Origin of the sequence: Paenibacillus sp. EKM301P (assembly GCF_011800295.1) — a bacterium.
GTDB lineage: Bacteria > Bacillota > Bacilli > Paenibacillales > Paenibacillaceae > Paenibacillus > Paenibacillus polymyxa.
Genome location: NZ_JAALFM010000006.1, coordinates 1 through 57671 on the forward strand (window position 1 = coordinate 1; position 57671 = coordinate 57671).

Sequence of the window (57671 nt, forward strand, 5' to 3'; positions counted from 1 at the left end):
GAGTATGTGGCACCGCGGACGCCACTGGAGGCCAAGCTAGCCCAAATCTGGCAGGATGTCTTGAAGCTGTCCAGCGTAGGAGTCACCGACTCATTCTTCGATATGGGTGGACACTCCCTGCGGGCCACGACGCTGGTGGCCAAAATCCATCAGGAACTGGGCAGCCGAATTACACTGCGTGAGGTGTTCCAGCACTTTACGATTGAGCAGCAAGCCCAACTGATCACCGCGCAGGGCACAGACACCTATACGGTGATCCCTGCAGCTGCCAAACAGTCTTACTATCCTGCTTCCTCGGCTCAAAAACGACTGTATATTTTGAGCCATCTGGACGGTGGGGATGTCAGCTACAATATGCCGGGTGTATTAGTCGTGGAGGGGCCGCTTCAGGCAGATCGACTGGAGGATGCGTTCCGTCAGTTAATAGCCCGCCATGAAACGCTGCGAACTTCCTTCGAAATGGTGGACGGCGAGGTTGTTCAGCGGGTTTACGATCAGGTGGCGTTTGCAGTAGAGCGCCTGCAGGCCCATGAGTCCGAAGCCGAAGCCTATATCGAGTCTTTTGTACGCAGCTTCGATCTTCAGCAGGCACCTCTGCTGCGTGTCCGTCTCATTCAAACCGGACCCGAACGTCATCTCCTGATGTACGACATGCACCATATTATTTCAGACGGTGTGTCGTCTAACAATATCGTGCAGGAGCTGGGACAACTGTACGAGGGACAGGCCTTGGCGCCGCTGCCCATTCAGTACAAGGACTATGCCGTGTGGCAGCAGCATGAAATGCAGCGTGAATCATACCAACGCCGGGAACAGTTCTGGCTGGAGCATTTAGCCGGAGAGTTGCCTGTACTGGAGCTGCCGATTGCTTACCCTAGACCTGCTGTTCGCAGCTTCGAGGGAGCAATGTATGAATTTACTGTTGACTCGAATGTATCCGAGCAACTGCGCCGAATCGCGGCACAGACCGGAAGTACGCTGTACATGGTGCTACTGAGTGCCTATACCGTCCTGCTGTCCAAATACAGTGGTCAGGACGATTTGATCATTGGTACGCCGGTAGCAGGCCGCTTGTTGACAGAACTGGAGCCACTGATCGGCATGTTCGTTAATACACTAGCCATCCGGCACCAGCCGCAGGGCAACCAAACGTTCCACAGCTACCTGCTGGAAGCCCGAGAACGTACGCTGCAAGCCTTCGAGCATCAGGATTATCCGCTTGAAGAACTGGTGGAAAAGCTGGATGTAGCGCGGGATGCAAGCCGTAATCCGTTGTTTGACACTGTGTTTGTACTGGAAAATACAGAGTCACAGGAAGCGCAACTTGAAACGCTGTCCTTTAGTCCTTATGTTCAGGAACACAGGACCTCCAAATTCGATTTGACCTTGTCCATGAGTGATGAAGACGGGCAGATCAAGGGTTCCTTTGAATATTGTACGAAGCTGTTTGGCGCAGATGCTATTGAACGATTAACCGGAGATTTGATAGCGATCCTGTCCCAGGTTGGAGCTAATCCAGATTTGCTATTAAGCGATATTCAGGTGAACTCGGACGAGCAGCCGGAAGGCTTCTCGCCGGATTCCATCGACTTTATTTTCTAAATCAGTTTTCATTTTCTAAAAAGAAATGATTTCAGTTTGCAGGCAAGGGTAGCGGCTCAAACCGACGGCCCTGGCCTGCAAAATATTTTTTTCTGATATAACAACGATCCATTCTCATTTCGTTGCTCTCTCAAGTTTCGAAACATGCTCAGTCTGCTTTTCACCATTTGAAAAAAAGGCTAATTCCAGCACTCATTCGGTCAACGGTTCATCTGGACTATGTGCCTCACGAAGCATGTAAAGCCTCATTAAAATATCGGGCTATCCAATCCCTTCGGCATTGGTGGCCACAATCGGTCATCGTTATTAAGCGTTATGAGCCATAAATGAATATAAATGATTAAACCTCAGGGACCTTATCCATCTAGAAGGAGCCCTGAGGTTTTTTGTCATTGAGCATGAAGGCCTTGCCTGTAGCAATACGAAGCGGTCTCAAAATCTTTTTGGTGATAATAAGCTTCAGCTATAAGGATATACAATCCACTCAATTTTTTATGAGCTTGCTTTTGTTGATATATGGTGCGAGCTAAAAAGAAGTGATTCAGAGCTTGTGCTCCAGCTTGCCAATCCGAAAATTGGTTATCTCACTGGACAAACCATTGTCATGGATGGCGAACGCTATATGCAATAATCATATTCGTTTATGCCTGACAAACAGCTATGAGTTAGACGATAACCAGGTTGAAGAGACAATGCTTCTGGATCTTCCTCATCGGAACGATACCGATGGTAGTTATCTTGCCTTAATCAAGGTTGTAAATCGGCGCTGTCCAACAGAGGAGAGCGCCCGATTTTAGAAATAACCTAACTCAACTTTCGATGGGCCAAGCCTAGATTTTGATGTATTTAGCGGGTGGTTTTTGCTCAATAGCCCTAACAGACAGTCTGCCCTTAATTTGCTCGCCTACAATCAAACTCAACCCATTCAGGGCAAATATTATACTTAAACGGTTACGGAAAAACGTCAGTATTTCACAGAGCAAATCGGTAGGTTACATCCCTTTTGGTGTGCTCTTTTAAATTAGAATGATATTGTTATATTTGATAGAGTATGGTATGATCATTCCAAATAAATCCATTATTATGAATCGAATTACATATTAGTACTTAATATTTTATATTCTATACTTTATTCAATTAATACTGAAGTTCACAGCATAAGGACAGAGATAAGTAAGTATTGACTTCTCTTGTAGGGCGTTTCCAAACAATAATTTGTAAGCGGTTTCAAATTATTTCTATCCCTTACCACTCTTTACGTCAGTTCTCCTTGCGGGTAGAGGTCTGAGCATATTCTTAAGCTTGATAAATTTACGGATAGCTCAGCTTTAGACCATATAAAAAACGGAGGTTATGTTATGATTAGAAAATGTCTAGTTTTATTTCTTTCCTTCGCTTTATTGCTCAGCGTCTTTCCCATGCTTAATGTAGATGCTGCCAATCGACCACTGGCAAAGCTACCTGGAAATTCCAATCCTCTAATGGATCATAAATTGGGAGCTGATCCCTATTCATTGGTGTATGATGGAAGAGTGTATATTTACATGTCAAGTGATACGTATGTGTATAACAAGGATGGATCGATTAAAGAGAACGACTTCAGTGCGCTGGATCGTATCCAGGTCATATCCTCTACAGACATGGTGAACTGGACGGATCACGGAACGATACCAGTCGCAGGTGCCAACAACAAAAACAGTGGAAGAGGCATTGCCAAATGGGCCTCTAACTCTTGGGCTCCAGCAGTTGCGCATAAAAAAATAAATGGCAGAGACAAGTTCTTTTTATATTTTGCCAATGGGGGAGCAGGTATTGGTGTCCTAACAGCAGACACGCCTATCGGACCTTGGACAGATCCCCTTGGCAAAGCGCTTGTGACACATAGTACACCTGGGATGGCTGGCGTGACTTGGCTTTTTGACCCGGCTGTACTGGTAGATGATGATGGCACGGGATACCTGTATAGCGGTGGCGGAATTCCTAATGAGTCGGATCCGGCTTCCATTGCAAGTCCTAAAACCGCCAGAGTCATCAAATTAGGCGCAGATATGACCAGCGTTATTGGAAGCGCCACCACTATAGACGCTCCTTACCTGTTTGAAGATTCCGGTATTCATAAATACAACGGCAAATACTACTATTCGTACTGTATCAACTTTGCCGGAACACACCCTCAACAGTACCCTGCAGGTGAAATCGGTTATATGGTTAGCGACAACCCGATGGGTCCCTTCACTTATAAAGGTCATTTCCTAAAAAATCCGTATACGTTCTTCGGCGTTGGAGGCAACAACCACCATGCTGTATTTAATTTTAAGAATGAATGGTATGTCGTATACCATGCCCAAACGGTCAGCAAGGCTCAAATTGGAGCTGGAAAAGGCTATCGCTCTCCGCATATTAATAAGCTGGTGCACAAGGAGGACGGAAGCATCTCTGAGGTGCAAGGGAATATGACAGGAATCGCTCAGCTATCCAATATGAACCCATATACCAGAGTTGAAGCGGAGACCATTGCCTGGCAAGCAGGCGTTACGACCGAACCCACACAAGCCAGTGGCGGCCCGATTAGCAATCTGAATGTGACCAACATCCATAATGGAGACTGGATCGCTGTCGGGAAGGCTGATTTTGGCTCTGCCGGAGCGAAGACATTCAAAGCTAATGTGGCCACTAATGTCGGTGGCAACATTGAAGTACGGCTTGACAGTGAAACAGGCCCTCTAGTCGGCTCCTTGAAAGTACCTTCAACTGGAGGTATGCAGACCTGGAGAGAAGTAGAGACCACGATCAATAATGCAACGGGGGTTCACAACATCTATCTGGTGTTTACTGGGTCAGGCAGCGGCAATCTGTTGAATTTGGATGCCTGGCAGTTCACTCCCAACACGGGAGGGAATACGATAACCAAGGTTGAAGCCGAGAATATGAAGATTGGCGGCACTTATGCAGGCAAGATCAGTGCACCGTTCGACGGGGTCGCTTTGTATGCCAATGCTGACTATGTATCATATTCACAGTATTTTGCCAACTCTACGCATAATATCTCAGTGCGGGGGGCTTCAAGCAATGCTGGTACGGCCAAGGTGGACTTGGTTATTGGCGGAGTAACTGTAGGTTCCTTCAATTTCACGGGCAAAACGCCGACTGTTCAAACCTTGTCCAATATTACTCACGCTACTGGAGATCAGGAGATCAAACTCGCCTTGACGAGTGATGACGGCACTTGGGATGCCTACGTGGATTTTATTGAATTTTCATTATGATCGCTCATATAAACAGTAGTTGTTTTGGAGCTTTTGCAAAATCGAGGGACCCGCCCTGTTATTCCAAGAGAACGCTATTAGCGGGTAAATGTCCAGGCAAGCTCTATTATTTGGTTTTCGGCAGATCATATTACGTTTGCTGGAAACCACGTTCCACAACTTTCATTCATATTTGAAATTGTCCTTGGAGGTGTATGATGAAGAAGAAGTCTTGGTTTACGCTGATGATCACAGGTGTGATTTCTCTGTTTTTTTCGGTAAGCGCATTTGCGGGGAATGTGTTCTGGGAACCATTAAGTTATTTTAATTCAAGTACTTGGCAAAAGGCAGATGGGTACTCCAATGGGCAGATGTTCAATTGCACTTGGCGTGCCAACAATGTTAACTTTACGAATGATGGAAAGCTCAAGCTGAGTTTAACGAGTCCGGCGAACAACAAATTTGATTGTGGGGAGTACCGATCAACGAACAATTACGGATATGGCCTGTACGAGGTCAGCATGAAGCCTGCTAAAAACACGGGAATTGTATCATCCTTTTTCACGTATACAGGACCTTCCCATGGCACACAATGGGATGAAATAGATATCGAATTTTTAGGAAAGGACACGACAAAAGTACAGTTTAACTATTATACCAATGGAGTCGGTGGGCACGAGAAAATTATCAATCTTGGCTTTGATGCTTCAACGAGCTTCCATACCTATGCTTTCGATTGGCAGCCAGGATATATTAAATGGTACGTTGACGGTGTTCTGAAACATACAGCAACCACGAATATTCCGAGTACGCCAGGCAAAATTATGATGAATTTATGGAATGGTACCGGAGTAGATAGCTGGTTAGGGTCATATAATGGAGCAAATCCGCTGTATGCCGAATATGACTGGGTAAAATATACGAGCAATTAGTATGATTACAGCAGAAGAGGCAGCCCTATAGGGCTGCTTTTGCCTGTCCAGGGAGAGATAGCTGAATAGACCCCGCTAGGGGATTTTTTTGTTAGCATAATGATGTTATGAAAAACTTCAAAAAAGCAAATGTTTTCACTTAAATTTTTGAATAGATTTAGAAATAGAATTGTCTCGAAATTCTTTTGGTGTTACACCAAAATATTCCTTGAACTTTTTGTAAAAGAAATTTAAATTGTTATAACCTATTTCGTTTGCGATTCCATAAATAGGAACGTCAGTATTTTCAAGTAAGATAGAGGCTCTAGTTAACTTTTGAAGTAATATAATTTCAGAAAAAGATCTATTAGTAGTTTTTTTAATTAAATTACTTAGATAGTTTGGATGAAAATTGAAATGCTTAGCTGTGGAAATCAAAGTACATGTCATATAATTTTTCTCTAAATAGTTAAGTATTTCTATAACGGGTGCATTATTTAATGATTTAGAGTTAGAGTGGCTAGAGTCGTACTGAAATACCCTCAATAATTCAGAAAATATAAGCACCATAAAGCAATCAATGATTTCATTTGAACATAAAGATTTATCAAAATATTCACAAAGAAGCTCTCTTATATATATAGGGATTTTTTTGTTATTTTCGGAATTAAATATTATATAATTATCATGATCCCTCTTATCAGAAATAGCATTAATTAAAAACTCTGAGATAATGCCTTTACTTGATAGCCTGCTAAGAAAGGCAGTTGAAAAGTATTCTTTACTCATTAATATATTTATAATAATGTCATTTTCAGTAGTTGGTAAAATAGAATGAGGAATTCCTGTATCTATAATAGATATCTGTCCTTCTTTCAGTTTTACAGTCTTATCTTTTATGACCTCTGTAAATTCTCCTGAATATACATAACTAAGTTCGATATAAGTATGAACATGCATGGGTACTTCAACAAATCGTGTATGTTTACGTGGGGTGATATTTTCGCCCATATTCATATCATTATCATCAAATAAATAAGCATCATGCCCTTCACAGTTAATTATCTCCATTTTTTTATATCTTTCCGATATAACAGGATTTGATTTATATTTTAGCTCTTTTTCTGTTAAAACTCTAAGCATTCTATCTAATTCATCGTGATTCATAATTGAAACCCCTTTCAAGGTTAGTCATTATATAGTAGGTTATGATATTAAAATCGGTCAGTCAATATGTGTTTATTTGATATTAAAGAGCAATTAAGAAAGTGCTATCCTTTCTTCAAGGGAATTATTTAATAGCTTCCTTGAGGTCACAAATATAGAGACGTCTATATAATTTCATCTAAAACTATAGTTTTTATCAGTTAGTATATCCAACGAAAACACTCATTTTACAGAAAACGTATTTATTGTCAGTTGACTTATTATTAAGTGTGAACAAGGAGCTATATGAGTGTTGAAAGGGGTAATTCCTGTAATTAAAAAAGAGACCAACATTAAGTTTCAATGTAGGATATATTTAAATTTTCCGTATTTAGATCTAATAATATAAGAGTAGGGATTTAACTATTATCTTTTATAAGGAGAAGTTTTAAATGTCTAATTCTATTCGACCAGGTCAGGTTTGGCTTGATACAAAAGGTAAGCGTATACAAGCTCATGGGAGTTCTGTAATGTATGTAGATGGTGTCTATTACTGGTATGGGGAAAATAAGGAAAATACAATTCCGGGTAGTGGCGTTTGGCATAATGGTGTTAATTGTTATTCATCTGAGGATTTAATAAATTGGAAATTTGAAAAAACTATTCTGAAGGCGCCTTCAGATGTTAATAACCCGTTACATCCTTCTAGAATTATGGATCGTCCCCATATCATTTATAACAAAAAAAATGAAGAATTTGTAATGTGGATGAAATTAGCAGGGACAGATGAGAATCCACGAGATTGGAATTATCAATATATGGGAATCGCAACATCGAAAAGTATTAATGAAGAGTTTAAGCTTATTGACACAATAGTTCCTTTAGATATGAGCAGTGGTGATTTTGATTTGTTTGTTGATGATAATGATCAGGCATACATTATTTTTGGAAAAGTTCATACAGAAATTGTAATTGCAGATTTAACTGATGATTATAAAAATTTAACAGGAAAATATTCAACGCATTTGCATTTTAGTTCACCTCCATTGGCACGTGAAGCGCCTGCTATCTTTAAAAGAGAAAATGAATACTTTATGTTTACGTCTGGGACAACTGGTTATTATCCTAATCAAACGCTCAGTGCCAAAGCAGAGAATATGCATGGACCTTGGTATATTATTGGAGATCCGTGTATAGAGGATACAGAAAAGAACACTTTCAATTCCCAAATAAGTAGTGTATTTAAAGTACCTAATCAAGATTTATTCATTGCGATTGGGGATCGGTGGGTTGTTGACTTAACAAGAAAAAAAGAGAAGAGTTCATGGAACATTAATACAAGTGAGTCTGATTATGTCTGGCTACCTGTAGAATTTAAAGGGAATATCCCAGTAATCCAATGGAAGTCGGAATGGAATCCAAACAATTTTTAATAAGGGGCAGTTTGTATGAATTTAAAAGATTCAGCAAAAGAAATCATTGAAAAAGTTGGAGGACAAGAGAATATTGTAAGTGTTACACACTGTGTAACTAGATTGAGATTTGTCCTAGCTGATGAATCAATTCCCAATGATAATGAAATCAAAGGTATTGATAAAGTACTGGGTGTTATGAAAGCTGGTGGGCAATATCAAGTAATTGTCGGTAATGTTGTTAAAGATGTTTATGCTGAAGTTGATTCTATATTAAAAGGCAATGCTAATGAAGATCATATCAAGGAAAAAATTGATAAAGTTAAAACAAAAAATAAAACAAGTTTGATTAATAGGCTATCTAGATCACTAATGAAAATGATCTTTCCATTAGTGCCAACAATGGCCGCGGTGGGCATTATTAAAGGTTGTTTGGCTATATTCCTTATGGCAGGCGTATTGCAGACAACAGATGGTACTTTTATTATTTTGCAAAATATAAATGATGCTTTCTTATACTTCTTACCCATAATTGTAGCATTTTCAGTTGCGAAAACATTTGACTCAAACCCTTATGTTGCTGCTGCAATAGGAGCATCACTGGTATTCCCAGGTATTGTAAAATTACATGATGAGGGTACAGCTTTAACGTTTTTTAAAATTCCAGTTATTTTAACATCATACGGTAATTCGATTTTTCCTGTTATGTTTAGTACTTTTATTGCTGCAAAGTTAGAGAAGTATCTAGAGAGGTTCATACCACCATTTTTAGAATTCCTTAAAATTATGATATTACTTTTGGTAATGGTACCTTTCACATTCATGGTGGTTGGTCCGATATTTGTAAAAATAAGTGAGTTATTAGCGAATGGTACTATGGGAGTTTATAATTTGTTCCCTTTAGCTACTGGTGTAATATTCGGTGCCTTTTGGCAGCTTTGTGTGCTTTTTGGATTACATTATGCGTTTATTCCTATTTTGACCGACATCACCCTAAGAAATGGTTCTAATGCGTTGAGCCCGATTTTAGGTATGGGAGTTTGGGCATTAGCTGGAGCTGCACTTGGTTTTGCACTTAAGACTAAACGAAAAGAAAATAAAGCTACTGGTTATTCAGCAATGACTTCTGCACTGTTTGGTATTACTGAACCAGCCATATTCGGGATTGCTTTGCCATATAGGAAACCGTTTATTTGCGCAATGATTGCTGGAGGAATTGCTGGACCATTGAATACAATTTTAGGAACAAATCAATTTTCGCCAGCTGCTGTTGGAGGGATTTTAACATTTGGCGCCCAAATGGACCCAAGTGGTAATCCAGGGCCACTTATAGGATTTTTCATCTGCTTTTTCGTGAGTTTTACTCTCAGTGCAGTTTTAACATACTTTACAACGAGAGCGAACGATTAGCTTAGAAGCACTGAAGTAAACAGGGAGGATTTATCAATGAATGAATTTAGATATAAAGATATAACATTGTCGTCAGAAGAGCGTGCTAAGGATTTAATTCATAGAATGAGCATAGAAGAAAAAGTTGCTCAGTTGCAATGCTATAACCCTAAGGATAAAAATGGTCCGAATTTAGAAAATTCTTTTCACTATGGGGTTGGTGCAATAGCTTTTTTGGCTGCTGCATGGGATGATTCGAAAGAAATGGTAGCCGATAAGCTTAGAGACTATCAAAAAAAAGTAATGGAACGTAGTCGATTTGATATACCTGCTCTTTTTCATATTGAAGGATTAACTGGAGCATTGATGCCAGAAGCAACAAGTTTTCCTACAGGCATTGGTAGAGGCTCTGCCTGGGATCCAGAACTTGAGTATGAGGCAGGGAAAATAATAGGAAAAGAAATGAGTACAGTTGGAATTAAACATGCTTTAGCTCCAGTTCTTGATGTCACTCGAGATGCACGTTTAGGTCGTCAAGGAGAAAGTTATGGAGAAGATCCTACTCTTGTTTCTGCACTAGGAACTTCCTATGTTGTAGGTATCCAAAATTCTGGAGAAAATGATGAATATAATATTATGGCTACTAGCAAGCATTTTATTGGTTATCATGCTGGACAAGGCGGAATACATGCTGCTGCGACTAATGTTCCTGAGAGGGAGTTGCAGGAGATTTTCGGAAAGCCATTTCAATCTGCAATTAGCAAAGGAAATCTTCGCTCAGTCATGAATCAATACGGAAGTGTAAATGGTGAGCCAGTAGCTGCATCTAAATATTTATTGCAAGACCTATTGAGAAAAGAAATGGGTTTTAATGGGCTACTTGTCGCAGATTATGCTTCTATTGAAGAGCTTTTTACACGAATGAAAGTCTGTGAAGGAAAGAATGAAGCTGCAGTAAAAGCATTGAATGCTGGATTTGATTTAGAATTACCAACACCAAGCGCTTATGGGGACAATTTAATTCAATTATTAGAGGAAGGTAAAATAAATATTCAGCTTCTAGATGAAACTGTATTAAGAGTTTTAACTGAGAAGTTTAGACTCGGAATTTTCGAAAATCCATTTCCTTCTTCATATGAAAAAATAAATGAAGTATTCAACAAGGAAGAATCAAAAAAGGTTAGTTTGAAATATGCCAGAGAATCATTAATTCTTCTTAAGAATAATGGGATTTTACCATTAGAGGCAGCCAATAAAAAAATAGCTATAATTGGACATAATGCAAGATCTACAAGAAGCTTATTCGGTGGGTATTCATATGGTAGTGTATTAGAACTTGCTATGGGTGCTAGAAATACGATGGCAGGTATTGAAGTACAAACAGATGACGTGCTTTGGAGAAATAAAAAGAAAGACACATATCCTGGAAGTATTATTGATGTAGAAATTCCAAAGCTTGAACAAGTTGCAAGTAAAGCTTATAAGCATTGTAAGAATATTTTAGAACAGTTTAAGCAATGTTGTCCAAACTCTGATATTCAATATCAGTATGGTTATCCGTATGTAGGGAATGATACTCGTCATCATGAAGATGCGTTAAAACTTGCGAAAGAATCTGATGTTACAATTGTTACGGTTGGCGGAAAATATGGATGGGGAACATCATGCTCAACAGGAGAAGGGATTGACTCAAGTAGTATTAATCTTCCTCAATGCCAAGAAGAGTTTTTAGTGAACTTAGGCGAGAGTGGAATTCCTTTTATAGTTGTTCATTTAGATGGAAGGCCTATATCTAGTGATGCTGCTGATAAATATGCTTCTGCAATTATTGAAGCTTGGAACCCTGGGGAGTTTGGTAGTCAAGCTATTGTAGAAACAATTCTTGGTACAAATAATCCAAGTGGTAAACTTCCAGTTTCTGTTGCATATAGTTCGGCTCAAGCGCCACTTTATTATAACCACAGTCAGGGATCAAGTTATCATGTTCAAACCGGTTCCCCATTTACTAGATATATCGATCTTCCCCATACTCCAAGATACTATTTTGGTTATGGTTTATCGTATACTACATTTGATTATCATCATCTACAAACAGAAAAATCAAAGATAAAACCATTTGAGAAGGTTCATATTAGTTTTGAAGTAGAAAACTCAGGGGATACAGCTGGAGTTGAAATTGCCCAAATCTATGTATGTGATAAAGTGGCATCTTTAGTTAGACCAGCACAGGAATTGGTTGGATTTTGTAGAATACCTTTAGAAGCTAAACAAAAGAAAAAAGTAGACTTCTATATTGATCCTAGTCAACTTGCATTCCTAGATGAAGATATGAAATGGAAGATAGAAGCAGGGGAATTTGATGTGATGATTGGCTCTTCTTCGGAGGATATCCGGTTAAAAACGAATGTCTATATTTTAGAAGATGGCTATACACAAAGTAAGAATAGGGAATATTACGCCTCTTATAAAATCAGTGAATAGGTTCCCAACAATTAATTAAATATACAATTAGTAAGATATAGCAGGTTAGTATATAATCTGCTATATCTTGTTTTCCAATTGTTTTATAAAAGCAAAGTAACAGTAAATAGTAGGAATATGGAGGGGTCCAAAATGATTAATGATACAGAAATCAGTCAGATAAAAAAAACTTTAAGAAATAGCATAGACAATGACTACATAGCCGGCGCAAATTTAATGATTATCAAAGATGGAAAAGAAATTTTCTACCATGAAGATGGTTGGGCAGATAAGGAAGCTGGAATTCCAATAAAAAGAGATTCCATTTTCAGACTGTATTCTATGACTAAACCTGTTACAGCTGCTGGTGTAATGATACTACTAGAGCGAGGCGATATAGATTTATATGATCCAGTAAGCAAGTATATTCCTAGTTTTAAAAATCAGATGGTTGATGAGGGAGGCAAGCTGGTTCCAGCGGTACGTGAAGTAAATTTAAAAGATTTGCTTTCAATGACCTCAGGCTTGGTCTACGGTGGGGATAACAGAGTTGGTCGGGATACTGAAGCATTATTCATAGAGATAAAGAATAGGCTATTAGGGGATTCTCCAATGAGCACTGTGGAAGCTATGAGCAGACTAGGAGAGTGCGCCCTTGCCTTTCAACCGGGAACTTCTTGGAATTACGGGACCTCTGCAGATGTACTCGGGGCTGTTATAGAAATAGTTAGTGGTAAAAGTTACGGAGAATTTTTAAAAAAGGAATTATTTGAACCGCTAGGAATGTGGGATACTGGTTTTTGGATACCATCAGAGAAAAGGCACCGTCTTGTAAGAGCATATGAGGACAATGGGCTAGGTAAATTACAGCCTTATACCGGAAATAATTTAGGAATTATTAATCAGATGGATATGGATCCGGCATTTGAATCTGGAGGAGCAGGACTTGCCTCTACAATAGATGATTACTCAAAATTTACTACAATGCTTATGAATGGAGGAAGTCTTGACGACGTTCAGATTTTGCGGCCTAAAACAGTGAAATATTTAACGTCAGGAACTTTGAATGAGATGCAGCAGAAAAGTTTTGACGAATGGCTAACGTTAAGTGGACACAGTTATGGCAACTTAATGCGTGTAATGACAGATTGCAGTAAAGCTGGAGATTTGGGGTGTATTGGGGAATATGGATGGGATGGTTGGCTTGGGGCATATTTTTGTAATTGTCCAGAGGACGATTTAACATTCCTATTTATGATGCAAAAAAAAGATGCGGGAACGACTACACTCACTAGAAAGCTTCGCAATATTGTTCTTAGTTCATGTTACAAATAAATCAAAAGTAGTTTTTTGTTTCTGGAAGTAATGTATATTGATAAGGAGATGTATATTATGAAGTATGAAACTAAAATTCTTTTGGATGAACTGGTGTGGGGCGAAGGCCCGCGCTGGCATGAGCAGAAACTCTGGTTTTTAGATATATTTGGTAAAAAGGTGATGAAAGTTGATATCAACGGCAAGGCTGAGATCGTTGTTGATGTGCCAACCTTGCCATCTGGATTAGGATGGCTTCCTGATGGTCGGTTGCTTATAGTTTCAGGAGATGGCCGAATATTGCGGCAGGACCCGAGTGGGCTGTCGGCAGTAGCAGACCTTAGCAAGTTAGCAGTGGGTATTAATGACATGGTAGTCGATCATAAGGGACGTGCTTACGTTGGAAGTTATGGTTATGACGTACGGTCTTATAAGCCTGGCCAAGAAGTAGAAGCATGGATAACACTGGTTACCCCAGAAGGGGATGTGCGTGTTGTAGCTGATGAAATGATTTGTCCCAATGGAATGGTCATTACTTCTGACGGAAATATGCTTATAGCGGCTGACACGTTTGCGAAACAACTCGTTGCATTTAACATTGAGGAGGATGGATCACTAACAGGACGCCGTGTCTGGGCATATATGGAAGCTGGTCCTGACGGGATTTGTCTTGACGCTGAAGGCGCTATCTGGGCTGCTACTCCGAATAGGGGTGAGGTGATTCGTTTACGTGAAGGTGGTGAAGTAACTCACCGCATAAAAGTATCAACTACACCTTTAGCATGCATGTTGGGAGGACGTGAGCTCAGGACATTATTCATTGTCACAGTAGATGCGCATAATGATTTAGATGTAGATACCTTAAGTAATCCTGAGGCTGCTCAGATTAAACGCGGCTCTCGAATTGAAATTGTTGACGTAGAGATTCCAGGTGCAGGTCTGCCATAACTTTCTAACGTTATTTGAATATTAAAAAGCTGACATGTCTTTAATTCAGAACCTATTTATAAAAGCCTTAAAAGATATACTGGACAAACTCAAAACCTAAGCTATTGATACTACGAATTATGGTATCAGTGCTTAGGTTTTATTGTGCTAGTTTACAGGGAATTTAAATTATCGATTTAAAGAAGGAACTCATGGCTAATCAAAAAGCAATATTATGCGCATAAAAAGCACACTACCCATAGATATATTTTATAGGGTTATTTTTGTTTCAAGTTTAGTGTGAGAAAAAATATTAAGATAGGTCAGTGAATACGTGTTGATTTGATATTTTAGAGTATTTGAGAAGATGATATCCTTTATTTATATAGATCATACGCATTTGCTGGTACAGAGGACAATATACATATTTGAATTAATTCAAATATATAAAAGCCCAATTTTCAATGTTAAAAACGAATAAGTTTATTATATGTTAGATTTGGTTAGTTATTTTCTTTCATTTTAATATTGAAATGACTAAAGTATTGATACTACATGAAATGTTTTATTTTTAATTGATATAAAATGAACTGCTATTCTACTTACATAAAAAGGTAATTAGTAGATGGTATCAAGAAGGGAAAGAGAATATATGAAGAAATTGGATGAAGTTTTAGAAAATAAGGAAAGTAATTATATAATGCCGTTCTTCTGGCAGCATGGTGAAGAAGAAGGTATATTGCGCGAATATATGAAAAAAATTAATGAATCCGGAATAAAAGCTGTATGTGTGGAATCACGTCCTCATCCTGATTTTTTGGGGCCTAAATGGTGGGAAGACATGGATGTAATTATGGATGAAGCAAGAAAACGTGATATGAAAGTGTGGATTGTAGATGATTCTCATTTTCCAACAGGTTATGCCAATGGAAGAATTAAAAAAGAGTACCCAAATCTACAAAAATTATTTTTAAAAATCCATCAGCAAGATTTTGCAGGTCCCTATAAAGATGCAGGAATTATTGTAAAGTGGGCAGCCAATGGTTCAAGAGATGCTGTCATGAGCGTGGGAGTAGAAAAGTCTAAAAAGGAAACAAGCAAATTTAACTTGGAAGATAAGATCATAGGAGTAATTGCAGCGAAGATAATTAACAGTGATGAAATAGATCCTGATACTTTATGCGATATATCAGACAACCTAATGAATGGCGTTGTTTACTTTGATATTCCAGAAGGGGACTGGAGAATTTTTACTATTGTACAAACCTTCAATGGTGGAGAAAAGTCTACAGAAGGTTATTTGAATCCAATTGATCCAAGAGGAACACAAGTATTAATTGATACGGTTTATGAAGCACACTTAAGTAGATATAAAGAAGATTTCGGAACAACTATTGCTGGATTTTTTTCAGATGAACCACGTTTTGGAAATGTGAAAGGCCCCAACGCTTCAATTGGAAGATTTGACATGGTATTGCCATGGAGAGAAGATCTGATAGACCTATTGCAAAAAAACACTTCAGAAGAGGTTGTTAAATATTTACCCTTGTTATGGGCGAATGGAAAGTCAAAAGAAAATAAAATTAGATATTTATATATGGATTTGATAACTAAGCTGTATTCTGAAAATTTCACGCAAAAGTTGGGGGAATGGTGCAGAGCCCATAATGTTGAATATATTGGGCATGTAATAGAGGATAATAATGCACATGCCAGATTAGGCTATGGAGCAGGTCATTTTTATAGAAGCTTGTGGGAACAAGATATGTCAGGGCTAGATGTAGTATTACATCAAATATTGCCCGGAATGGATAAAGGATATTTTAAATCATCTACATCATCAGGTTGGGATGGTGAGTTTTTTCACTATGCATTAGCTAAAATGGGAGCATCTTTGGGTCATATGGATGAAAAGAAAAACGGACGCACAATGTGTGAAGTTTTTGGAGCGTATGGATGGGGCGAAGGATTAAAGCTAATGAAATGGATAACGGATCATATGCTCGTTAGAGGAGTTAATTACTTTGTACCACATGCGTTTTCGCCAAAAGAATTTCCAGATTTAGATTGTCCACCTCACTTTTATGCTCATGGTAAAAATCCACAGTTTAGATACATGAAGATTTTAAATGAGTATACGAATAAGATTAGCCATTTGCTGACCGATGGGATACATGTAGCACCCGTAGCTGTTTTATATCATGGTGAAGCAGAGTGGTCCGGTGAATATATGCTATTACAAAAACCGGCTAAAGAGTTAATGCAAAATCAAATTGATTTTGATATATTGCCCACTGATATATTAATTACGTCTGAAATTAAAGATCAGAAGCTTATTGTAAATAACGAATCGTTTTCAGGGCTAGTCATCCCATATTCTGAATCTTTACCTAAAAAACTAATAGAAAAACTATTAGTTTATTTAGAGGCCGGGTTTAAAGTTTATTTTATAGATGATCTTCCAAAGGGTTCTAGTGAAGGTATTAATATTGATAAGGAACTTCGAAAATTACAAGAAGTTGAAAATTGTAAAGTAATAGGGCTTGATAATTTAGTAACTGATTTAAAAAATTCAGATATTTATGATATCCAAGTTTTTGATCAGCAACCATACTTAAGATATTATCACTATACCCATCAAGATGGAGATGTATTTATGTTCTTCAATGAACATCCGTATCATTCCATTAATACAGTGGTTGAGGTTCCTCTTCACTTAGATGCATATGTATATGATACCTTTGAAAATAAAGTTCTTAATATAAATTTAGAGAGAACTCAAAAAGGCAGCAAGTTTAAATTAAACCTTGAAAAATATGAATCTAAAATAATTATTTTTAGTAAAAACATAACTGCTAGTATCGAATCTATAATAACGGATAAGCAGCAGATCGATATTCAGGAGATCAGTGGTGAGTGGAAAATTTCGTTATCTACCTCTGAAAAATATCCTGAATTTGAAACCACTACAGTAATAGATCAACTGGTTAACTTAGCAGCACCGAATTTATACCCTGATTTTTCAGGTACCGTTAGATATGAAATTGACTTCAACGTAAGTAAAAACTTTGAAAATGCATTTATATTCATAAAAGATGCCTATGAAATTGTGAATATTTTCATGAATGGCTGCCATGTTGGAAGTAAAATATGCCCACCCTATAATTTTGAAGTGAGCAATTGCTTAAGAACGGGGAGTAATAATTTGGTAATTGAAGTGACGAATACTTTAGAAAAAGAGCAAAAGGACTTTTTTTCACAGTACCTTATACATGAACCAACAGGCATTACGGGTTCTGTTAATTTAGTGCTTTACTAAAAGCTAATATTATAGCTTCAGTCTAGAGCGTTTTTATATAAAATATTATGCTAAATCTCTTATTAAATTACAGAGGATGGGTCCTTATGAGTTTTTCAGATTTTATTAAGAACATGTTTAATACAAAAGATAAAAAAGAAATAGTTAAAAAAGATCCAGTACTTAATAATAAACAAAAATCAGAAATAATATACAGCCCATTAAGTGGTGAGGTTAAAAATATTAGTGAAGTAAATGACATCACATTCTCCCAAGAATTGATGGGGAAAGGAATAGCAATTGAGCCGTCTATAGGTAAAGTTGTTTCGCCGGTTAATGGGGAAATTGCAGCGTTCTTTGTTACTAAGCATGCTATTGCATTGAAGACCGACGATGGAGTTGAGATTTTAATTCATATAGGCATTAATACAGTTGCTTTAAAAGGCAAATATTTTGTACCTCATGTAAATGAGGGGGATCGAGTTAATATCGGAGACCTATTAGTAGAATTTGATGTGGAAGCTATTAAAAAGGAGGGATATGAAGTTATAACTTCTATCGTAATTACTAATACAGATAACTATAGGGATATCAAGAAAACGGATAGCAATAAGATATTAGCAAAAGATAGGCTGATGGAAGTTATATCATGCTAGTAGGTGAAAGGTGGAGGAGTAAAATAAAGCAGCCACCAATATAAGCATTTTCAGTGGGACCAAACAACGTAGGAATATTGAGGTGTTACTTAATCCAATAGGAAAATGCCTCAATTTTCCGACGTGATTTGTACAGCTGTGCAATTTGTTCAACAACGGAACTAACAAATGGATGTACAGAGTCCAAATGGAGTCTTATGTTCGTTACAGTGTTCCTTTTAATATAGATAAAAATGAAAACGATTACAATGATATGGAAACGCTTACGTTAAGGTTTTTTTTATATCTGATGTGTAGCGAAAGGAAGGGGAATAGTTAATGAGGAAAAGCAAAATCATCAGTGCAATTTTAGCGGCTCTATTATTTTTGGTAGCAAATACGACGCAAATCAGCGCAAATTCAAATTTTTCATTAGCTATACATGATCATGTGGCTAATACCTCAATTAGCGGATTATGAAAGAATGGAAAACGCGGATCTGAGCGGACTGGTGTTATCGAGCGGCACGCTGACTCCTGCTTTTGCAGCTGGAACAACCGAATATAGTGTGAATGTTCCTTACGATGTAACCAGTATTTCGGTAACAGCCAGCGTCTATGACAGCAACGCCACAATGAAAGTAAACGGGAAACCTGTTGCAAGCAGTCAGGCAAGCGACCCAATGAGCTTGAGCGTTGATAATAATAACATCATCACCATCGAAGTAACCGGACAAGAAGGAATGATGACGAAACTATATAAGGTGACCGTGACGCGAGTATCAGGTTCACCTTCATCATCGGAATGCACACCGCAAGAAACGGGAGGGCCTCTTTGGGTCACAGCAGCGTGTATCGACTCACAGTATAATAATCCAGTTATTGATAGGGAGGTTGACCTAACATCTCCAGTTCCGCATCATAAAGTGTCAGGCCACTTTGAGGGTACTGATGCGAAGTTCAACTTTTACTTGCCGCCGAAAGAACAGTGGAAGGGCCGCTTCTTCCAGAAAGTATATCCGCTTTATGATGAGAATGCCTTTGATAGTCATATTGCTTTCGGCGCAGCCAGCGGGGCTTATACGGTTCAGACGAATGCAAGTAGCGGATATCGAATTGATGCAGCCGCGGCAAAGTTCTCTAAGGTGTACGCGGCGGATTACTACGACACTGACGATTATATCTATGGATATATATACGGTGGAAGCGGAGGCTCTCTTCAGACGATTGGTGCAATTGAAAATACTAAGGGAGTGTGGGACGGAGCAGTGCCATTTGTCCCGGTTGTACCAACGTCCATTCCAAACAATGGATTCATATTGGCCTATGCGAACTTTGTGCTCAAAGACAAGGATTTACAGCTAAAGGACGCATTGAGCCCGGGAGGTAGCGGTGACCCTTATTCCAGTTTGAATGACATGGAGAAGGCAGTACTGCAAGAGGTGACGAAGTTGGGAGTTCCTTTAAGAGGGTTGGAGGGGGCACTCAGTCAGAACGATCTTCAGAGTCTCCTCTTTGGTTTCGGAGACACGATTAAATCGATGGATAGCACCTATGTTGAAGATTTCTGGAACAAGCCAGGCTACCTAGGTACGGAACAATCGGATCTCGGAGATTTGTTCCGCAGCGCCAAGATCGATCAATGGGCCACCATTACTCAGGTTAGCCGGGACAAGCAGAATGCACCGACAAGCGTTTCTCTTGATAATGCGCCATCAACACTGCCTCGAACCGGTGCAGATTACACACTTTATACAGCTGACGGGACGACGAAGATCGGGACACTAAAAGGTTCGTTTGATCCGACTAAGAAAGTCTTCACGATTGGGAGCGAAAACTCCAATAGAGTATTAAGCGCCCTAGAAAGCGGTGCCAAACTGCATATCGACAACCGATGGCATCTTGCGTTGCTATCGTACCATCGTCACCAGGTTCCGAGCGGACCCAACTTTTATTCATGGGATCAATTTAGAGCAGCTGACGGAACTCCCATTTATCCTCAGCGTCCCATGGAGATTGGCCCCATGATCATGAGTGGTGTTGCAGGAGGTGGCTCACACAACGGGCATATCCAAGGAAAAGTCATTCTTATCTCAAACTTGCTCGATATGGGATCTTTTCCTTGGCATTCGGACTGGTATAGTGCAAGGGTGAAGCAGTATCTCGGTGAAAGCTTCGATGATCATTTCCGTGTCTGGTTCAACGACAATGCGGATCATTACGATAATGGGGCAAGCACTTATACTGTTGTACAATACGATGGCATTCTCGAACAGGCACTTCGTGACCTAAGCGCTTGGGTAGAACAAGGGGTGGCTCCTGCAGAGTCAACCCAATACAAGGTAGTCGATGGTCAGATCAAGTTGCCGGAGAGTGCTGCGGAACGTAAGGGGATACAGCCGGTCGTCGATTTACTTGTTAACGGCACGACTAAAATTCATGTTAAGACCGGCCAACGTGTCACCTTCCAGGGCAAAGCTGTGGTCCCTCCTGGTAACAGCAAGGTTGTGAAAACCGAATGGGACTTCGAAGGTACGGGGAACTACAAGAAGGTATCTTTCGGTACCTCTGAGGCCTCGGTAACGGAGTCGGTATACTTTACCTATACCAAGCCCGGAACCTACTACCCAGCCCTAAGAGTGACCGCACAGCGTGATGGTGACGAAGAATCACCCTTTACACGAATTGAGAATTTGGAACGTGTTCGTGTAGTTGTAGAAGAAGAACAGAAAAATGCAGGGAACGGAAAATCAAGCGAAAAAGAAAATTTCTTAGAAAGTATACAAAACAAGGCTGGAGAAGAGAACTCTTTAGGAAGCATACAAGACAATGCTGAGGTGAATAACGGTAAAATAAGAGTAAAACCGACGATCAATGCTAATGGAAAAGCAACTGCTCAACTGGACACTGAAACTGTTAAGCGTGCACTCAAACAAACAGATGGAGACAAACTTGGAATTAAAGTAGATGCAATTGAAGATATGAATGAAATTGAAATTGAATTTCCTGTTGATGCATTGTTAAGCAATGGAAAATATTTAATTAATAATTTCGAAATCGAGACAGGATTAGCTAAATTAAATGTATCTTCTAAGTTGATTTCTAAAAGTTCAGCAGAGGCAAAGAATGTGAAGGTTTCTGTTACTAAAGTAAATTCATCCAGCCTATCACCGAAGATACAAATTCCATTGAGCGATAGACCAGTTTACAGTTTTAGTTTGGAAATTAACGGTAAAAAGGTGAGTGAGCTTGATGGAAGAAACGACGTTCAAGTGACAATACCATACAAATTGAAATCAGGTGAACAACCCAATAAGATGGTCATCTACCAAATTAGGGATACTGGAGATTGTGAAATTGTAGTTAATGGAAGACTAAACAAAAAGACAGATGGGATAGAATTTAAGCCTAAGCGATTGGGTAAATTTGCAGTAGCTTTTACGGAAGTAAACTTCCAGGATGTAACAAAAGAATGGGCAAAGGAGCCGATTGAGGCTTTAGCTGCAAGGGGCGTTATCATCGGAACAGGGGATGGAAAGTTCAATCCGGACGATAAAGTGACGAGAGCCGAATTTATTGCGATGCTGATGAATGTTTTTGAACTAACCGATAGCAATGCGACAACGACCTTTTCAGATATCAAAACAGGCGTATGGTACTATGATGAGGTTGCTACAGCACAACGGTTAGGTATTGTTAAAGGCAGACCGGATGGTGGTTTTAGTGCGCAAGATGAAATCACGAGACAGGATATGACTATAATGGCTTATCAAGCAATGACATATGCCGGGCTGACATCAGATAGTGAAATCCCATTAGGATTTGTAGATGCAAATACCATTTCTTCATATGCGTTAGAAGGCATTACTGCAATGCACAACGCTGGAATAATAAACGGAATGGATAATGGAGAATTTGCACCAAAGTCTAAATTAACCCGTGCGCAAGCTGCTGTTGTAATTAATAATATTCTCTTCTCATTATAAGATTTGTTTTATAGAGGCTTAACCACCATCGTATGATGATGGTTAAGCTTCATTGTATGAATGGCTAATCAATATTAAAATTTAAAAGCCCCTTGTGTATAGATGTTTCATTGCGTATAATGTGCTTATCAAAGTTGCAATTTAAATTGAGAAGGAGGGAGTATATTGAGTACAGCGTCTAGGGGTGTTTACATTGGTCCCCCTCGTCTAAAAATAGCGATTCAGGCCATTGTTTGGCTAGCCAAAAGTGGCAGCATGATAAGCAGTGCGTTGATAGCGAGACAAGTCGATTCGCATGCCACCTTTATCCGGAGAGTTATGCAGTCACTGAACAATGCCGGTATTGTTGAATCAAAAGGTGGACGAGAGGGTGGATATTTTTTAAGAAAATCTTCAGCAGAGATTACAATAGGCGATATATACGAAGCAATAAGTAGTATTTCGAATGATGCTGAAATTAAAATGGATTGCGGAGATGATGGAGAAAAGTTAGATGTTGAACAGTTAGATGTTGAACTTGAAAAGATTCTCCAGGAAGCCGAATTAAAGACAATTGAGTATTTGCGAAGTTACACGATTGCTCAATTAATGGATCGAGTCCGATTCTTTAAAGAACAATAAAGCTCAATAGCTAACAATAAGTTGCAGAATCATATGCAACTTTTTATTAGAATAAATTGTGCTTAAAATAAGCACATAAAAGAAAGAGGCCTCCATGAATATTACTTTAATTGGTGTAAGTGAAACTATTGGCAAGTTCATGCTTGAAGACGGCTAAGTGATTAATATGTCGGTCTTGCCCACCTTGCCGGTGAGAAGATAGGTGTCAATACACAATGCGTCAATTAAATTAATCGAGGAGGTGATAATATTAAAATGAAATAGTTATAGTTACAAATGCCAAGTGAATTGCTTGCACGTGGATTTACCAGTTTAGTTTTTACGGAATCGCCTGGCGAACAGAAAAATGCTCAGATCAGCGGAAAAAGGTATCAAAACTCCTGTGTATCTTGCCACTTCGCCTAAGCTTCAGGGTGTAAGCGGGTTTACACATCTAAAGAAGATGAAAATGAGGAGGATATATGTATGAGAAGAAAAATTGCAATCGTTACGGGAGCGAATCGGGGCATCGGGTTTGAAATTGCCAAACAGCTAGGCAAGCATGGTGTCACCGTCATCATGACAGCTCGCAAAGAAGACCAAGGGATGGCGGCCTGCGATAAATTGAAGCAGGAAGGGCTTGACGTTCATTTTCATCAGCTTGATATGACTAACGAGTCCAGTATTCGTAAGTTGGCTTACGACATGCGGGAGCAATTCGGAATCGTTGATATTCTGGTTAATAATGCAGGCATCTCTATCGATGGTAATAAGGATACAACAAATATCGATTTGGAAACGGTTCGAACTACAATGGAAACGAATGTCTACGGTCCACTTCTCTTATCGCAAGTGCTCATCCCTTTAATGCAAGAAAGTGCAGACGGCAGAATCGTCAATGTATCCAGCAGCATGGGAGCTTTAAATGATGGTATGGGCGGCGGGTATTTTGCATACAGTATGTCCAAAACTGCCCTGAACGCGCTTACATTAAAACTGTCAGCAGACTTAAGTAGCAGCAAAATCACGGTAAATTCAATGTGTCCGGGATGGGTTCGTACCGATATGGGTACTGCCAACGCTCCGAGATCGGTTGAGCAAGGGGCTGATACGGCTGTTTGGCTGGCGACGGGCGATGTAGGAACGACCGGCAAGTTTTTTAGAGATCGCTCCGTGATCAGTTGGTAACATAATAGTCCCTTTTATACAGGTGATATCATAGATGAAAGCTTTAGTTCTGGATCAATCGGAGCATCCTTATTGTCTGTAAATAATAAAGTTTTAGACTGTACGGAATCGCTAAACTAACTGGCGATAGTTCAATGAGTTTCACCTGAAAATGCCGAACTCCTTGTGATAGAGTTCGGCATTTTTTGGTTCTCCCAGTCTAACATAATTATTAGCCGTCTATTCTTGTAAGTGAGCCCTGTTGAAAAAGACACTGCATTAAATACTTGACTCTCCCCATTAGGGGAGACATTAAACTCAATTTGTAAGTTAATTGATTAAAAGGAGGAAGTCAAAATGAACTTAGATATTAGAGACATTAGAAAAGAGGATATAGAACCTATTAAATCTATTATCGCAGATACCTGGAACGCAAAGGATTTTATCGAGGATGACGGCATAATAAATGCAGCAGTTACAATGATGTTCATAAGTCCAATATTAAATAAAAGTACTTTTGGAAGAGTAGCTACATTAGATGGAGAAGTCATTGGTGTAATTTTTGGTTCAAGAGTTGGTGAAATAACATCTTATAGATTGTTACAAGAAGATTATACAAGTGAATTGCTACAACTCTTAAATCTAAATGACATCGAACGAAAAGTATTTGTTGAACTCACCTCTATGACTAATGAGGCATACAGCAAGTTAATTAGAGGAAAAGAAGATGAGTTTCAGGGGTGCTTAGAATTCTTTGCTGTTTCTGAAGAAGCTAGAGGAAAAAAGGTAGGGAAACAATTATTTAATGAGCTTATCTCTTACTTAAGAAATACAAAAACAAATAAAATTTATGTGTATACAGATACAATGAGTAACTATGGATTCTATGATCATAATGGATTTTTCCGTCTTGATGAAGAAGTAACTGTATTTAATCTACCTAACGGCAAACTCGAAAATACAAATTTTATTTATGAATACAAGCTATAAGCTAAAAGTCAGCCCACCTTATTTATAGGGTGGGCTTTAGACTAATTTGAAATTGAGAGAAATGATTATATTGATTAAAAACATCTGTCACTAGATAAAACATATAAACCTTATTACACGTCAAACTGTTTTTCTCCAAATATTCTTTTACTAATTGAAATGTTTCAATTTCAGTATCTCCTGTGCAATTAATAGTTAAATATTCTCCCTTTGATAATTTAGATACATTAAAGGTATCTTTAAGCAATCTATAATCATCTGATGTTATTAGACGAAATACATCACTGATTTTCCAATTATCATGGTGACATGAATAAATTAATCCATACTGAAACGTTTGGACTGCCAATTCGCCTAATTTTTCATCTAACTTATCGAATGACTTAATCTCATTAAGTTCTCCATCTTGAGTAGGTAAACTTAAAAAGTATCTGTCTTTAAATGTTTGAATATTAAATCCATTATTCATAAGTTCATCTTCAGATGAATGGATAGCTGTCTTTAATATTTCTATTTGTTTATTAAGTTGCTCTAATTTCTTGATTTCTTTATGAATTTCTTCATTTTTCTGTTCCAAGTAAAATTTAAGGTAATTAGTATCGGCTTTAGCAAATAAAGCTTTAATTTCTTTTACACTTACATTACTCTGCTTACAAATTTTTATAATATCCAAATAGATGAATTGATTAATTGTATAATAGCGATAACCGTTATCGGGATTAGTGTATGCAGGTATTAACAAACCAATATTATGATAATAACGTAGAGCTTTTATCGTAACATTTTTTAATCTAGAAACTTCTCCAATTGAAAAATACCTTTTATTATCCATAAATTCCTCCAATAAATCTTATGTATGAAAGTCGTTCTCCTGATACATCAATTCCTATCTTCCTAATAAATCACAAGTTGTGTTCTTATTCAACGGGTCAAAATAGTCAAAACAGCAGCAAACCTCATTCCAGCGACATCGTCCACAAACCGACCAACCTACGCAAGCCCTGATGGCAAAAAGGGAACGTCTAAACATAGAGAACGAATAGCACACAATAAATCGCATTTAAGGGATTTGAATTTGCGTTTTATCCAAAAGCTATGTATAGAATATTAAAATATTGTATACTGTTCAGACTATACTTCCTTGCAACATGTAATGGGAAAGGGGGGCATTTATGTATAGAGTGGCTATTTGCGATGATGAGTACAAGCAAAGAGAGCTTGTTAAAAATATGCTGATCGCTTTATCAATCAAAACAAATATAGAATTTAAAGTTGAATTATTCGACTCAGGAGAACAACTAGTAGCTCATTATCAAAACCATGAGTCTCCATTCCATATCTTAATATTGGATGTTGAAATGAATGGCATGAACGGAATTCAAACCGCCCGAAAAATAAGGAGTTTAAATCACCTAGATGAACAGATTGTTTTTTTAACGAGCTACCCTGAATATATGGTGGAAAGTTTTGACGTAGTTACATTTCAATATTTAATAAAACCGATTGCTCCCCATATCTTTGAGGAAAAAATAATAAAGCTGTGTCAATATTTTCAAGCTCTCGATAAAAAATTCGTTATCATCAAGTCAGCTTATGAGGAAGTGCTTTTAAAATATGAGGATATCATTAGTATTGAAGTGGCCAAAAGCTTGACCATAAAAAACAAGCTGCATTTTGTAACCTCTACACAAACCTATGATAGCAAAGGGATTCTTTCTGATTATGCATCAGCATTAAAGGAACATAATTTTTTGCAAATTCATCGTTCGATTATTATAAATTTAATTCATGTCAAAAAATTTGCTGGTGGTGATGTTCTGATGTCAAATGATGTGAAGTTGCCAATTGGACGTTCTAAATTAAAAGAAGTTAAAGATTTGTATACCAAATTTATGATTATGAAGATGCATTAATATGATGGCATATAACTACCTGTTTCTTAACCTATGTGTCGTACTGGTGATGTGCTTTCAGGTCAATTTTTATTTCAACTCGGTTTTTGATAAGTCCAGTCGAAAGCCGAATAGAATGATGTATTTCATTATTTTCGGGTTGTTGAACTTCTTATATTTAACTGTTTATCTGACTCCTACGTTTTCCTCCATTTTGGCGTTATTTGTCATATTTAGCTTGGCTCATTCTTATAACGTGGAAATAAAGACAAAGATCATTTTTTCCATTCTTTATGCTGTGTTGATCACCATCGTTAATCTTTTATCCCTGTATATTTTATATGCTGTAGACTCCGTTAAGATTAGCAACTTTAGTCATTTGAGCGGACAGGATCACTTGATATTTTCTAAGGTTATGCTACTCAGCTGTATTATCATGTTTGCTGTCATTCAGATTATACGGCTATTCGCCAAACGCAGAACCTTCCCTTTGCAGCATCGTTACTATTTTTTATTTTTAATCGTTCCCATCATAAGTATATACCAGGTCAATGTTTTATCTGTTTATAGTGAAAAGAATATGTATTATTTTGGCTCTATTATTGGCTTTATTTCTTTAAATGTTTTTATTATATACATCTTCGATAATGTTATTGAAAAATTCCAGTTAATGCATGAAAATGCTCAACTACAACATCAGATGGACTACCAAGATGCTAACTACGAAAAAACGGTTCACAGCTTCAAAAATATAAAGAGAATCATTCATGATACACATCAACAGTTTTTGTATATTGACGAATGTATCAAGAGAAATGAATTAGCTGAGGCGAGTGAACATATTAAGATCACATTAAATAAAATCGAAGGAGCATATCAAAGGGTTAACACTGGTAATCTGGTTATAGATGCTCTTGTTACAAATAGTCTTAATATTGCTCAGGCCAATGGCATCAAGGTGGATACTCAGCTCAACTTATACTCACAGAAAGTAAATATTGAACGTTATGATTTATGTGTCGCTCTAGGGAATATGCTGGATAATGCCATAGAAGCATCTAAAAAGGTCAAGATTGCTGATGACAGGTACATTCTGATTAAAATACATTCCAATGAGTCTGCGCTTTTCATTCACATTCTGAATCATGTGGAGAATGAAGTGGCTCATTTGCATAGTCAAAAATCAAACCTGGATGTTCATGGCATTGGCTTAACCAATATATCTAGAATATGTGATAAATACGGTGGGAATATGACCATTGAAACGAAAAATAAAGTATTCGATAATATGGTTTTATTACCATTTTATAAGGACATTCCTTAGACATCTTGTTGTTTAGGGATTGTTTTTTACGTTTAAGGGTGTTTTTTTATATAGAATCCTCGTTCGTTGTATGATCAGGTCAGTAATAAAGTCTGATGAAGCTATAAGAGGAGGAAATATGGAATGAAGAAAATAATAGCTGTGTTCGTTTCTGCTATGCTTTTTGTGCTGCCAATGACGAATACTTTTGCTCAAGGCACTCCTGAACCCATCAAGGAAAAGGCTCGCAGTCTGGCCTCTGAGCTGGTATCCAAATACGGTGCTAGCGGTGTGCAGTATGCCATTATGGACCATGGAAACATCGTATTATCGGATAGCGTGGGTGTAAAGAATAAAGCAACCAACGAGCCGATCACCAAAGATACGATGTTTGGTATAGGCTCTACAAGCAAAATGTATGTAGCTGCTGCAACGATGATGCTGGTGGATGCCCATAAGGTAGATATTGATCAGCCGCTCACAACATACATTAAGGACTTTACAATGGTCGATGAAAGGTACAAAAAAATTACACCGCGTATGCTGTTAAATCATTCGTCAGGCCTTTACGGTGCCCACTTAAAAAATAGTATGTTATTTAATGACAATGATACAAAAAATCATGATGAGCTATTGCTGAGATTACAATCAGAAACTTTGAAATCCAACCCCGGCGAATATTCTGTATATAGTAATGATAGTTTTCAATTGCTTGAAATATTGGTTGAACGGGTGAGTGGTCTAAGTTACACCGAATTTCTGGCAAAGCATATTAGTGCACCTTTGGGTTTGAAGTCTACGAAAACACCACTCGATCAGTTTGATAGACAAAAGCTGTCCAAAACTTATTTTCCTGCGATTGAGGGGGCCTTGCCGGTTGAAAATGCCAATGTCATCGGGACAGGGGGCTTATACTCCACCGCAGAAGAGGTGGCTATGTTTTCGGAGGTATTAACAGGGAACAGGCCTGATATTTTATCTGCACAATCGGCGAAGTCCATGCAAAGTCATGAATATCGAAAAGGAATATGGGTGCCTGAAGAGACAAACAGCTTTAATTATGGACTTGGTTGGGATGCGGTTCAGTTGGCACCGTTTAGTGATTACGGAATAACTGCGTTGTCCAAGGGTGGGGATACTGTTTTGTATCATTCTACTTTGATCACCATACCAGAGCATCATATTTCTATGGCTGTGCTTTCATCTGGAGGTTCTTCCATCCTGGATAGTATTTTTGCTTCTAATGTTTTATTGGAGCTTCTAAAAGACAAGGGCATCATTAAAGGCATTCTACCGGGTAAAACCTTTGAGCCTCCTGTAAAAGTGGAAATGCCATCTGATTTACTTACTTATTCTGGATTATATGGCACTGTGGGTACAACCATCAATGTAGAAATTAAAAACGGAGAGCTTGAATTACCAGCTTTTCTGGATGGAATAGTCCCGGCGCAAAAATATGTGTATACAGGCAATGGAGAATTCAAAAGCAGTGATGGCAGTGTAGCCATAGGCTTTGACAAACAAAAAAACGGGAAAACGTATATTAAGGCTAACTTCTACTTAAACTTTCCGGGATTAGGTCAAATGGTTATGGTGACTTATGAATATCAAAAGCTAGATGCCAATCCTGTAAACCTCACAGTTAAAAAGGCATGGGAAAACAGAAACGGGAAAAATTATTATGCTTTGGATGAAAAGATATCTTCCATATTTTATCTGGTCCCCTCATTTATAACGAAAAAAATATCCGTTGATCATGATGGATACGCAAGTGGTACTAAAATTGTGGATGAGAATAAAGCCGTTAATGCCGTTGAGATTCCTGTTATGAGTGGAAGAGATGCATTTGATCTGAATTTTACTACCAAGGATGGTTCAGAGTATTTAACCATAGATGGACAGTCCTACATCAGTGAGGATGCTATTAAACCTGTCCTGGGCGGGAAATCAGTGTACACCATACCATCGAATGGTCAAGCCACATGGTTTAAAATAGATAAAAACGTAGCCCATAAAACGATGACCGTTGATGTTCCAACAAGTGGAGGGTTCGCTGTCTATGATGAAAACGGAACGGTTGTAGATTTTTCAACTGCCAGCCATAACAATTCGGTTGTGCTGCCCAAAGGTGGCTTGATCGTTTTAGGTGGCAATGCAAAGGATAGATTTAAAATCAATTTGAATTAAGCGTGTAGCCGCTCCTGAAAAATTTAGGAGCGGCTATTATGATAGGATGAGTTCTTTATTTTGGATTGTGTGTTTTTTTGTCCCTTTTGCAGTAACACTTACCCCCACGAGGAAGTTACTATATTATGTGATATACTTCATTCCAGGATTTCTGAGGGGTGTTTTTTTTGTTTACTAATGTCCTGCGACAACGACTTTTACGAAATCATATGTGAGATTCTTTTCACTACGGTAAATTCACATATTAGTCCATATAAAATGAGAAAAATATCGGGGTGTATACACTTTAATAGATACATTTATCCATAACTCTCTAGATGATATTTCAACCAAGTTTATTCACCACCTCATACATACTACATAGTGTATACAATATTCTCGAGGAGAGACAGGAACATATATTATTGAAATATGATGAACAATAATGGTTAAAATGATGTCATTGCATATACAGCGCGGAATGATGAAGACATGTTTTTTCACGTTTAACAATGTTAAAATAATAGAATAATTGGAGACTTGGCATGAAGAGAAGGCAGGTTGAATCAATGAAACCAAAACTGAACGATGTTGCACAATTAGCTGGAGTTTCACCGACTACGGTTTCTCGCGTACTTAATAATCGTGGCTATATCAGTCAAGAAACGAAGGATCAAGTTCATAAAGCGATGCAGGAGCTAAATTATTTTCCTAATGATGTAGCTCGGTCATTATTTACTAAACGGACAAATCTGATTGGATTAATCATTCCAACTACGAGCAACCCATTTTTCGGAGAGCTGACTTTCCATATAGAGAATATTTGTGCGTCATTAGGCTATAAGCTGTTGCTATGTAACAGCTTAAATCAGCTGGATAAAGAAGAGTCTTATGTAGATATGCTTATGCGAAATCAAGTTGACGGTATTATCGTCGGTACACACAACCGAGGTATCGTAAATTATGAACAGAAGAATATTGCAGTTATTGCGATCGACCGTTTCCTATCCGATTCAATCCCAGTTGTAGGATCGGATAATTATATGGGTGGAAAACTGGCATCAGAGCTGCTTATTGAAAAGGGGTGCAAGCATATCTTACACATAAATGGCCCTGTTGAATTGGAAACACCAGCAAGTTTAAGAAGAAAAGCATATGAAGATGTGATGGAGCAGTATAGTCGAGAGGCAATTACCTATGAAGTACATGATCCCTTTCACCAACAGAATCACGATGAACCGATTAAACGCTTGCTCGATGAACATCCTGAAGTAGATGGATTGTTCGCGAGTAATGACATGGTGGCAGCGTCTTTTATTGCTGAAGCAAAAAGAAGAGGAAAACGGGTTCCTGAAGATATCCGCGTAATTGGGTATGACGGAACAGAAACAACCCGCAATCTTCTCCCTGAATTAACGACAATTCAGCAACCAATACAGGAGATCGCGAGATCTTCCATAGAGTTACTTATTAAAGAAATTGAAGGTGGATACAGTGATGTCCCGCGAGAAACCTATCTACCAGTGAAACTTATTAAAGCTAGTACAGCTTAATACAATTCCAACGTTTTTAGCATTGTGATATAAATTGGAGCTATCCTTATTAGAGTAATTGAAATCAAAGAGGAGAGCTCTTTTTTCTTCCGAAAATATGTCAAGCGGTTGACATATGAAAGCGGTTGACATATAATCGATCTGTAAATACGAAAGTGCTTTCATTTACATCCAAATGTTCAACTTAGAGGAGCGTTCGATATGAGAAAGTCAAAGAGCATGTACTGGAAACTAAGTGCCTATTTCTTCTTTTTCTTCTTTACTTGGTCAGCAAGTTATTCATTGTTCTCCATCTGGCTAGGGCAAGAAATCAGTCTGAATGGTGCTGAAACAGGTGTTATCTTTACTGTAAACGCTATCTTTGCGCTATGTATGCAACCGCTTTATGGCTATATATCTGATAAAATCGGATTGAAGAAGCATATTTTATTTCTCATCAGTTCTTTGCTCTTATTTGTTGGTCCTTTCTATATCTTTATCTATGGGCCGTTACTTCAATACAATGTATTTCTCGGCGCCATTGTAGGTGGCTTTTACTTGGGTATTGCTTTTTTGGCAGGGATCGGAGCTATTGAATCTTATGTCGAGAAAATCAGCCGAAAATATGAATTTGAATACGGGAAATCTCGTATGTGGGGCTCGCTAGGTTGGGCAGCAGCAACATTTTTCGCTGGTCAGCTCTTCAATATCAACCCTAACATTAACTTCTGGATTGCATCAGTATCTGCTGTCATTCTGTTTATCATTATGATGACAATTAAAGTTGAGATGACAGATTCCGAGGTGGAGCGAGCAGAATCTGTTAACTTTAGGCAAATCGGATATTTGTTTGCAAATAAGAATTTATGGTTCTTCATTTTATATGTTCTTGGTGTTACCTGTGTTTACAATGTGTATGACCAGCAGTTCCCGAATTACTTTTCATCGACGTTCTCAACGGTTGCATTAGGCAATCAAGTTTATGGTTACTTAAATTCCCTACAAGTGTTCTTGGAAGCAGGCATGATGTTTTTAGCGCCTTTCATTGTCAACAAAATTGGAGCAAAAAAGGGTCTGATATTGGCAGGGTTCTTGATGGCGTTCCGGATCATGGGTTCAGGCTTAGTTATTGGACCTTATGGTATCTCAGCTATGAAATTGATTCACGCATTGGAACTGCCAATCATGCTGATCGCCGTATTTAAGTACTTGGCTGCTAATTTCGATACGCGTCTGTCTTCGATCTTGTATCTGGTGGGATTCCAGTTTATGAGTCAGGTAGGAGCTTCGATCTTCTCGCCAATCGCCGGTATGTCTTATGACATTAGAGGTTTTGCAAATACGTACGTGATTATGGGTGTATTCGTATTTGTCTTTACAACAATCTCAATCTTTACCTTAAAGAAAGAACCGAAAAATCTGGATCCCAAGCCTAACAAGCATATTGAAACAGCATAGGAGGAAGACAAATGAACACATATAATAACAATACAAAGCAAGCTGAGGAAGCATTGAAACAGGCAGAAGCAAAAATGAACAAGCGGTACCGATTAGGCTATCATGTTATGGCACCAGCAAACTGGATGAACGACCCCAATGGATTAATCCAATTTAAAGGTGAATATCACGCCTTCTATCAGCATCATCCTTATGATGAGAACTGGGGTCCAATGCATTGGGGTCACGTCAAGAGTAAAGACCTTGTACACTGGGAGCATTGTCCGATTGCATTAGCGCCTGGAGATGCATGTGACCTTGATGGCTGCTTCTCAGGAAGCGCAGTAGATAATAACGGCGAATTGACATTAATCTATACTGGCCATCACTATATTGATCAACCAAACAATATCTTTTTCCAAAATCAAAATGTGGCAGTAAGTACAGATGGCATTCATTTTACAAAACTAGGGCAGAATCCCGTAATCGCTGAACCTCCAACAGATAGCTCACAGCATTTCCGTGATCCGAAGGTATGGAAGCATGAGGATACATGGTACATGATCCTAGGTAACAGCACGAAAGAAGAGTTGCCGCGTGTTATTCTATATACATCTCCTGATCTTAGAACTTGGACCTATCATGGTGTGCTTCTGCAGGGAGATAAGAATATGGGCTTCATGTGGGAGTGCCCTGATTTTTTTGAACTGAACGGTAAGCATATATTTATGTTCTCCCCGCAAGGTATTGATGCGCAAGGAGATAAGTACAATAATTTGTTCCAGACGGGATATTATGTTGGCGAATATAATTATGATAGTAATGAATATAAACATGGAGAGTTCGTCGAGTTGGATAATGGTCATGACTTCTATGCGGTTCAAACTTTTCTAGATGATCAAGGTCGCCGCATTGCGATTGGTTGGATGGATATGTGGGAATCGGATATGCCGACGAAAGCAGACGGCTGGTCCGGAGCATTGACGATCCCACGTGTAATTACGCTGGGTGCCAATAATAAATTGCTGATGAACCCAGTAGAGGAAATGAAGTTGCTTCGTCAAAGCGAACATGTTTTGTACCAATATTGCGCTATTTCTGGCAGTTACTTGACGGAAGTTGAAGCGGATCTGCTTGAAGTGAAGGTCGTGTTCGACCTGACGAAGTCAAGTGCAGATCTGGTAGGCTTGAAGCTTCGCGGAACAGGTGAGGAGGAAACGGTTATCACTTATTCTATCCCGGGTCAGAAACTTATGCTTGATTGTTCTAAATCAGGCAAAAAGACGGATGGAGTACGTCAAACAGCCTTAAGTGCAGAGGGGCAGCTGACGTTACATGTATATCTGGATCGCTCATCCATTGAAATATTTGCTAATGAAGGGCAAGCTACGATGACAAGTCGCATCTATTCGAGTGAAAAACTGCTAGGCATAGAACTCGTAACGGAGGGCGGAGAGGCTCTAGTAAATGAGTTGACATACTGGAAATTGAAAGATATTTGGCAAGCTTAATAACTCGAAGAAAAGGTTGCTTTCTGAGTCCTTGTATTGACTTAGAAAGCAACCTTTTCTTATTGATAGTTAATCTGACTGCTATCGAAAAGAAAATTGAATACGAGCGAGTCTGGCAATTTAAACCGAGCCTGGTTTCTGCGTATCCCCAATCATGCCCTTTTGCGAAAAAGTCTGCAAGAGAACGTTTCCATTATTCGGCGTTGGATTCGCTGAAAAGACCCCCCCTGCCGGTTAAGCATTTCCCGCAACCCGTAGGAGCATCAAAGGTTAGGATACTCCAAGTTTTGTACTGCTGTCCCGAATTTCTAACTGATGAGATATGGACCAGTGGACAGCCGCCAATTCTTCTCCTCTAATAAGCTTAACGAGATTGCGGGCGGCGACCATGCCAAGTTCGGATGCTGAATATCGGACAGTTGACAATTTAGGCCGGATTATTGTAGCCATGTCAATGTCGTCAAATCCGAAGAAAGAGACCTGTTCAGGTATTTTCACCCCATTTTCGGCCAGAAAGTTCATAGCGCCTATGGCAACTCGGTCCGTTGCGCAGAACACCGCACTAGGCAGTGGGCCTGAATGATAAAGTTTTCTCATAGAAGTTATGCCATCTTCAACTGAAAAGCCGCTTTCCAACACACGTTCGGGGCGTACTGGCAAGTGAGCAGCCTTCAATGCCTGTTCATAGCCCAAAAAACGCTGATTGCTCACTGAAATATCCCCCGCTGGCCCCTGCAGCATCGCGATATCCTGATGACCCTGCTGTATAAGATAAGTTACCGCTTCAAAAGCAGCCGTTATGTTGTCAACATGCACGGAAGGAATGGTTTGGTCTCGGAAATCCCGTCCGACAAGGATGCAGGGAATTCCCGCCGCTTCAATGAGCGCGAATAGCGCATCCCGGATTCCGCTTACCGATATAATAATTCCGCTCGCCTGCATTTCACGGAACATATTGTAATAGTGTAATTCAGAGTCCGCGTCTCCCCCTGACAAGGCGATTATGACATCGAAGCCGTATAGATGCGCTACTTGATTGATGCCTTCAACCATGTCATCAAAAACGTTGTTTTTAATCGCGGGCAGAAGTACCCCAATCAAAGATGTATTATTCTTTACCAATGTCCGTGCTATGGCATTTGGACGGAATTGAGTGGCTTCAAGAACATCCAGAACTCGTTTGCGTATTTCACTGTTGACCGTCTGGCTATTATTGATCACTCTGGAAACTGTAGAAATGGAGACGTTGGCCATTCGAGCCACATCTTTTATAGTCATTTTCATTGTACACACCGACTTTCAAGCAAGTATTTATTTAGAAAATAGGTTCTCAAAGTGGATTGAATTTATTATATCAGTTTATTGAATTGTTTATTGAGTTTAACAAAGATTCTAGAGCAAAGAAAGCGCTTGACCTTGGTTTATAAGGAGAGTATAATCAACTCCGGAAAACGTTTTCTAGTATTTTCTGGACGAAAATAGTTGTTTTTACCAATAATCGGCTGGATTCAGGGTATTTCAGCTTGTTTTTTTGATAATTAAGAAAACGTTTTCTTGGTAACCTTGAGTTGTAGAGAATAACAAGGGAAAAGGAGCATGAGCATGAGAAGTTCAAGCGATATTGTTGTAAGGGGAAATGAGGCTTCAGTGCAAACCGGTTCAATTATTACGCTGAAAGAAAAAATTGGTTATGGATTCGGTGATTTTGCCAGCCAGTTGCTGTTTGCCGCCGCAATGACTTTTCTGTCCTACTTTTACACAGATGTAATCGGGATCAGCGCTGGGGTCATTGGCACTTTAATGCTAGTTGCACGCGTACTGGATGCGTTTATTGATGTCGCGATAGGGGCTTTGATCGATAAAACAAAGAGCAGACACGGGAAGGCACGTCCTTGGTTACTGTGGATGTCCGGGCCATTTGCATTGTCTGGAATTCTCTTGTTCACGGTTCCAAGTGGAAATATGACGATCACTATTCTATACATTTACGTTACCTATCTGCTGATGAACTTTATTTATTCCAGCATTAATGTCCCTTATGGTGTGCTTAATTCCATGATAACGCAGGATTCTTACCAGCGTTCTCTGCTTAATATTTTTCGTATGAGTCTGGCGAATATTGGTGCCTTGCTAATTAATTATTTCACCCTCCCGTTAGTGAAGTCATTCGGCGGCGGTCAAAAAGGGTGGATTTTCACCTTTATTATATTTGGCTTGCTCGGAACCTTCTTATTTCTTGTTACCTTCTTCAGTACCAAAGAAAGGGTTACTCCATCTGTTGTACAAAAGCCAATTCCGTTTGGACGCGCTTTTGGAGCGCTGATGCGTAATAAGTATTGGAAATTGATCCTTGGGTTTGCTGTGGTCTATTTTATAAATAACGCACTGGGCACGGGTATGAATATTTACTACGCACGTTATGTGTTAAAAGACGCCAATCTGATTGGAGTGCTCGGCATATCCTTACTGCTTCCTTCCCTGCTTGGTTATATGCTATTGCCCCCCATCGTCAAGCGGATCGGTAAACGAAATTCCTCCATTATCGGAAGTATCCTCCTTATTGTCGGGTCGCTTGTCATTGCCGTCAGTCCCACAAGTCTGATGGCGGTCTGTCTGGGACTCGTTATTAAAGCGCTTGGACATGCCGCTATTCTCGGAACCTTCTTTGCCATGTTGGCAGATACCATTGAGTATGGCGAATGGAAGACAGGGATGCGCACCGAAGGACTGGTGTACAGTGCGGGTAGTTTCGGCACAAAAGCGGGAGGCGGTTTGGGAGCGGCACTTATCGGTTGGGGACTGGCGTTGGGAGGATATGCTGGTGGACAAGCTACAATCAGTGCTACTGCGCTAGCGTCTATTCATTTCATGTTTATCTACGTTCCAATTATCTTGGCTCTCCTGCAAATTTTATTGCTGGCATTTTACAATCTAGATAAATTATTTCCGGGTATTGTCAAAGAGCTTGAATTCTTAAAAAACGCTGAATAGCTACTAGGTAAATAAGGTAGCCCATGAATGAACTCACCCTATTGTTGAAGTGACTAGCAGTAGGGCAGTTCAAGAGGGGCTGCTTTTTTCATTGAAGTAATGAGCAGTATTATTCAGTGGGAGACAATTTAAAACGGCTATTCCCTAATCGAGCATATAATTTATATTTACTAACTATAAGTTCAAATCTCTTCTAATCCATATCATAAGGATTTTATCTTCATATAGGCAAGGTGGGCACCGGCGATCCTTAGGTCTTTGAGTCAATGTCCATTCTAAGCAAATTGACACGACCACACCACACAATGCGTTGTACTTTTAAGTATATGATTAATTAAGGAGATGTTTAATTGGTTGCCATACACTCAGCCTCGCCGAAACATCCTGTAAAGGCTGTCACAAGGGCCGCTATAGTCGGGGAGGTCGCCGAGCACCTCGAGATAAGACCACCTGCGATCTCCAAACCCCTCAAAGTCTGGAGCGAGGAACGTACAGTAAAAGCTCAATGTGGGACGCTACCCTTTGGAATATGTTGGATATATCGATGCATCGATAGATGCAATCAAGAAGATAGAATTGTTCGATTATTGAATATTTGGATAGCGGCTAACCAATATGGAATAGAGGTAACCAGTATAATTGAACGTTTTTAAAACAGACATTGCTCAATCAGGGTATTATAGAGATCATTTTAAACATTTGATGTATTTACTGGTAAGTTATCACACACTAAATAATCAGACTTTGCAGCTACATTAAGCCAGGGAAGAGTTATGTAGTCCAACTATTTGGAAGAGGATATAGAGATACACGGCGACCAAGTAAGGAGAGGACATCAAGGTTAAAGGAACTTAATCCTTTCGGAGCAGTAAGGACCTACTATATTGTAATCGATAATTTGTTCTCGATTTTAACTTTAGCTATGGTAGGTATTGTAGGTACAGGTGCAGCTTCAGAAAATAAAACTAATGGAAACAAGATAATTTCTCAAAAATCGGGGGAAGTGCAACAGTAAGAGAAGCATTTAGTGCCCCTAAAGGCTGGGGTCATGTTAAACTTTGTATGAAGAACCATTCTGATCATCCAGTAAAGGTAAGTTTAACTCATGGCGGTTAAAACAAACTATATATTAAAGATTAGTAATCGCTCCCCACGACATAGTGACTTGGAAATCTACTGACCAAGGTTTTAGCGACGATTTGCGATCTGGAGACTACATACCTCAATGGAGAGGCAGCAGTGATTATAAAGTTGACGGGGAAACATGGGGAGTAGCTGGCTCAAAGTCTGAAAATGAATAGATGCTAATAAGTGCTTCTGAATCAGTGTAAACCCCGATAAAACGGGGATATGCAAAAAAACAAAACAAGGGCCGAAAAGAATTAGATCGGAATCTCCCGTGAATTTATAGAGCTCTCAGTAACAAGATTCTATACCAAGCCTCGGTACTTAATAATCAAGCCGATTAAATTAAACCGAGACAGTTACTTTAATTCTCGGATGATGTCGATAGTTCAAAACTCAAAATCTTCAAAGTTATAAGTCGAGGCAACTTTGTATAACATAATAAAGACACAAAAATGGATTTAACGATTGATATTGTTGGACAAACTTAGCAACTCGCTCAACACCATAACCCAAAATATCATGATATACGAGAACTTGAGGCATCTACATTTACCCCAGCACCGATACCAATCACCGGGATCGAAAGGACCTATATGTTCGATAACTACTGCTTTGGTATGATGAATCATATCTTCGAGTGTCACTGGGATAGTTGAATCGTAACCGAGAACCACCATTCCAAGCGAATCCCCAACAAAGATGACGTCAACACCGGCTTGTTCTGCAAGCTTTGCAGACGGATAGTCATAAGCTGTTAACATGACGATCTTTTCATTGTTTTGCTTCATTTTCATAAAATCTGTCGTTTGCTTCAAATTAACTCCTCCAAGGACGCTCCCGAGCCTTCGCTTGGGCTACGTCCATCTCGTTATATTCAATTTCCAATTAATAATTTAAGAACATACGCGAGTAGCATGTAGTTCTTTAAAAAGATACATAAATTAATCTAAGCACTAAGAAAACACTTTATTTTTTGCTGACATCAAGAAGGCCTTTGCTTTCGAGGCTTTAAGAAAGGTTCGCGTTCTATTACCTTTTACAGAGAGACTTCAGAAAGGAAGTACCCGGACTCGTCCTTCTAACGGACATCACCTATTTACCCTATGGCAGCTCTGTCACTTGGCTTATCATGTTTCTGACCAGTTTACACTTGATTTAGCTACATGCGGGCTAGGCAATAAAAAAGTCAAAAAAAGTGCTTCAAAGATTATTGAAACGTTTCCAATTTCGTGCTATTATGATTTTCATAAGAGAGAGGGGGGGCTAAATGCCAAGTATTAAAGATGTAGCTAACCTGGCTGGCGTAGCTGTGGGAACTGTTTCCCGTGTTATTAACAACTCGGGCTCTGTAAAACCAAATACACGCCAAAAAGTGGAAAAAGCTATACAAGAATTGAATTATATCCCTAATGAAGTCGCTCGAAATTTTAAGATGAGGAAATCCAAGATGGTAGCCTTGCTGCTTCCAAGTATCTGGAATCCTTTTTTTTCTGAACTGGCTTACTACATTGAGGATGAGTTGGATCGGGAAGGCTTTAAGCTCATGCTATGTAATAGCGGTGGTAAGCCCGAAAAGGAACTGTATTATCTAGATATGCTACGGCAAAATAAAGTGGCTGGTATTATCGGCATTACTTACAATGATATTGAGAATAGCGTAAGCAATGACATTCCGATTGTAAGTATTGACAGACACTTTAGCAAAAAAATTACCTGTGTGACCTCGGATAATTATAAGGGAGGGCGTATGGCTTTAAGGGAACTTATTAAAGCGGGAGCCCAGAGACCGGCTTTTATAGGAAGTGTAACTTCCGTATTTAGTGAAACCATGAATCGAAGAAAAGGTTTCATTGATGAGGCGAAAAAATTAGGTGTCGACTATGTGATATACGAGAAACCAGACCCTATTGTGAACGACGATGCCTATTTTAGCGAATTTCTACATAAGTATCAGGATGTGGACGGCATTTTCGCTATTACCGATATGTTAGCCGCCAAATATATAGAAAGAGTAGGCAAGCAGGGTATTCGCGTTCCAGAGGATGTAAAGGTCATCGGTTACGACGGCATTCAGAATCATCCTTATTTTCATCCGATATTGTCCACAATCAGGCAGCCAGTGGAGGAAATGGCACGTATGACAATCAGACTGCTGTATCAGAAGATGGATGGTATAACTTTAGATCAGCAAGTGTATCGTCTCCCCGTTATCTTCAGGCAAGGCGAAACTACATGATCTTAATTGTAAAGATATTAGCTCATTCAGTTGGATCATAGTTTGGATCTGCAAACTCGGCATTTTTTTATAATAAATTGGAAACGTTTCATTTGGAGATCAAAGGAATAAGTCTGGATCAACAGATGCTTCGTCTTCCCGTTTTTTTAAAGTAAATTGGAAACGTTTCAAAAATGAAAATATCCGATGTCAAGAAAGGGAGTGTAATGGTGAATACAAGAATTAGCGAGTTAGATCATTCTACGATCAAGCCAAATCGCAAAATATGGAACCAGATCAAACGTGATTATGAACTGTATTTGTTTTTGCTGCCAATCATTATTATTTATCTCGTATTTAAATACTATCCGATGTATGGAATACAAATTGCTTTTAAGGATTTTTCACCAAGTCGGGGAATCTGGGGAAGCGAGTGGGTAGGCTTTAAGCACTTTATTGATTTTTTCGATTCCTATAACTTCTGGACGATCATGACTAATACGCTTACACTCAGTGCTCTATCGCTTGTATTTAGCTTCCCAGCTCCGATTATTATAGCGATTATGCTCAATCAGATGCTGGCCAAGAGATACAAGAAAATTGTACAAACTGTAATTTATGCACCGCACTTTATTTCTACCGTAGTGCTCGTTGGTATGCTTAATGTTTTTCTGTCTCCAAACAGCGGAATTGTGAATCACATCATCACTTGGTTTGGAGGGGACCCCATTATGTTTTTGGCCGACGAAGGGTGGTTCCGTCCTTTGTATATATTATCAGGGGTTTGGCAAGAGACAGGTTTTGCTACCATCATTTACCTTGCAGCTCTGGCAGGGGTCAATCCGGAATTGCATGAAGCGGCGATCATGGATGGAGCAAGCAAATGGAAGCGCGTAATGCATGTGGATATTCCAAGCATTTTGCCGACGATCGTCATCTTATTGATTCTCGCACTCGGCAACATTATGGGCATCGGTTTTGAAAAGGCTTTCCTTATGCAGAACGATTTGAATTATGCCACCTCCAATATTATTCCGACCTATGTTTATGAAATTGGGATTCAAAAAGCACAATACAGCTTTTCTACAGCAGTTGGCCTGTTTAATTCAGTTGTAAATATTATCCTGATAGTCACCGTCAACCGGATCGCAAAAAAATTGACGGAAACCAGCCTGTGGTAAGGGGGAGATCAATTTGAATCAATTATTAAAGAGAAAAAGTAAGGGAGACTTATGGTTTGACATCATCAACTACGTCATGCTGACCATAGTTATGTTGCTTGTATTATTCCCGCTGTATTTTGTATTGATTGCTTCACTCAGTGACCCCAATCTCATCTACTCAGGTGAAGTATGGTTCTTTCCAAAGGGTTTTACGCTGGATGGATACGGACGAATATTCAGCGATTCATCTATATGGATTGGATATGCCAATTCGATCTTATATGCGAGTCTAGGAACATTAATCGGAGTTGCCGTGACCGTATGTGCAGCTTACCCGTTAGCTCGTAAAGGAATGGCAGGAAAGTCGGTGATAATGTGGTTTTTACTGATCTCCATGTTTTTTAGTGGGGGGTTGATCCCGACCTATTTGCTGATTAAAGATCTTCACATGCTGAATACGATCTGGGCACTGGTTATTCCTGGAGCGGGAGGTGTGTTCAATGTCATTATCGTAAGGACTTTTTTTCAGTCGACCATCCCTGATGAAATGTGGGAGGCCGCTTCCATTGATGGTTGTTCCAATAGCAGATTTTTTTGGAGCATCGTATTACCTTTGTCTAAGTCCGTTATAGCCGTAATGGTACTGTATCATGTTGTCGGGTTCTGGAATGGTTTCTTTGACGCTTTGATTTACTTGAACGATGAAAGAAAGTATCCATTACAACTGGTCCTTCGCAACATTCTTGTCCAGAATCAGGCCAACTCGAGCATGATGATCGACGTGGAATCCTACGCAGCGAAGATGCGCGTTACAGAGCTTATCAAATATGGTGTCATCATGGTATCCAGCCTACCGTTGCTGATTTTGTATCCTTTCCTGCAAAAATACTTTGTTAAAGGCGTGATGATCGGCTCGATCAAAGGCTAACATTGTCAGGGTGCCTGAAAGGGGGAATGTGCAACAGAATACCTAAATTCAGCATTCAGACAAGTAAATAACAAGGACAAGGGAAGTTCTCAGCTTGTGGACTGACATAAGGAGGTTATGTACGATGAAATTATTCAAAAGGGCTGGAATGCTAATGCTGGCTGGAGTGTTTGTTCTTAGCGGATGTTCGGGAGGCGGTGGCGAGTCAAAAAATCAGACAGTGAATCCGGATCAGGATGCAAATTTTAATAAAACCGGTCTTCCGATTGTTAAAGAAGCGGTGACATTAAAGATGGTATCCCCAAAAGCTGCTTTAGCGCCAGATTACTCAAAAATGGAAATATTTAAGCGGCTGGAAAAACAAACAAACGTAAAAATTGATTGGGGAAACATTCCAGACACTGACTTTGCAGAGAAGAAAAATTTGTTGTTGGCCAGCGGAGATTTGCCAGATGCCTTTTACGGAGCCGGATTCACAGATTACGAGCTAATCAATTACGGTAAAGACGGAACCATTATTCCGCTGGAGAATTTAATTGATAAATATGCACCTAATTTGAAAGCGCTTCTCGATCGTCGGCCTGACATTAAACTAGCCATCACAGCCCCAGACGGTCACATCTATGGGCTGCCGTCGTGGGAAGAGAATAAGCTCGATACCAACCCCTTCTTTCACGTCATCAATAAAAATTGGCTAGATAAATTGGACTTAAAAGTACCTCAAACGTTGGACGAATACACGCAGGCTTTGATTGCCTTTAAAACGAAGGACCCAAACGGCAATGGCAAGGCTGATGAAATCCCATTAAGCTTTATGCACATGCAGTGGTGTAGTGACATTGCTGGCATATTCGGAGCTTTCGGTCTTCCGGATAATTTGGAACATCGGATCGTCCGCGAAGGTAAAGTGATCTTTACCGCTTCGCAACCTCAATTTAAGGAAGCATTAAAATATATTCATGATAACTGGTATAAGCAGGGGCTGATTGACCCTGAATCGTTCACCCAGGATGCCGCTCAGTATTTAGCAAAAGGCAAAACACCAGAAGAAACGCTCGGCTCCTACGTTTGGTGGGAAGTCGAAGAAGTTGTCGGACCGGAGCGTAGTAAGGATTATGCTCTGCTGCCCCCGCTTAAAGGCCCAAATGGAGATCAAATGATTGGTCGCAACAACGGCGGAGGACCGGGACGAGGTAGCTTCGTGATTACAAAGGAGAACCGTTATCCGGCAATGACGATGCGTTGGATCGATCAACAGTATGACCCTTACATGGCGGCTCAAATTCACTGGGGTCCGTTGGATGTCGTATTCAAGAAGGACGAAAAAGGAAAATTGGTGAACCTGCCGCTTCCCAAGGGAGTCTCCGCAGGTGAATTCCGTCAAAAAGTGGCTCCAGGCACAGGGAATCCGGGCGTCATTACTTTCGATGACTTCGGAAAAGTTGTTGATATGGAACCCCGAGCTCAGAATCGTGCTGAGTATTTGGAGAAATATTACACTCCATATATGAAAAAGGAAAACTATCCGAGCATCTTCTTTGAACCGGATGAACTAGATAAAATCAATCGGATTGAGCCTGAACTTATTAAATATGTAAATACCCAAAGAGGCAAGTTCATCGTCGATGGCGATGTAGACGAAAAGTGGGACAGCTATCTGAAGACACTCGAGAAGATGGGGCTGAACGAATTAATGGAGATCTATCAAAAAGGGTTGGACCGATATAATGCAAATTTAAAAAATAAATAATCAAACGATAGGTGGGGAGAAAACTGTGCTTGATGTAATAACCATTGGGGAAGTATTGATAGACTTTACGCCATCAGGTCGTACAGCGGGAGGCAACGGGCAGTTTGAATGCAATCCTGGAGGGGCTCCGGCTAACGTAGCAGCTGCTCTATCCCGTTTAGGAGCTAGAGCGACGTTGATTAGCAAAGTTGGGGATGATCAATTCGGTTCCTTGCTGCACGATACCTTGATGAACGGTGGCATCGACGTGTCTGCGCTTACGTTTACAGATGAAGCCAATACAACGCTGGCATTTGTTCATCTGGATGACAACGGAGACCGATCGTTCAGCTTCTACCGGAAACCAGGAGCGGATACATACTTGCGCACGCAGGATGTCCCGTTCGATAGGATTGAAAACTGCCATGCACTGCACTTTGGTTCTTTGTCGATGACCCATGAGCCGGCCCGTACGGCAACAAGAGCGGCAGTTGTGAAGGCTAAAGAGGCAGGAGTCCTGCTTTCATTCGATCCGAATATCCGGTTTGCTTTATGGGAGAGTAAAGAGGAAGCGAAACAGAATATCCTTTGGGGCATGAAGTATACCGACATCCTGAAAATATCGGAAGATGAGCTCCACTTTATAACGGGTACAACTGATGTGGAAAAAGGCTCGCTAGAGCTGCAACAGCAATTCGGCATCGCTGGGATCTTCGTAACTTTAGCGGAAAAAGGCTGCTATTACCGATTAGCGGGTCATGACGGATATGTGCCGGGTTTTCAAGTAGAGGCCATTGATACGACAGGAGCCGGTGACACTTTTCTGGGCTGCTTGTTATATAAGATACTGAATGCTGGTATTTCTTTGAATCAGCTGACCAAACAGCAAATCATCGGTATGCTAACTTTTGCTAATGCCGGTGGTGCATTAGTAACCACACGGAAAGGGGCTCTTCAATCTATGCCGACGACAGATGAAATTACCCAGATAATCGAGACAAATAAACAGCACGATGATGATAGATTTAGGCCGGGTTTTCATTTTTCACCTCACTCCCACTGGTTGAATGATCCCAACGGATTAGTCTATTACGAAGGAGTCTATCATCTGTTTTATCAACACCATCCTTATAGTAACCAATGGGGACCAATGCATTGGGGTCATGCTGTAAGCCAAGACCTGGTTCATTGGGAGCATATGCCTATCGCTCTGTTCCCGGATGAGCACGGCGCTATTTTCTCCGGTTGCTGTGTGGTTGACTGGAATAATAGCAGCGGACTGTTCGATGGTTCCCATGGATTGATCGCACTCTTCACTCATGCAGACAGCTGTCCGGAGACCGGACAACCTCGCCAGCGGCAAAGCCTAGCTTACAGCAGCGATAAAGGCCGAACTTGGCACAAATATGAGGGGAACCCAATACTCGACGAGCATGATCTGGTCGACTTCCGGGACCCCAAGGTGTTCTGGCATTCGCCAAGTGAATGCTGGATTATGGCTCTTGTCGCTGGAGACCACGTTCGGTTTTATCGTTCCGACAATTTACGTGAATGGTCGTTGTCAGGCGAATTCGGAAAGAGTGAAGGCTCGCATGACGGAGTTTGGGAATGCCCTGATCTCTTTGAATTACCGGTTGATGACAGCGGACATTCCAAATGGGTACTTATCATAAGCCTCGGAGATAATCCCAACTGTCCGGAAGGCTCACGCACGCAATACTTTATCGGAGAGTTCGACGGAAATACGTTCATCAATGACCATCCGGCCGATCATATCCTGTGGCTGGATTTTGGCCGGGACAATTATGCGGGGGTCACCTGGTCGGATATAGCTGAGCAGGATGGACGCCGTGTGATCATCGGATGGATGAGCAACTGGAAATATGCTAACCAAACGCCTACCGGGGCCTGGAGAGGCACAATGACTCTGCCTCGCGTCTTGTCATTGACCAGCCGAGACGAGGGCGTAGTTCTGACCCAAATGCCTGTTCGGGAAATAGAGCAGCTGCGGAAAGGAACGCTCTGTTGGAATGAGGTTAAGGTTAAGCCAGCGGTGCCGTTTACGCAAAAAATGAATGATGTTCTGCTTGAAATTGAAGCGGATATCGACATTCGTTCCGGGGACGAGGTTCATATTAAAATGAAGTCCTCTGGGCAAAGTGAGACTATTATCGGATATGACCCTGTGCGCCAATGGCTATTCATCGATCGTTCGAAATCGGGCCTGACTGATTTCCACCCATCGTTTGCGTGCAAGCACGGTGCTAGAATGGTTTCGGAGAATGGGAAGATCAAACTGCATATTTGGCTGGATCGCAACGCGGTTGAAGTGTACGCGAATGAGGGTTTGGTTGCACTGACGGATCAAATATTCCCTGATGCTCCGATGGATCGTATTGAGATAAGTGCGAAATCAGGGGAAGTTATAGTGAACTCGTTTTTTATGCATGCTCTTAACTCCATTCATATTCCCAATGGTCCAACGGAGCAGACACAAGGAGGGTTGAAGTATGAGCCATGCAACCGATAATCGGGGATTGATCATGTATTGGGCCTTCAATGAAGGAACCGGTACAAGCGCTCTGGAGAGCGTATCCCAAGTCCAGGATAAAATCCAGTACGTATTTAACCAAGCGGAGTTTACTAAACCTTGCCCTCCACGGTGGAGACAGGGGGTAATTGGAAATGGGCTTCTGTTCGATGGTTATTCGACTTACATTGCGCATTCGTTCGATGAGGGAAATCAGAACACCGACCCAGAGTATCGATCAGTGTTAAGCATAGGAGTATGGGTAGCCCCACGCTCCTATGAATGGGGGGATGATGGCAAATTGTCCGCCATCGTGAACCGCTACAACCTGGATCGCAAGCAGGGTTATCTGCTCGGCATGTTCCGTCACGGTTCCTGGTCCTTCCAAGTCGGGCTGGAAGGAGGGGACTGGAAGGAACTTTGGTCGCCAGACGGCCATGAACTGCCGAAGAATGAATGGTCATACGTGAATGCTGTGTTCGATGGGAACCAAGGGGAAATCAAGCTGTATTTGAACGGCAGTGAAATCGCTTCAGCTGCCGTGCCTCGTGGTTCCCGCCTAGCTGAGGCGGCGGACACGGATCTTCTGATTGGCAAGAATAACCATAGCAGCCTGCTGGCGGAAGTGTTCAGCCTGCACATGTTTAGCGGTATCATTGATGAACTCAAGATTTATAATCGGGCGCTGAGCGCGGAAGAAGTGGCCGCTTCTTATCGTTATGTGCTGGATACCTTTCATGAAGGTATCCAGCCGCAATTAAACTATGACGAGATCAAGCTAGACCGAACGCCACTGCTACTTGATCGGCACAGACCGCAATATCATGTTAGCCCGCCGGCCCATTGGATGAACGAACCCCATGCACCGATCTATTTTGACGGGCAATATCATTTGTTCTATCAGCATAATCCGCAGGGACCGTTCTTTCATCAGATCCATTGGGGGCATTGGGTAAGTCAGGATTTGGTGCATTGGCGTGATCTACCCGTGGCCCTGGCGCCCGAAAAGGATCAGCTCGCACCGGACGGGATCTGGTCGGGAAGCGCAACCTATGATGCTGACGGACTTCCTGTCTTGTTCTTTACGGCAGGTAATGACAGCGCTTCTCCGAATCAGAGCGTAGCGCTTGCCCGAAGTACTTATACCCTTGACGGAAACCCGGATCTGGTTCAGTGGGTCAAACATCCAGAGCCGTTGATCGTGCAGAAGAAGGGAATGGGCGCATTTGGGGATTTCCGAGATCCATTCGTATGGAAGGACGATGACGGTTGGTATGCTCTGGTCGGGTCCGGAATCGAAGGAGGAGCAGCACTGGCATTTGCGTCACAGGATATGCTGAATTGGACGTATAAAGGGCCGTTTTTTAAAGCAGATATTCAGAAGTTTCCTTACCTTGGACCCATCTGGGAGCTCCCTGTGCTTCTTCCCCTTGGCAGGGACAAGCAGGGGGTGAACAAACATCTCCTGCTTGTTAGCCCTGTGGGGAAGGAAGCGGATGTCGAGGTGTTCTATTGGATCGGACAACTTGACAAGCAAAATCTTTCGTTCATCCCCGATCAAGAAGAACCTCAATTGATTGACGTCGGGGATTTCCATTTTACCGGACCCAGTGGAATGGTTGATCCGAAGACCGGCAGAAATATCGTCTTTACGATAGCCCAAGGCGACAGGACGTCCGAGATGGAATATAAGTCGGGCTGGGCTCATAACGGAGGCTTGCCGTTAAGCGTGTATTTGAGGGATGACGGACGTTTGGGAATAGAGCCGATTCAGGAGCTTCAATTGCTGCGTGGCCCCAAGCGGCTATCGCTTCGGGACCAGTCATTGGCTGAAACTAATGTACAGCTTAGGAATGTTCATGGTGACATGCTTGAGATTCAATTGGAATTAGAGCCCGGCAGCGCCAAAAAATTCGGAATCAAGGTCCGTTGTACGCCGGACGGAGAGGAAGAAACTCTGCTGTATTATGATTGGAATCAAGCGATGCTTTTGGTCGACCGGTCGAAAACGACGCTGCACCCGGGAGAAAAGTGCGGAGGGGTTCAAGGCGGTAAGTTGGAGCTACTTGGGGAGAATCTGAAGCTCCACATTTATTTGGACCGCTCCATGGTCGAAGCCTATGCAAACGGATTGAAAAGCCTGACAACCCGGGTATATCCGAGCCGTATGGATGCTTTGGGACTCGAGATTTGGGGAGATGGAGAACCGTTTGTTAAATCCTTGGATATATGGGATATGCAGTCCATTTGGTAAGACGATTGTTTAGGCGCTCCTAACGAATGGGGCATACACAAATGATCAAGTAATTTTGCATTCCTCCGTTTGGAAACGTTTCATTCATATTCTCCCTTCTTCATGACTATTCATCTTTGTACAAGGAGAGCATTTCGAAATGAGGTATCGATGTTCGCAAGTATAACAAGTTTCGAAGGAGGCTCGAGAATGAGGAAAGCCAAAGGAAGAAAATGTTGGATATCGGGAATGGTTATATGGGCTATGGTTCTCCAGCTTGTTGTTCCGGGAATCTCTGTCGCATCCGAAAATAGAACTGTTGCTGGAGAAACGCTCGTTCCTAAGAATGATGTGAAATCATCGGTTACGGATGCGATTTATCAAATCAAGAATATTCCTAAGAATGACATGGGATTGTCAGTTACGGATTCAGTCTATCAAATCCGGAATCCTGGATTTGAAACAGGAGATTTGACGGGATGGACCGTTGTCAAAGGCGAGGCGTTCGGTCCGAATAGCGTAACCGACGAAACGACTTGGTGGGCGGAAAAAATACCGTATAACCAGGAAGGAGCTTATCATTTAAACGGCTGGAAGTATGACGAATCTGCGACAGGTATAATTCATTCCAGCACTTTCGAGCTGGGCGGCAGCGGCTGGATCAGCTTCAGGCTTGGCGGTGCAAAGAACCCAGACAAGGTATTTATAAATATTGTGGAAGTCGATACGGGACAAGTTATTGCCCGATACGGAAATAGCGCATTCGTCGACGTTGGCTTCCCAGATCCCGCGCTGGGCATGCGGCTTGCCAATATGGTGCAATACAAGGCGGATCTTTCCACATATTTGGGCAAGAAACTGTATGTGGAGGTCGTCGATAATGCAACCTCGGATTGGGGAGTCATTTTTGCGGACGCATTCTCCATGTACCATGAGTCGGAGCCAGCTGAAGGAATTGTTGCGACGGATATCAAGCCGGATTTCAAGCGCTATGAAATCGATAATCCAAGCTTTGAAACCGGAAATCTCGATGGCTGGACTGTTGAGGGAGATGCTTTTGAAGTGACTAATGAAGCTCATGCGAGCAAAGAAGGGAACTTCTTTGCCAAATCCTCCATGCAAGGAAAGGGCTCTATCACTTCTAATACTTTTACGCTTCAGGGAACCGGAACAATTAACTTTATTATTTTGGATATCCTCAAACCAGAAAACGCATATGTTGCACTTTACGATGCGAACAGCAACACATTGCTCATGAAAACCGGGAATGTCAGCGCGAACGAGAAAATCTCATGGAAAGTGCAAGAACACTACAACAAGAAGCTCTATGTAAAGGTTGTCGATTATTCCAATGAAGCCAACATTGCCGTTGATAGTTTCCAAGCAAGTGGTAAGGGTACTATTTTCCACTTAAACCTTGATGAAGGCGCAGGAAAGAAAGCGTTGGAGAAGGTACACAATCTTAGGCACGATGTGAACTATGTATTTAGCAACGCCAGGTATATGGCATCGAAGGATCCGAGATGGACTCCGCGTGGAATAAAAGGCGGCGCCTTATTGTTCGATGGATACTCGAATTATATTGAGGTCAATGCAAACGATACTGTGCCTGTAAGCGACGCGTTAACCATCGAAGCTTGGGTTGCACCGCGTAGCTATGAGTGGGGAGACGGAAACAAGTTGTCTGCGATCGTAAACCAATCCGATCAAGATAAAGCGGAAGGCTTTTCTCTTGGTATGTATCGGCACGGTACATGGTCGATGCAAGTAGGCATTGGCGGTCAGTGGATTCAGGTATGGGTAAAGGACCACCCGTTGGAAAAATACAAGTGGAATTATGTGGCTGCTACTTTCAGTAAAGAAGATGGAAAAATTAAATTATATCTAAACGGTGAGGAAGTGGCTTCCCAAGCAACCCCCGTCAACGTTCCGATCACACCATCTACCGAAAGCCTGATCATCGGGAAAAATAATAAACCTGTAGAGTTAGCAGGGGTGTTCTCCTTCAATATGTTCAGCGGACTCCTAGATGAAGTGAAGCTGCATAATAAAGCCCTTACAAACCAGGAGATACTTGCTGGATATGAGAGCGTGAAGGCGCTTCATGGAGGTTCAATTCCGAAAATTCTGAATGCGGACATTGATGAGGATCCAAGTGTGTTTGACGGAGATCAGCACCGACCCCAGTACCATGCGATGCCTCCGCAAAACTGGATGAATGAAGCACATGCACCGATTTACTATAACGGCAAATACCATTTATTTTATCAACATAACCCGCAAGGTCCATTCTGGCATCAAATCCACTGGGGGCATTGGGTGAGTGACGATATGGTGAACTGGGAAAATGTAAGACCTGCTCTTGCGCCCGAAGCGGGCACCCTAGATCCGGACGGCACGTGGTCAGGCAGTGCAGCGTATGATCGAAACGGCAATCCTGTTCTGTTCTATACCGCTGGCAACGACTCCTTGTCGCCGAACCAAAGAACAGGGTTGGCAACTCCGGCGGATTTGTCCGATCCCTATTTGGAAAAATGGGTGAAATATCCTATACCGGTAACGGAGCAGAACGGAAAAGGCATTCACAACGAGTTCCGCGATCCGTTTGTATGGTACGACAAAGAGGTGGACAAGTGGTATCAGCTAGTGACATCTGGTCTTCCAGACTTCAGCAGCGGCACAGCTTTGGTGTATGTATCCGATGATATGTACAATTGGGAATATAAGGGTCCGTTATACGTTAGTGACAGAAGCCGTTATCCGGAGTTGGGGACGGTATGGGAGCTACCAGTGTTATTGCCGTTAGGCACGGATAGTACGGGCAAGCAAAAATATATTTTCATGATTAATCCCCATGAAAAGCCGGAGCATGTTCCTCCAGCGAACGATGTGCAAAGAGATGTTGAGGTCTTTTACTGGATCGGGACCTGGGACCGGGATAACTTTAAATTTATTCCTGATCAGGAGGCACCCTCCAAAATGGATGTAGGTGACGGCTATTTAACCGCAGAGAGCGGTCTGGTCACACCCGACGGAAGAACGGTCGTATTTTCCATGGTGCAAAATGTAAGAACACCGCAAGCCGAATATCAATCCGGATGGGCTCATAATTTATCTTTGCCGGTTTCCCTAAGCCTCGATAAGCATGATAAATTGCATATCGAACCGATTAAAGAACTACAGAGCCTTCGAGGGAAAAAGTGGGTTGATTTTTCGGACAAAAATTTGGAGAGTGCCAATCAATTGATTAAGAATGTCAAAGGCGACATACTAGAGATTGTGATGGAGATTGATCCGCGTGAAGCCCAGAAATTTGGTCTCAAGGTGCGACGCTCGGAAAAAGGCCAAGAAGAGACGCTCATTTACTACGACAAGAAGAACGGGACATTTAACGTGGATCGAACCAAGAGCAGCATTGATCCGGATGTGCGTGTGGACGGCATTCAAGGAGGATATGTAGATCTTAAAGGAGAGAACTTGAAACTCCATATCTTTCTCGATCGCTCGGTCATTGAAGCATTTGCAAATTACAAGAAGAAGCTGACAACTCGTGTCTATGTAGGCAGATACGACTCCCTAGGCTTACAGATCTGGGCCGATGGCGATATCAATATCAAATCCATGCAAGTATGGGATATGAATGCCTTAACGGGTAAACCGGCTGCTCCGGTCTATGTACCCGATAAGTGGGATAATTCTGTGTATAAGGATATTACAGAGCTGCCTAACCATGATTTTGCTACGGGCGACTTAACAGGGTGGATAACGGAAGGAGACGCCTTTCAGAATGTCCATGTGACCAATACCCAGTTCTTCTGGGACAACATTTACTTCAACCCGTCGCATAAAATTCCGGGCGGCTACCATTTGTGGGGCTTCAACGAGCAAGCCGGCGGCGACAGCTTAACCGGAGCGCTAAGATCTCAAAATTTCGTCCTTGGTGGGAACGGTAAGATCAACTTCCTTATCAGCGGCGGCCGGGATATAGATCGTCTGTATGTTGCGTTGGTTCGGGCGTCGGACGGCAAAGAGTTATTTAAAGAGACAGCAACCAATTATGAAGAATATCAACGGAAGATTTGGGATGCGACGGATTATATCGGCGAGGAGCTTTATATAAAGGTGGTCGACCAATCCAAAGGCGGGTTTGGACATATCAACGTAGATGATTTTAATGTACCTGTTCAGGTAAAGAAGAAAACCAACAACTGACTCTTGTTAATACGTGAGTCCTGTAGTCACTCCAAACAAACCGAATACTCAGATAGCTTGTCATTCGAAATGGCAAAGGAAAAGGGCAGGTACTTGTAAAACGAAGCTGAATCAATTTTTATTTGGATGGGAGATAAGAGTGTATTTAATTTAATGCTCATTCGCCATAATCCCTTGGCTAAAACCATAGGATTATGGCTTGGTGAGCGCACATTAATGAAAAAATAATAAATTCTAACCTTAGTCAGAGAAAGGTTTCGTGGTATGGTTTAATATTCAGCTGAAGGGACGCCTTTTTTGCTAATCAAACGGTTTTTGGGCTCAGTGTGCAACAACTGCTCTACCTGTACATTTAATGCAATTGCTATGGCATAGAGCGTATCGATATCCAGTGTAATATCTCCGGTTTCATATTTGGAAACCTGGAATCGTTAATGCGAATGAGTAAATTTCGTAATCTCCAGCATCTGGTCGGTCATATACAATGCCGAAAATTGAGAGTTAGACTGTACCGTTCTTTCCTAAAGGCACAGACTTTGCCCAAGTATCCGATGTGGCTTTGGAGCGTTCGCTTGATTTAATCAACCATTGCCCGAAAATGTAAGGGGTGGAAAACCGCTCACGAATCTTTGACAAATCCCTTAATGGTTTTTTTTAATATCCTGAAAGTTTGCATTAGATAGAATTTCAGCATTCTCTCCGAAGAATGCGTTTCCTGCTTCGGTATCGCCATTAAGATAGTACATAAACCATGCGGTTACATATCCGTCTGCATAGTAAAGCATTTGCCCATGATCGGCATCATTTCTTCTTGCCATCACTTTTGTGACATTATTGAGGATGTCATTATAAAGTTTTTGCAGGCTTTCCAGAGGTGCAATCTGCTCATCTGTGTTGCCAGTGGAACCAATAATCATAGTTGGTGCTTTGATGAGCGTAGGATCAGATGTCCATTGCAGAGCTTCGCTCATCACGGTCTTCGCGGAACTCAACATTACAGCAGCTTTATAGATGTCAGAATGCTTCTGATCTGTAATAGCGTTTATTACACCGATGCCGCCCTGTGAATGTCCGGTAATACCAATATGGTCGAGGTCTATCTTCTTATAAAAAACATTATCCCCACCATTGATTTTATCTTTGTATTCATTCAAAAGCTCAAGATACCGAACAGACATTTCAGCGGAAAACCCATTCCATGCATACTCTTCTTCTGTGGCAATTGTGATAAATCCCCAAGAGGCAAGATGTTTTTGCAGTGCCTGATATTTAGAGCCTGTGATCCCTGTTCCGTTGACAAATACAACAACGGGGAGCGATCTATTCATTTCGGATATATCCGCTGGATAAAAAATCTCATATTTCTTAAATGACATCATAGCGGCACTTTCAAAATAACTTACCTCGTGCTCACCCATAGCTATATACTTTGCTTCCAACTCGCCGCCTGTTTTGACTGTTTCCGTATAATTATTCGGAACGGCAGGATTATTTGCTAAGTAAATCAACAAAGCGGCAATCAATACTGCAATGATAAAAATAATACAACCAGTAATTTTCAACATCTTTTTCATGCACGTAAATCTCCTTAACTCTCAATAAATTATAAATTTAGCGTAGGTCTTGTGGATTGTCTGCCTTGTTTCCTTGAAGTAGTATACCTGATCTGAATAAACTGAAAATAAACTGATGTAAGCATAGACCGATTACCGATTAGTTTAGTTATATATCTAAATAAAAAGCATATGTAGTTAACTTGAATAGGTAGCATAATGAAGTACGATTTCTCATTTCATATGACAAAAAGACTCAAGAAGAGATAAACACGGGCGGAAAAGCCTGCTCAGACATATGTTGAAGCCGTATAACCTGAAAGAGATATTGTCTTGTTAAGCGTAATATATGAATAGTAACCTTAAGCGTAATGAATTAGGAAATATTAAACTTCAAATTTAATTAATAAACCTGCTTTTTTGACGGTTATTCTTAAGTTTTTCGTTTTCACTTTGGATAGTAGAGAAGGTAGTTTTTAAAAATAGTACCTTCTCTAAATCTGTCACATTTTGTTGCCTCAAACAGCTATCTGTCTTATTCACTCCCCATATATCGTTCCAGGTACTCATTCAACTTTTCTATATATTTTAAATATAGCTTATTGTCATTTTGCAGACCGTGCCCCGAATGAGGAAACTCGAAATAATCATGGGGAACATTGTTTTTTTCCAGTGCGTTGATCAGATATTTTACTGTTCCGAACGGAGCGACCTCATCGTATTTTCCATAGGCAGCTAGCGTTGGTACAGAATTTTTATCAATCCACATAAACGGTGAAATATCTTTGACTGCTTCATCATAGCTTGCTTTTCCTATCATATCTGTTGTAATCGTGTTACCAGACATAACGCTGAATAAGTTTGCTGCTGCCTCTGGATTCTGATCCAAACCGTAGGTAGCCCAGTCCTCTGGATAAAAGCTCGGTGGTCCTACCATCTCAAATACCATTTTTACAGGAATAGGAGAGGTGTCCGCATCACGATAAGCATACAATAGCGCCAAAGTTCCACCTGCCGAGCCACCGGATATCGCCATTCTATCGAGATTGTAGCCTAACTTTTCCGCTTCCGCTTTTACAACTGGAATACTTTTTTTGATTTCCTGTGACATAGTATATACACTGGCTTCGGGATTATTTTCATTACGCAGCGTATAATTAATACCAGCGGCGACATAACCTTTTGAAGTAAGCCATTTCAGCATATTGGCGTCATCACTTTTGTCACCAGTTGAAAAACCTCCTGCATGGAGATATACGACAAGACCATAGCTTTTCTTTGTATTATCTGCTGGAACATAGAGATCAAATTTATTTTGCTCCTTATCGTCATAGGCGATATCTGAATATGCATGCCCAACGGTGTCATTCCAATGAACTTGCATCTCTCCAGACAGTGGATTGTATGTCATTTTGATGATTGCTGAAGCCGCGAACACAAGAATAAAAACACCAACATAAATAAATCCCCACAACATTTTTTTTCTGCCTTTTCTCTCATTTTTCATAAGAAGTTACCTCCAAACAGTGTACCGCCGAGCAAAAGATTCATAAATGCCCGCACTGCAAGACGGCCCAAAACGGCAGCTACGATGATAACTAAAATCAGAATAACCATGCGTTTTTGTGAAAGTGTCATCTCTTAATCTCCTTATCAATTTCTTCGTGATGTTACCCCTTGAGTTGTTTTATCCTAATGTTCAGACTTTTTTCCGTGCCGGAATTTGGGCCTTTTTACAACATACCGAACTATACGCTAGGGAGCTGATATCGATTGGTCACTTAATTGGCTCAACTACAATTTTAACAAGAGTGATCAGAGGTCTTTTGTTATCATATTTTCTCCTTTATCTAGAATACATCCGTTGTATGAACTCCATAAAATAGACGTATCATTTTTTGTGTAACAAATGTATCATTGGTTAAAATCAGAATCAATGAATCGATAGAAAATGATACAGAAAGGAAAAAATGTAACGTGGAAGATAAAAGATTGAAAAACACACATGTGAAGCTTCAAATTACAAAATCACTTCTTGATTTGTTGAAAATGAAAGAACTTAAGGCG

35 protein-coding genes and 2 pseudogenes (1 of these 37 running past the window's edge) are annotated in these 57671 nt (G+C 40.6%); 29 read left to right on the forward strand and 8 right to left on the reverse strand.

The genetic code is table 11. The features are described 5' to 3' along the window. The 3 genes from HFD99_RS15695 to bglS form a co-directional block, all read left to right on the forward strand. Positions 1–1602 (forward strand): condensation domain-containing protein (locus tag HFD99_RS15695; RefSeq protein ID WP_238797232.1); only part of this gene is annotated, 1602 nt, incomplete at its 5' end. A 1358-nt stretch (positions 1603–2960) separates the two neighbouring features. Further along, on the forward strand, positions 2961–4868 hold the full coding sequence (locus HFD99_RS15700) for a carbohydrate-binding protein (protein WP_123797208.1): 1908 nt from the start codon (positions 2961–2963) through the stop codon (positions 4866–4868). Between the two features lie 197 nt (positions 4869–5065). Next, positions 5066–5779 carry a beta-glucanase gene (gene bglS / locus HFD99_RS15705; protein ID WP_017426919.1) on the forward strand — a complete coding sequence of 238 codons (714 nt, stop codon included), beginning with the start codon at positions 5066–5068 and terminating at the stop codon, positions 5777–5779. A gap of 135 nt (positions 5780–5914) precedes the next feature. Here bglS and HFD99_RS15710 read toward each other — a convergent pair whose 3' ends face one another. Next, positions 5915–6925, reverse strand: a complete 1011-nt coding sequence (locus HFD99_RS15710) for an AraC family transcriptional regulator (RefSeq protein ID WP_016820935.1) — start codon at positions 6923–6925, stop codon at positions 5915–5917. Between the two features lie 431 nt (positions 6926–7356). Between HFD99_RS15710 and HFD99_RS15715 the strand changes: the two genes are divergently transcribed. The 11 genes from HFD99_RS15715 (at position 7357) to HFD99_RS15765 (ending at position 25081) form a co-directional block, all read left to right on the forward strand. Next, entirely contained in the window at positions 7357–8337 is a 981-nt protein-coding gene (locus tag HFD99_RS15715; RefSeq protein ID WP_123797209.1) for a family 43 glycosylhydrolase, read from the forward strand. A 15-nt stretch (positions 8338–8352) separates the two neighbouring features. Then, positions 8353–9726: a PTS transporter subunit EIIC gene (locus HFD99_RS15720; RefSeq protein WP_123797210.1), complete on the forward strand. Its 1374-nt coding sequence runs from the start codon at positions 8353–8355 to the stop codon at positions 9724–9726. Positions 9727–9762: 36 nt separating this feature from the next. Then, on the forward strand, positions 9763–12186 hold the full coding sequence (locus HFD99_RS15725; protein ID WP_123797211.1) for a glycoside hydrolase family 3 N-terminal domain-containing protein: 2424 nt from the start codon (positions 9763–9765) through the stop codon (positions 12184–12186). 132 nt (positions 12187–12318) lie between these two features. Continuing rightward, positions 12319–13500: a serine hydrolase domain-containing protein gene (locus HFD99_RS15730; protein ID WP_123797212.1), complete on the forward strand. Its 1182-nt coding sequence runs from the start codon at positions 12319–12321 to the stop codon at positions 13498–13500. Between the two features lie 57 nt (positions 13501–13557). Beyond that, entirely contained in the window at positions 13558–14427 is an 870-nt protein-coding gene (locus HFD99_RS15735; RefSeq protein WP_123797213.1) for an SMP-30/gluconolactonase/LRE family protein, read from the forward strand. Positions 14428–15058: 631 nt separating this feature from the next. Then, on the forward strand, positions 15059–17725 hold the full coding sequence (locus tag HFD99_RS15740) for a glycosyl hydrolase (protein WP_123797214.1): 2667 nt from the start codon (positions 15059–15061) through the stop codon (positions 17723–17725). A gap of 86 nt (positions 17726–17811) precedes the next feature. Further along, entirely contained in the window at positions 17812–18360 is a 549-nt protein-coding gene (locus tag HFD99_RS15745) for a PTS sugar transporter subunit IIA (RefSeq protein WP_123797215.1), read from the forward strand. A gap of 463 nt (positions 18361–18823) precedes the next feature. Beyond that, a complete protein-coding gene (locus HFD99_RS15750) occupies positions 18824–22324 on the forward strand; it encodes an S-layer homology domain-containing protein (RefSeq protein WP_225164883.1) in 3501 nt (1166 codons plus the stop codon). Positions 22325–22489: 165 nt separating this feature from the next. Continuing rightward, positions 22490–22945: an RrF2 family transcriptional regulator gene (locus HFD99_RS15755; protein WP_123797216.1), complete on the forward strand. Its 456-nt coding sequence runs from the start codon at positions 22490–22492 to the stop codon at positions 22943–22945. Between the two features lie 465 nt (positions 22946–23410). After that, entirely contained in the window at positions 23411–24112 is a 702-nt protein-coding gene (locus HFD99_RS15760; protein ID WP_123797217.1) for an SDR family oxidoreductase, read from the forward strand. Between the two features lie 336 nt (positions 24113–24448). Then, positions 24449–25081, forward strand: a complete 633-nt coding sequence (locus HFD99_RS15765; protein WP_123797218.1) for a GNAT family N-acetyltransferase — start codon at positions 24449–24451, stop codon at positions 25079–25081. 22 nt (positions 25082–25103) lie between these two features. On the opposite strand, the gene HFD99_RS15770 is transcribed toward HFD99_RS15765, so the two are convergent. Further along, positions 25104–25913 carry a MerR family transcriptional regulator gene (locus tag HFD99_RS15770; protein WP_044785900.1) on the reverse strand — a complete coding sequence of 270 codons (810 nt, stop codon included), beginning with the start codon at positions 25911–25913 and terminating at the stop codon, positions 25104–25106. A 340-nt stretch (positions 25914–26253) separates the two neighbouring features. Here HFD99_RS15770 and HFD99_RS15775 point away from each other — a divergent pair, with 340 nt between their 5' ends. The 6 genes from HFD99_RS15775 (at position 26254) to HFD99_RS15800 (ending at position 34922) form a co-directional block, all read left to right on the forward strand. Beyond that, complete coding sequence (locus HFD99_RS15775; RefSeq protein ID WP_016820921.1) at positions 26254–26994, forward strand: LytR/AlgR family response regulator transcription factor; 741 nt, start codon at positions 26254–26256, stop codon at positions 26992–26994. A 1-nt stretch (position 26995) separates the two neighbouring features. Beyond that, complete coding sequence (locus HFD99_RS15780) at positions 26996–28297, forward strand: ATP-binding protein (protein WP_016820920.1); 1302 nt, start codon at positions 26996–26998, stop codon at positions 28295–28297. Between the two features lie 123 nt (positions 28298–28420). Continuing rightward, positions 28421–30463: a serine hydrolase domain-containing protein gene (locus tag HFD99_RS15785; protein ID WP_016820919.1), complete on the forward strand. Its 2043-nt coding sequence runs from the start codon at positions 28421–28423 to the stop codon at positions 30461–30463. 548 nt (positions 30464–31011) lie between these two features. Next, entirely contained in the window at positions 31012–31995 is a 984-nt protein-coding gene (locus HFD99_RS15790; RefSeq protein ID WP_017426933.1) for a LacI family DNA-binding transcriptional regulator, read from the forward strand. Between the two features lie 201 nt (positions 31996–32196). Continuing rightward, positions 32197–33432 carry an MFS transporter gene (locus HFD99_RS15795; protein ID WP_016820917.1) on the forward strand — a complete coding sequence of 412 codons (1236 nt, stop codon included), beginning with the start codon at positions 32197–32199 and terminating at the stop codon, positions 33430–33432. A gap of 11 nt (positions 33433–33443) precedes the next feature. Continuing rightward, on the forward strand, positions 33444–34922 hold the full coding sequence (locus HFD99_RS15800) for a glycoside hydrolase family 32 protein (protein WP_016820916.1): 1479 nt from the start codon (positions 33444–33446) through the stop codon (positions 34920–34922). A 270-nt stretch (positions 34923–35192) separates the two neighbouring features. Here the strand turns inward: HFD99_RS15800 and HFD99_RS15805 are convergent, their stop codons facing one another. Then, positions 35193–36206 carry a LacI family DNA-binding transcriptional regulator gene (locus HFD99_RS15805; RefSeq protein WP_080582301.1) on the reverse strand — a complete coding sequence of 338 codons (1014 nt, stop codon included), beginning with the start codon at positions 36204–36206 and terminating at the stop codon, positions 35193–35195. Between the two features lie 318 nt (positions 36207–36524). Here HFD99_RS15805 and HFD99_RS15810 point away from each other — a divergent pair, with 318 nt between their 5' ends. Beyond that, the gene (locus HFD99_RS15810; protein WP_045245378.1) at positions 36525–37913 is read left to right on the forward strand and encodes an MFS transporter; all 1389 of its coding nucleotides are present in this window, start codon (positions 36525–36527) and stop codon (positions 37911–37913) included. Positions 37914–39646: 1733 nt separating this feature from the next. Here the strand turns inward: HFD99_RS15810 and HFD99_RS26075 are convergent. Beyond that, positions 39647–39856, reverse strand: a pseudogene (locus HFD99_RS26075) (3-methyl-2-oxobutanoate hydroxymethyltransferase); the annotation flags it as partial. Between the two features lie 452 nt (positions 39857–40308). On the opposite strand from HFD99_RS26075, the gene HFD99_RS15820 reads away from it, so the two are divergent. From HFD99_RS15820 to HFD99_RS15850, 7 genes are all read left to right on the forward strand, one after another. Next, a complete protein-coding gene (locus HFD99_RS15820) occupies positions 40309–41277 on the forward strand; it encodes a LacI family DNA-binding transcriptional regulator (protein WP_025364902.1) in 969 nt (322 codons plus the stop codon). Positions 41278–41483: 206 nt separating this feature from the next. After that, positions 41484–42437 carry an ABC transporter permease gene (locus HFD99_RS15825; protein WP_026065421.1) on the forward strand — a complete coding sequence of 318 codons (954 nt, stop codon included), beginning with the start codon at positions 41484–41486 and terminating at the stop codon, positions 42435–42437. Positions 42438–42450: 13 nt separating this feature from the next. After that, positions 42451–43347 carry a carbohydrate ABC transporter permease gene (locus HFD99_RS15830; RefSeq protein ID WP_123797219.1) on the forward strand — a complete coding sequence of 299 codons (897 nt, stop codon included), beginning with the start codon at positions 42451–42453 and terminating at the stop codon, positions 43345–43347. A gap of 124 nt (positions 43348–43471) precedes the next feature. After that, on the forward strand, positions 43472–45097 hold the full coding sequence (locus HFD99_RS15835; protein WP_123797220.1) for an ABC transporter substrate-binding protein: 1626 nt from the start codon (positions 43472–43474) through the stop codon (positions 45095–45097). Between the two features lie 25 nt (positions 45098–45122). Next, positions 45123–47606, forward strand: coding sequence for a PfkB family carbohydrate kinase (locus HFD99_RS15840; protein WP_123797221.1), 2484 nt, complete (start codon positions 45123–45125; stop codon positions 47604–47606). Then, a complete protein-coding gene (locus HFD99_RS15845; RefSeq protein WP_123797222.1) occupies positions 47587–49860 on the forward strand; it encodes a GH32 C-terminal domain-containing protein in 2274 nt (757 codons plus the stop codon). The genes HFD99_RS15840 and HFD99_RS15845 overlap by 20 nt, the downstream gene beginning before the upstream one ends. 189 nt (positions 49861–50049) lie before the next feature. Beyond that, the gene (locus tag HFD99_RS15850) at positions 50050–54051 is read left to right on the forward strand and encodes a GH32 C-terminal domain-containing protein (protein WP_123797223.1); all 4002 of its coding nucleotides are present in this window, start codon (positions 50050–50052) and stop codon (positions 54049–54051) included. A gap of 269 nt (positions 54052–54320) precedes the next feature. On the opposite strand, the pseudogene HFD99_RS15855 reads toward HFD99_RS15850, so the two are convergent. From HFD99_RS15855 to HFD99_RS25940, 4 genes and pseudogenes are all read right to left on the reverse strand, one after another. Beyond that, positions 54321–54464, reverse strand: a pseudogene (locus tag HFD99_RS15855) (helix-turn-helix domain-containing protein); the annotation flags it as partial. Between the two features lie 228 nt (positions 54465–54692). Beyond that, entirely contained in the window at positions 54693–55625 is a 933-nt protein-coding gene (locus tag HFD99_RS25545) for a poly(ethylene terephthalate) hydrolase family protein (protein ID WP_025364908.1), read from the reverse strand. Between the two features lie 514 nt (positions 55626–56139). Further along, the gene (locus HFD99_RS15865; protein WP_123797224.1) at positions 56140–57111 is read right to left on the reverse strand and encodes an alpha/beta hydrolase; all 972 of its coding nucleotides are present in this window, start codon (positions 57109–57111) and stop codon (positions 56140–56142) included. Then, positions 57108–57242, reverse strand: a complete 135-nt coding sequence (locus tag HFD99_RS25940; protein WP_260148562.1) for a hypothetical protein — start codon at positions 57240–57242, stop codon at positions 57108–57110. Before HFD99_RS25940 ends, HFD99_RS15865 begins: the two co-directional genes overlap by 4 nt. Positions 57243–57581: 339 nt before the next feature. Here HFD99_RS25940 and HFD99_RS15870 point away from each other — a divergent pair, with 339 nt between their 5' ends. Further along, positions 57582–57671: the 5' portion of a TetR/AcrR family transcriptional regulator gene (locus tag HFD99_RS15870; protein WP_016820902.1), read on the forward strand. Its footprint extends 426 nt past the window's final position; 90 of the gene's 516 nt are visible here — the first part of the coding sequence; it begins with the start codon at positions 57582–57584; its stop codon lies beyond the right edge, outside the window.

What these genes read in the sequence shown, in the direction of transcription:
- HFD99_RS15700 (WP_123797208.1), top strand. Translation starts at nt 2,961, where the DNA reads ATGATTAGAAAATGTCTAGTTTTATTTCTTTCCTTCGCTTTATTGCTC.
- bglS (WP_017426919.1), top strand. Translation starts at nt 5,066, where the DNA reads ATGAAGAAGAAGTCTTGGTTTACGCTGATGATCACAGGTGTGATTTCT.
- HFD99_RS15710 (WP_016820935.1), bottom strand. Translation starts at nt 6,925, where the DNA reads ATGAATCACGATGAATTAGATAGAATGCTTAGAGTTTTAACAGAAAAA.
- HFD99_RS15715 (WP_123797209.1), top strand. Translation starts at nt 7,357, where the DNA reads ATGTCTAATTCTATTCGACCAGGTCAGGTTTGGCTTGATACAAAAGGT.
- HFD99_RS15720 (WP_123797210.1), top strand. Translation starts at nt 8,353, where the DNA reads ATGAATTTAAAAGATTCAGCAAAAGAAATCATTGAAAAAGTTGGAGGA.
- HFD99_RS15725 (WP_123797211.1), top strand. Translation starts at nt 9,763, where the DNA reads ATGAATGAATTTAGATATAAAGATATAACATTGTCGTCAGAAGAGCGT.
- HFD99_RS15730 (WP_123797212.1), top strand. Translation starts at nt 12,319, where the DNA reads ATGATTAATGATACAGAAATCAGTCAGATAAAAAAAACTTTAAGAAAT.
- HFD99_RS15735 (WP_123797213.1), top strand. Translation starts at nt 13,558, where the DNA reads ATGAAGTATGAAACTAAAATTCTTTTGGATGAACTGGTGTGGGGCGAA.
- HFD99_RS15740 (WP_123797214.1), top strand. Translation starts at nt 15,059, where the DNA reads ATGAAGAAATTGGATGAAGTTTTAGAAAATAAGGAAAGTAATTATATA.
- HFD99_RS15745 (WP_123797215.1), top strand. Translation starts at nt 17,812, where the DNA reads ATGAGTTTTTCAGATTTTATTAAGAACATGTTTAATACAAAAGATAAA.
- HFD99_RS15750 (WP_225164883.1), top strand. Translation starts at nt 18,824, where the DNA reads ATGGAAAACGCGGATCTGAGCGGACTGGTGTTATCGAGCGGCACGCTG.
- HFD99_RS15760 (WP_123797217.1), top strand. Translation starts at nt 23,411, where the DNA reads ATGAGAAGAAAAATTGCAATCGTTACGGGAGCGAATCGGGGCATCGGG.
- HFD99_RS15765 (WP_123797218.1), top strand. Translation starts at nt 24,449, where the DNA reads ATGAACTTAGATATTAGAGACATTAGAAAAGAGGATATAGAACCTATT.
- HFD99_RS15770 (WP_044785900.1), bottom strand. Translation starts at nt 25,913, where the DNA reads ATGGATAATAAAAGGTATTTTTCAATTGGAGAAGTTTCTAGATTAAAA.
- HFD99_RS15775 (WP_016820921.1), top strand. Translation starts at nt 26,254, where the DNA reads ATGTATAGAGTGGCTATTTGCGATGATGAGTACAAGCAAAGAGAGCTT.
- HFD99_RS15780 (WP_016820920.1), top strand. Translation starts at nt 26,996, where the DNA reads ATGATGGCATATAACTACCTGTTTCTTAACCTATGTGTCGTACTGGTG.
- HFD99_RS15785 (WP_016820919.1), top strand. Translation starts at nt 28,421, where the DNA reads ATGAAGAAAATAATAGCTGTGTTCGTTTCTGCTATGCTTTTTGTGCTG.
- HFD99_RS15790 (WP_017426933.1), top strand. Translation starts at nt 31,012, where the DNA reads ATGAAACCAAAACTGAACGATGTTGCACAATTAGCTGGAGTTTCACCG.
- HFD99_RS15795 (WP_016820917.1), top strand. Translation starts at nt 32,197, where the DNA reads ATGAGAAAGTCAAAGAGCATGTACTGGAAACTAAGTGCCTATTTCTTC.
- HFD99_RS15800 (WP_016820916.1), top strand. Translation starts at nt 33,444, where the DNA reads ATGAACACATATAATAACAATACAAAGCAAGCTGAGGAAGCATTGAAA.
- HFD99_RS15805 (WP_080582301.1), bottom strand. Translation starts at nt 36,206, where the DNA reads ATGAAAATGACTATAAAAGATGTGGCTCGAATGGCCAACGTCTCCATT.
- HFD99_RS15810 (WP_045245378.1), top strand. Translation starts at nt 36,525, where the DNA reads ATGAGAAGTTCAAGCGATATTGTTGTAAGGGGAAATGAGGCTTCAGTG.
- HFD99_RS15820 (WP_025364902.1), top strand. Translation starts at nt 40,309, where the DNA reads ATGCCAAGTATTAAAGATGTAGCTAACCTGGCTGGCGTAGCTGTGGGA.
- HFD99_RS15825 (WP_026065421.1), top strand. Translation starts at nt 41,484, where the DNA reads ATGGTGAATACAAGAATTAGCGAGTTAGATCATTCTACGATCAAGCCA.
- HFD99_RS15835 (WP_123797220.1), top strand. Translation starts at nt 43,472, where the DNA reads ATGAAATTATTCAAAAGGGCTGGAATGCTAATGCTGGCTGGAGTGTTT.
- HFD99_RS15845 (WP_123797222.1), top strand. Translation starts at nt 47,587, where the DNA reads ATGAGCCATGCAACCGATAATCGGGGATTGATCATGTATTGGGCCTTC.
- HFD99_RS15850 (WP_123797223.1), top strand. Translation starts at nt 50,050, where the DNA reads ATGAGGAAAGCCAAAGGAAGAAAATGTTGGATATCGGGAATGGTTATA.
- HFD99_RS25545 (WP_025364908.1), bottom strand. Translation starts at nt 55,625, where the DNA reads ATGAAAAAGATGTTGAAAATTACTGGTTGTATTATTTTTATCATTGCA.
- HFD99_RS15865 (WP_123797224.1), bottom strand. Translation starts at nt 57,111, where the DNA reads ATGAAAAATGAGAGAAAAGGCAGAAAAAAAATGTTGTGGGGATTTATT.
- HFD99_RS25940 (WP_260148562.1), bottom strand. Translation starts at nt 57,242, where the DNA reads ATGACACTTTCACAAAAACGCATGGTTATTCTGATTTTAGTTATCATC.